General features: G+C 51.7%; 43 protein-coding genes, 7 tRNA genes, 3 rRNA genes and 1 other annotated feature (1 of these 54 only partly in view). Of the genes, 1 reads left to right on the top strand and 52 read right to left on the bottom strand.

Going from position 1 to position 57,671, the window contains the following annotated elements; translation table 11 throughout:
- Positions 1-145: 145 nt before the first annotated feature.
- From NYE33_RS11630 to NYE33_RS11600, 7 genes are all read right to left on the bottom strand, one after another.
- Positions 146-3,919 (bottom strand): Ig-like domain-containing protein, encoded by a 3,774-nt coding sequence (locus tag NYE33_RS11630; RefSeq protein ID WP_341065881.1) that lies wholly within the window; start codon positions 3,917-3,919, stop codon positions 146-148.
- A gap of 127 nt (positions 3,920-4,046) precedes the next feature.
- Positions 4,047-5,600 (bottom strand): ABC transporter substrate-binding protein, encoded by a 1,554-nt coding sequence (locus NYE33_RS11625; protein ID WP_042139565.1) that lies wholly within the window; start codon positions 5,598-5,600, stop codon positions 4,047-4,049.
- 38 nt (positions 5,601-5,638) lie between these two features.
- Positions 5,639-6,523 (bottom strand): carbohydrate ABC transporter permease, encoded by an 885-nt coding sequence (locus tag NYE33_RS11620; RefSeq protein ID WP_341065878.1) that lies wholly within the window; start codon positions 6,521-6,523, stop codon positions 5,639-5,641.
- A gap of 15 nt (positions 6,524-6,538) precedes the next feature.
- Positions 6,539-7,525 (bottom strand): ABC transporter permease, encoded by a 987-nt coding sequence (locus NYE33_RS11615; protein ID WP_042139566.1) that lies wholly within the window; start codon positions 7,523-7,525, stop codon positions 6,539-6,541.
- Between the two features lie 246 nt (positions 7,526-7,771).
- Positions 7,772-10,081: a helix-turn-helix domain-containing protein gene (locus NYE33_RS11610; RefSeq protein ID WP_341065876.1), complete on the bottom strand. Its 2,310-nt coding sequence runs from the start codon at positions 10,079-10,081 to the stop codon at positions 7,772-7,774.
- 58 nt (positions 10,082-10,139) lie between these two features.
- Positions 10,140-10,916: a GDSL-type esterase/lipase family protein gene (locus tag NYE33_RS11605; protein ID WP_052422062.1), complete on the bottom strand. Its 777-nt coding sequence runs from the start codon at positions 10,914-10,916 to the stop codon at positions 10,140-10,142.
- 165 nt (positions 10,917-11,081) lie between these two features.
- Positions 11,082-11,990 (bottom strand): helix-turn-helix domain-containing protein, encoded by a 909-nt coding sequence (locus tag NYE33_RS11600; RefSeq protein WP_042139568.1) that lies wholly within the window; start codon positions 11,988-11,990, stop codon positions 11,082-11,084.
- A gap of 132 nt (positions 11,991-12,122) precedes the next feature.
- Here NYE33_RS11600 and NYE33_RS11595 point away from each other — a divergent pair, with 132 nt between their 5' ends.
- Positions 12,123-14,111 (top strand): alpha-amylase family protein, encoded by a 1,989-nt coding sequence (locus NYE33_RS11595; RefSeq protein ID WP_042139569.1) that lies wholly within the window; start codon positions 12,123-12,125, stop codon positions 14,109-14,111.
- Between the two features lie 508 nt (positions 14,112-14,619).
- Here NYE33_RS11595 and NYE33_RS11590 read toward each other — a convergent pair.
- The 45 genes from NYE33_RS11590 to NYE33_RS11370 all read right to left on the bottom strand — a co-directional run.
- Positions 14,620-14,698: transfer RNA gene (locus NYE33_RS11590), tRNA-Leu, on the bottom strand.
- A 167-nt stretch (positions 14,699-14,865) separates the two neighbouring features.
- Positions 14,866-14,942 (bottom strand) — tRNA-Arg (locus NYE33_RS11585).
- Between the two features lie 6 nt (positions 14,943-14,948).
- A tRNA-Gly gene (locus NYE33_RS11580) sits at positions 14,949-15,023 on the bottom strand.
- A 36-nt stretch (positions 15,024-15,059) separates the two neighbouring features.
- A tRNA-Asp gene (locus NYE33_RS11575) sits at positions 15,060-15,137 on the bottom strand.
- A 4-nt stretch (positions 15,138-15,141) separates the two neighbouring features.
- Positions 15,142-15,218 (bottom strand) — tRNA-Met (locus tag NYE33_RS11570).
- 40 nt (positions 15,219-15,258) lie between these two features.
- Positions 15,259-15,334 (bottom strand) — tRNA-Val (locus tag NYE33_RS11565).
- 201 nt (positions 15,335-15,535) lie between these two features.
- Positions 15,536-15,610: transfer RNA gene (locus tag NYE33_RS11560), tRNA-Glu, on the bottom strand.
- Between the two features lie 143 nt (positions 15,611-15,753).
- On the bottom strand, positions 15,754-16,032 hold the full coding sequence (locus tag NYE33_RS11555; RefSeq protein WP_341065871.1) for a hypothetical protein: 279 nt from the start codon (positions 16,030-16,032) through the stop codon (positions 15,754-15,756).
- 672 nt (positions 16,033-16,704) lie between these two features.
- Positions 16,705-16,821 (bottom strand): 5S ribosomal RNA (rrf, locus tag NYE33_RS11550).
- Positions 16,822-16,968: 147 nt separating this feature from the next.
- Positions 16,969-19,899, bottom strand: a 23S ribosomal RNA gene (locus NYE33_RS11545).
- Positions 19,900-20,285: 386 nt separating this feature from the next.
- Positions 20,286-21,841, bottom strand: a 16S ribosomal RNA gene (locus NYE33_RS11540).
- Together the 16S, 23S and 5S rRNA genes form the textbook arrangement of a ribosomal RNA operon.
- A 455-nt stretch (positions 21,842-22,296) precedes the next feature.
- Positions 22,297-23,814: a LysM peptidoglycan-binding domain-containing protein gene (locus NYE33_RS11535; RefSeq protein WP_076247790.1), complete on the bottom strand. Its 1,518-nt coding sequence runs from the start codon at positions 23,812-23,814 to the stop codon at positions 22,297-22,299.
- Positions 23,815-24,039: 225 nt separating this feature from the next.
- The gene (gene ilvE / locus NYE33_RS11530) at positions 24,040-24,921 is read right to left on the bottom strand and encodes a branched-chain-amino-acid transaminase (protein WP_042139573.1); all 882 of its coding nucleotides are present in this window, start codon (positions 24,919-24,921) and stop codon (positions 24,040-24,042) included.
- Between the two features lie 4 nt (positions 24,922-24,925).
- Complete coding sequence (gene pheA / locus NYE33_RS11525) at positions 24,926-25,813, bottom strand: prephenate dehydratase (RefSeq protein ID WP_042139574.1); 888 nt, start codon at positions 25,811-25,813, stop codon at positions 24,926-24,928.
- Positions 25,810-26,790: a homoserine kinase gene (gene thrB / locus NYE33_RS11520; protein ID WP_076247793.1), complete on the bottom strand. Its 981-nt coding sequence runs from the start codon at positions 26,788-26,790 to the stop codon at positions 25,810-25,812. The genes pheA and thrB overlap by 4 nt, the downstream gene beginning before the upstream one ends.
- A gap of 60 nt (positions 26,791-26,850) precedes the next feature.
- On the bottom strand, positions 26,851-28,137 hold the full coding sequence (locus tag NYE33_RS11515; protein ID WP_039300481.1) for a homoserine dehydrogenase: 1,287 nt from the start codon (positions 28,135-28,137) through the stop codon (positions 26,851-26,853).
- Between the two features lie 97 nt (positions 28,138-28,234).
- Positions 28,235-28,672 (bottom strand): ACT domain-containing protein, encoded by a 438-nt coding sequence (locus tag NYE33_RS11510; protein WP_039300484.1) that lies wholly within the window; start codon positions 28,670-28,672, stop codon positions 28,235-28,237.
- 153 nt (positions 28,673-28,825) lie between these two features.
- Entirely contained in the window at positions 28,826-29,581 is a 756-nt protein-coding gene (locus tag NYE33_RS11505) for a hypothetical protein (RefSeq protein WP_042139576.1), read from the bottom strand.
- A gap of 15 nt (positions 29,582-29,596) precedes the next feature.
- On the bottom strand, positions 29,597-30,343 hold the full coding sequence (locus NYE33_RS11500; RefSeq protein ID WP_144026194.1) for a hypothetical protein: 747 nt from the start codon (positions 30,341-30,343) through the stop codon (positions 29,597-29,599).
- A 5-nt stretch (positions 30,344-30,348) separates the two neighbouring features.
- A complete protein-coding gene (locus NYE33_RS11495) occupies positions 30,349-31,521 on the bottom strand; it encodes an SPFH domain-containing protein (protein WP_340985635.1) in 1,173 nt (390 codons plus the stop codon).
- 322 nt (positions 31,522-31,843) lie between these two features.
- On the bottom strand, positions 31,844-33,154 hold the full coding sequence (gene obgE, locus NYE33_RS11490) for a GTPase ObgE (protein ID WP_042139579.1): 1,311 nt from the start codon (positions 33,152-33,154) through the stop codon (positions 31,844-31,846).
- 15 nt (positions 33,155-33,169) lie between these two features.
- Positions 33,170-33,910, bottom strand: coding sequence for a Spo0B domain-containing protein (locus tag NYE33_RS11485; RefSeq protein ID WP_042139580.1), 741 nt, complete (start codon positions 33,908-33,910; stop codon positions 33,170-33,172).
- A gap of 216 nt (positions 33,911-34,126) precedes the next feature.
- Positions 34,127-34,438, bottom strand: coding sequence for a 50S ribosomal protein L27 (gene rpmA, locus NYE33_RS11480; protein ID WP_020429282.1), 312 nt, complete (start codon positions 34,436-34,438; stop codon positions 34,127-34,129).
- 17 nt (positions 34,439-34,455) lie between these two features.
- Positions 34,456-34,791 (bottom strand): ribosomal-processing cysteine protease Prp, encoded by a 336-nt coding sequence (locus tag NYE33_RS11475; protein WP_042139581.1) that lies wholly within the window; start codon positions 34,789-34,791, stop codon positions 34,456-34,458.
- Between the two features lie 12 nt (positions 34,792-34,803).
- Positions 34,804-35,115: a 50S ribosomal protein L21 gene (gene rplU / locus NYE33_RS11470; RefSeq protein ID WP_036698983.1), complete on the bottom strand. Its 312-nt coding sequence runs from the start codon at positions 35,113-35,115 to the stop codon at positions 34,804-34,806.
- Positions 35,116-35,129: 14 nt separating this feature from the next.
- Positions 35,130-35,215, bottom strand: a sequence feature (ribosomal protein L21 leader region).
- Positions 35,216-35,337: 122 nt separating this feature from the next.
- Entirely contained in the window at positions 35,338-36,579 is a 1,242-nt protein-coding gene (locus NYE33_RS11465; protein ID WP_341065869.1) for an Rne/Rng family ribonuclease, read from the bottom strand.
- 31 nt (positions 36,580-36,610) lie between these two features.
- Entirely contained in the window at positions 36,611-37,453 is an 843-nt protein-coding gene (locus NYE33_RS11460; RefSeq protein ID WP_336101644.1) for a M50 family metallopeptidase, read from the bottom strand.
- Positions 37,446-38,300 carry a M23 family metallopeptidase gene (locus NYE33_RS11455; RefSeq protein ID WP_341065866.1) on the bottom strand — a complete coding sequence of 285 codons (855 nt, stop codon included), beginning with the start codon at positions 38,298-38,300 and terminating at the stop codon, positions 37,446-37,448. Before NYE33_RS11455 ends, NYE33_RS11460 begins: the two co-directional genes overlap by 8 nt.
- 205 nt (positions 38,301-38,505) lie before the next feature.
- Complete coding sequence (minD, locus tag NYE33_RS11450; protein ID WP_042139584.1) at positions 38,506-39,300, bottom strand: septum site-determining protein MinD; 795 nt, start codon at positions 39,298-39,300, stop codon at positions 38,506-38,508.
- Between the two features lie 5 nt (positions 39,301-39,305).
- Positions 39,306-39,965 carry a septum site-determining protein MinC gene (gene minC, locus NYE33_RS11445; RefSeq protein WP_042139585.1) on the bottom strand — a complete coding sequence of 220 codons (660 nt, stop codon included), beginning with the start codon at positions 39,963-39,965 and terminating at the stop codon, positions 39,306-39,308.
- Between the two features lie 81 nt (positions 39,966-40,046).
- The gene (gene mreD / locus NYE33_RS11440) at positions 40,047-40,577 is read right to left on the bottom strand and encodes a rod shape-determining protein MreD (RefSeq protein WP_081956655.1); all 531 of its coding nucleotides are present in this window, start codon (positions 40,575-40,577) and stop codon (positions 40,047-40,049) included.
- The gene (gene mreC, locus NYE33_RS11435; RefSeq protein WP_341065863.1) at positions 40,577-41,455 is read right to left on the bottom strand and encodes a rod shape-determining protein MreC; all 879 of its coding nucleotides are present in this window, start codon (positions 41,453-41,455) and stop codon (positions 40,577-40,579) included. Before mreC ends, mreD begins: the two co-directional genes overlap by 1 nt.
- A gap of 58 nt (positions 41,456-41,513) precedes the next feature.
- Positions 41,514-42,548, bottom strand: a complete 1,035-nt coding sequence (locus NYE33_RS11430; protein ID WP_039300524.1) for a rod shape-determining protein — start codon at positions 42,546-42,548, stop codon at positions 41,514-41,516.
- A 39-nt stretch (positions 42,549-42,587) separates the two neighbouring features.
- Entirely contained in the window at positions 42,588-43,277 is a 690-nt protein-coding gene (gene radC, locus NYE33_RS11425) for a RadC family protein (RefSeq protein WP_042139588.1), read from the bottom strand.
- A 21-nt stretch (positions 43,278-43,298) separates the two neighbouring features.
- Positions 43,299-43,907, bottom strand: coding sequence for a Maf family protein (locus NYE33_RS11420; protein WP_042139589.1), 609 nt, complete (start codon positions 43,905-43,907; stop codon positions 43,299-43,301).
- A 37-nt stretch (positions 43,908-43,944) separates the two neighbouring features.
- Positions 43,945-44,190, bottom strand: coding sequence for a DUF4321 domain-containing protein (locus NYE33_RS11415; protein WP_039300531.1), 246 nt, complete (start codon positions 44,188-44,190; stop codon positions 43,945-43,947).
- A 285-nt stretch (positions 44,191-44,475) separates the two neighbouring features.
- A complete protein-coding gene (locus NYE33_RS11410; RefSeq protein ID WP_340942953.1) occupies positions 44,476-45,798 on the bottom strand; it encodes a hypothetical protein in 1,323 nt (440 codons plus the stop codon).
- A gap of 76 nt (positions 45,799-45,874) precedes the next feature.
- Entirely contained in the window at positions 45,875-47,062 is a 1,188-nt protein-coding gene (locus tag NYE33_RS11405; protein ID WP_076247802.1) for a glycosyltransferase, read from the bottom strand.
- Between the two features lie 177 nt (positions 47,063-47,239).
- On the bottom strand, positions 47,240-48,412 hold the full coding sequence (locus NYE33_RS11400) for a glycosyltransferase family 4 protein (protein WP_341065861.1): 1,173 nt from the start codon (positions 48,410-48,412) through the stop codon (positions 47,240-47,242).
- Between the two features lie 244 nt (positions 48,413-48,656).
- On the bottom strand, positions 48,657-49,844 hold the full coding sequence (locus tag NYE33_RS11395) for a GGDEF domain-containing protein (protein WP_341065858.1): 1,188 nt from the start codon (positions 49,842-49,844) through the stop codon (positions 48,657-48,659).
- Between the two features lie 57 nt (positions 49,845-49,901).
- Positions 49,902-51,059, bottom strand: a complete 1,158-nt coding sequence (locus NYE33_RS11390; protein WP_341065855.1) for a GGDEF domain-containing protein — start codon at positions 51,057-51,059, stop codon at positions 49,902-49,904.
- A gap of 247 nt (positions 51,060-51,306) precedes the next feature.
- Positions 51,307-52,686 (bottom strand): UDP-N-acetylmuramate--L-alanine ligase, encoded by a 1,380-nt coding sequence (gene murC / locus NYE33_RS11385; RefSeq protein WP_042139593.1) that lies wholly within the window; start codon positions 52,684-52,686, stop codon positions 51,307-51,309.
- 7 nt (positions 52,687-52,693) lie between these two features.
- The gene (locus NYE33_RS11380; protein WP_042139594.1) at positions 52,694-54,070 is read right to left on the bottom strand and encodes a bifunctional folylpolyglutamate synthase/dihydrofolate synthase; all 1,377 of its coding nucleotides are present in this window, start codon (positions 54,068-54,070) and stop codon (positions 52,694-52,696) included.
- Between the two features lie 5 nt (positions 54,071-54,075).
- Positions 54,076-56,712, bottom strand: a complete 2,637-nt coding sequence (locus NYE33_RS11375; RefSeq protein ID WP_076247874.1) for a valine--tRNA ligase — start codon at positions 56,710-56,712, stop codon at positions 54,076-54,078.
- Positions 56,713-57,528: 816 nt separating this feature from the next.
- On the bottom strand, positions 57,529-57,671 hold the 3' end of the coding sequence (locus NYE33_RS11370; RefSeq protein WP_341065853.1) for a stalk domain-containing protein. The gene runs 508 nt beyond the window's last position; the window shows 143 of its 651 coding nt (coding positions 509-651); its start codon lies off the right edge, out of view; the stop codon is at positions 57,529-57,531.

Raw genomic sequence — 57,671 nt, 5'->3', positions numbered from 1 at the left:
GGCATCTGAGGCGCGGCCTCAGATGCTCTTTTTTGTTGGCGGCTTGTTAACGTGGGAACATAAACACTCCTCTTAGATTCCCAGCCTGCTCAACTGTAAAAGCGCCCTTCCCGCAGGAAGAGCGCCCTCGAAGCTTAGATTAGTTTTATGGCAAGACCGAGAAAATAATATCATCGAACAGCATATAAGCGAAGCCGCTGGTATAGAAGCCGACCTTGCCGGACGGGCGGTGCCCCGGATCGCTGCCGGAGAGCCTTAGCGAGCCGTCCACAGATACGGCGATATCTCCGTCCCGGGCCGTCACCTTCACATCATACTCCGTATCCGGCAGCAGGTCATGTCCAGGCAGGACCGTCTCGGTCAGCTTCTGCCAGGCTGTGTCATACAGGATCCAGGCGGAGGTTCCGTCTGCCCGGGTACGGTAGCCGATCCGGGTGGAGCCGGAGCTGTCCTGGCGGTCGAAGATGTACAGGATGCCGTTATCCGGCATCACAAGCGGCGTCTTCAGCTTGAACTCCAGCTGATAAGAAGTGAAGCTGCGGTCGAGCAGGCCGGTAGCACCGTTCAGCAGTTTATAGCGGCGGTTCCCGTCCGGATCAGCGGCGATGCTGCGGTTGGGATCTACCGGCCAGCCGTTGCCCCCGTTCTCAAAGTCTGTCTCATGCATGATGCTCGAGACGGTTACTGTAATGTCCGTCTTAATGAGCGGATTTACCGTTGACACAGCCGAGATAAGGGTTTCCCCTTCGTATACGGCGTGGACCACGCCCGTGCTATCCACCGCGGCCACCGCCGGATTGGCCGACTGCCAGGTTACGCCTGTATCCGGCGTATCAGCAGGATCAAAGGATAGCTGCAACTGCCGCTGTTCCCCTGCGGCAATACGCACCTTGCTCTCCGCCGGAATGATTCCGGCCAGCGTAGTCGTAAGTGCCTTGAACTGAATGTCATCGAAATGCATCTGGCTGACATTGCTGACATAGAAGCCGACTTTTCCTGCCGCGTTATGCCCCGGATCATTGCCCTTCAGGCGGAAGGCTCCATCCAGATAGACGCTGATGTCGCCCCCCTTCACCAGCATCTTAACCGCATACTCCGTATTCGGCTGCAGATCATGTCCCGGCAGCTTAACCTCCTTCAGCACCGTCCAGGCCGAATTGTACAGCAGCCAGGCGGAGCTTCCGTCCGCCCGCGTCTTGTAGCCGATCCGGCTGGAGCCGCTGCCGGCCTGGCGGTCGAAAATATACAGGGTTACATTATCCCCCATAATCTCCGGCGTCTTCAGCCTGAAGCTCAGCTCGTAATCGGAGAAGGACTTGGGACTGAGCGCTGAGGCTCCGTTCAGAATCTTGTACCAGCGGTTTGGCCCAATCTTCTCAATGCTGCGGTTCGCATCCTGCAGCCAGCCGTTCGCACCGGATTCGAAATCCGTGAAGTCCATCACGCCGTCCCCTGCCTCCACGTGAACCGTAACCGTGGCAGTCAGCAGCGGATTCTCCGCCGAGGCTACCGTAATGACCGTGCTGCCGACCGCCTGGCCGGTTACAATTCCTGCCGTATCCACAGCTGCGATACCGGGATCGGCCGAAGTGAAGGTCAGGACGGGATGATCCGCGTTCCAAGGAAGCACCGCCGTGCGCAGCTTCAGCGTTTTCCAGCGGTCCACGGTAACTTCGCTGTCATAGACGGCTACCCCCTGTACAGGATAGCTGTCCGTGCCTGCTGTCGTGCCAGCTTTGCCAGTAACGCCGATGTCGTTAAACGGAATGTCAGGGAATCCGGGAATGACATCGAAGACATCCGCATCCGGCCGCAGCGACAGATCGCCCCCCGCCAGGTCGGTGAAGCCGGGATCTGCTGCGCTCACCCAGTTATTGGCGTACTGCACAAGCCCAAATTTGTCATACGCCCCGTACACATTGGTCGTTACGCTGCGCGGCAGCGACGGATTGTAGACCACATTCCCCTGGAACGTATTGGTGTCGGGATAATACCGGTTCTCCGTGAAGAAATCCGCCAGCTCGGGATACTTCGTCAGATACGGGGTTCCGGTGAAATTATTGTTAGCCGCAAACAGCGCCTGCCACTTCGGCATGTAGTTCAGCGGCACCTGATCATCCGGCTCATCGCCCAGGAACATATCCGCATAATCATAAGGAATTTTGCTGTCGATAAAAATATTGTTGCGGGTCAGGATATGCGCGCCGCCGTTGTTTTTAATAGCCGAATTGCCCATCTTGTAAAAAATATTCTCGTCGATAGTCAATCCCATCGTGAAATTGTCGGGATATACCCCCTCCACTCCGGCCTTGCTCTCGCCGATGTTATGAAAGTAATTGCGCCTGATGACCGTGCCGCGCTCATGGGGCTGCTCGCCGGCATTCATGTAGATCGCGCCGAGATCCGAGAAAGTGGTGCATACATCATAGATCTCGTTATACTCCACGGTATGATCATTGCCGAAGATCAGCACGCCCGGATGGGGCGCATCATGCAGCTCATTGTGCGACATGCGGTTGCCGACGCCGGACAGCAGCACCCCGGGATTGTAGGCTTTATGATAGTAGGCAAAATCATGAATATGCGAATTCTCCACCACATTATTCCCTGGCGCAAGCGTCGTTTTGTTGCCGCCTGTCAGCGTGACGGCGGTGCCGCCGATATGGTGAATATGGGTGCTGATAATGGCGTGGTCCGTTCCCGGTGCCCCTTCAAAATTGTTGTAATAGAACCGGCTCTGTGTGTTAACCAGTACCCCGCTGTTGGTGAAATTGCGGATCTCGCTGTTCAGAATACGCATTTGGCTGCCGCCCATGAACACTGCAGCAGAATCGCGGCCATTCTCAAGCACAAGCTCGGAGAAGTCAATATACGAAGCATTGAGCGCGTTAATCATCGGACTCTTCAGCATCGTCACTTCAATATCCGGGTTATCCGCTGCAAACTCGGCGTTCGGCAGGAAATACAGCTTGCCCGCCTGGCGGTCGATGTAATATTCGCCCGGCATATCGATTTCCTCCAGCAGATTTTGCGCAAAATGGAAATCAGGGTACCAGTTTTTGAAGATGCCGCTCATTTCCCCGTAACGGAGGGTGATGCTTCGGGCAGCCGTGTCAATGGAAGCAATCTTGTTATACGACCACTCCCAGCTGTAGCCGAAGATCCCGTCCAGCCAGATATCGTCTGCCTGGGTCCAGTACTGGGGCCGGTCATACGTATAGGTGAAGGTGCCGCCGCGCGTATGCACCTCCCCGTCCGGGTCCTTCCTTGTCGGACCGGGATCAAGGATTTCATCCATCTGAACGGTGCTCTCATTGGGCCAGCGGGCCAGCGTCATGCCCTGTCCGGCCACATACAGCTCCATCGGCGGCACCTCGCTCAGATCATTGGCCAAATAATAGCCATGACGGCTGAGCTGGCCGTAATCGGTGATCCCGAGCGCTGCCAGATCAGCTACCAGTACCTCACTTCTCGCCTCCGGGCTGATGATTCGGCTGAGCACCGCCGTGTCCGTAACCGGAACGAACGCTGACTTGGCCAGTTGCTCCGAACCTGACAAAGTCACGGACTCACCCGGATAAGCCGTGTAAGTGACGGGCTTGCCAGATTCGCCTGAATCCTGCTGCCGCAGCTCGAAGCTGGACGTCCGTTCATACCTTCCTTCGCGCAAATACACAGTGACGCCGCCCTCCGGCAAGCCATCCTCCGCTTTCAGCGTCCGGATGGTATCACGGGCTTTTTCCAAAGTCAGAAATGGGGCATTCTGTGTCCCATTATTGGAATCGCTTCCATTAGTGGCGACATAAATAACCGCCCCCGGAGAACCTCCCTCCGCCGATACAGTACCCGCAATCGGCGGGGCAGGATTGATCGTGAACAACATACTGGCGGCAATGGCTGCAAGCAAACGTTTTTTCACCAAGGCTCCTCTTCCTTTCCGGTTGGAATGATAACGGCTCCGCCGGTATTATATCTTGGCGAAGCCGTCCATGAGCAGCAGGTTCCTGTGATCTCCTCCAAAGGTGCAGGTATATTCTCTATGAGGCTTATTTCTTCAGGCCTTTATCCTTAAGGAATTGCTCAAATTGTTTGGTTACCTCTGCTACGTATTTCTCTTCGCCCGCTTCCTTCAGCTTACCGTATAATGCAGGCCAGGTTTCTTCGAAGTCGAGTGTTCCCGTAACCAGTCCCCGTTTATATTCACCCCAGACCGCATTCAGGTTGGCGATCTCCGTATTCACCGGCTCGGAATTGAACTTGAAGGCACCTACAGGATTGACCTCTGAATTGGAATTGATCTTTTTGGTCTCTTCCCAGACATTCTCCGGTTGCCCTTCTTTCAGATAGGAGTTGAATACGCTGCCAAAAACCCAGTCCATATTCGGCAGATAACGGGAATCCGCCTTTGCCTTGATGTAATCCCCATCGGCCTTATCATAGTGTTCACCGGCAACACCATTGCAGAGCAGATTGTACAGCTCTTTGTCGGTATTCACCAGATTAAGGAACATCATCGCACGTTCCGGATTAGGGGCCGTACGGCTGATCGACTGGTTGGTCGTAGCCGAATAGCCGTTGGAGAACCAGTCGCTAAGCGGTACAGTAATAACTTCGTTGCCGCCGTTTTTGGCCTTCACCTCAGCCTCCACACCCGGCTTGAGAGTAACGTTGAAATCGACTGCAATTTGGCCTTTGGCCAGGTAATCATTCGCTTTTTCGGTAGCGGCATCCTTGTAAATATAGCCTTCCTTATACCATTTGCTGGCCAGACGGAAATTGTCCAGCTCTTCTTCCGGATAACGCTGCAGCGTATACGTAGGATCATCCGTTTTGATATAGAAATGGTCATCCAGCCCCGGAACTACCCAATATTTGTCGTCATGGGACTGCGGATTGATGAAGGAAGTGCCGAATACGCCAAACGGAATGATGTCCGGTTCATTTTGCTTGATTTGGGCCAGGAACGGTTCGATATCCGCTATCTTCTTGATGGAAGCGGTGTCAAGTTTGTACTTGTCGGCGAAGCGCTTCTGGATGATGAAGCCGTAACGGGAGCCGTTGATCTGCTGGTTCGGGATACCGTAAATTTCCCCGTCGACCGACAGACCGTCCCACATTACCTGCGGCACATCTGCCTTAAGCTCCGGCGCATATTCATCCAGCAGGGCATCCATCGGCTGGATGGCACCTTTGCGCACCAGCTCTTCGGGCTTCAGCATGTAGCCGGTCCAGAGAATGTCGAACTTCTCGCCCGCTGCAAGCACCGTGTTCATCTTCTGCACATAGTCCCCGATCGCAACAGGCATCAGCTTCACTGTGGCATTAATCTTCGCCTTCACAAGCTTGTTGACTTCCTCCTGCACCTTCTCCTGATCGGCCTGCAGCTGCGACAGCGGATAATACCAGGTCAATTCGACCGGCTTCAGCTCGCCTGCGTTTCCTGATTCCGGAGCTGCACTTTGCGTGCTTTCCGCTCCGCTGCTTCCTTCGGTACCTTTCCCGGCATTACTGTTGCCGCCGTTATTGTTGCCTCCGCAGCCGGATAGCACCGATGCAACAAGCAATACAGATGCCAGAACTCCAAACAGCTTCTTTTTCATGTAAGTGACCTCCTGTACTTTGTACATGTAATTGTATGTTAACCCTTTAGGGAGCCAACCGTAAGCCCTTTGACGAAAAACCGCTGAAAAAACGGGAAGATCACCAGCATCGGTCCGCCGGCCAGTACGGCAATCGCCATCCGCGCCGAGCTGTTGGGGAAACTCGATAGATCGATGCCCAGCTGTCCGGTAAATTCAGAGTTCGTCGTGAGAAATTCAATGCTGTTGAGCGTCCGCACCAGCAGCAGCTGCAGCGGCACTTTGTTCGGATCGTCGATGTAGAGCATCGCGTTGAACCATTCGTTCCAATACGTGAAGGATATCAGAAGACCCAGAGTAGCCAGCGCAGGCGTCGACAGCGGCAGGATAATCTTGAAGAAAATGCGGAATTCACGCGCCCCGTCGATTTTGGCCGATTCAATGATCTCCAGCGGAATTTTGGACATGAAGCCTTTCATTACCATGATGTTGAACGGCGACAGCAGAATGGGCAGAATCAGCGCCAGCAGGCTGTCTTTCAGATGAAGATATTGCGTAATGAGAATGTAGGAAGGAACGAGCCCCCCGCTGAACAGCATGGTGAAAAATACATAGAAGGTCGTCGCCCGGTTATACCGGTAATCCTGCCGTGAGATCACGTATGCAGTCATCGCGGTCAGGAGCAGGCCGGACAGCGCGCCAATAATGGTCACCGTGAAGGTCACTCCATAGGCGCGGAGCAGAATCTCAGGAGCGTCCAGCAGATAGCGGTAGGCATCCAGACTGAAGGTTTTGGGGATAAACTGATACCCGTTTTCGGTCAACGACTTCTCATCCGTCAGCGATACGGCGATGACCAGCAGAAACGGCAGGACGACCACAATCGACAGCACCGTAAACAGCAGATTAATGAACAGCTTGGAAAATTCGAATTTCTTGCCCACTGTCAGGGCACCTCCTTACCACAGGGAATTATCAGAATCAATTTTGCGCACGATTCCGTTTGCCGTCAGCACCAGCACCAGACCTACAACCGACTGGTAAAAGCCTGTAGCCGCGGACATGCTTACATTACCGACTTCACGCAGCGCACGGTACACATAGGTATCGATGATATCCGTAGAGCCGTAGAGAAAACCTGAGTTGTTCGGGATAAAATAATGCAGGCCGAAGTCGCCGCGGAACATGTTGCCGATAGACAGGATCAGCATAATGATGATGATCGGGGCCATCAGGGGGATTGTGATTTTGAACGCCATCTGCCGTTTGGTCGCCCCGTCGATCCGCGCTGCCTCGTAATATTCGCTGTTAATGCCAATAATGCCGGCAAAATAAATCAGCGTGTTGAACCCCACCACTTTCCATAATTGAACCAGAATGAGAATCACCGGCCATGGCCCCGCATTCTGGTACCAGCTCACCGGATTCAGCCCGAAGGATTCCAGGGTGCGGTTGATAAAACCATCCGAATGGTTCAAGAAGGCATAGGCCACATAACCCACAAGTACCCAGGAAAGGAAGTGTGGCAGAAACAAGGCTGTCTGGTAGAACTTGCTCCACTTGGCCTTGATTTCGTTCATCAGAATCGCCAGCAGCAGTGCTGCCGAGGTACCTACCACAATGTAGGCGGTATTATATAGAACCGTATTACGGGTTATCCGCCACGCCGTATCCGTAGTGAATAAATAACGGAAATTATCCAGTCCCACCCACTTGCTGCCGAAGATGCCGAGATCATACCGGTAATTTTTGAAGGCGATAATCAGGCCGATCATTGGAATATACGCAAAAATCAATTTGTACAGGAGTCCCGGCAGTGAGAGCAGAAACAGCTCCCGGTTGTTCCGGAAATGGTGAAGCTCTCTTCCAATCCACGTTCTTCTGCGCGTTCCCGGCGGCGCACCTGAACTTGCTCTTTGTTCCGCTAGTGGAACCTTATTCAACATAACCAAAGCCCCTTCCTTTCCTTCCTTAGCTGCAGCTGTTTGCCTGTGTACCAGGCTTTGCATGACTAACAATAGCGTGAATCAGGCTTCGGTGTTACTGTACAATTGCAAGATTGCTGTAAAGAGGGGCTGTATTGTTGCCAGTTTCCTGTTCCGGCCGGGCGAAGCCATACGTGGCGCAGCAAAAAGCCCGCTAAATGAACATCGCTCATTTAGCGGGCCTGGCTTAAGGCTGCAGAGGCTTGTTTACTTGCTGCGGTCAATGGCGGACTTCAGGCGGTATTCCTTCGGTGTCGTTCCGTAGCGGCGTTTGAACAGGCGGTAGAAATAGCTTTCGTTGCCGAAGCCGACCTTTTCCATAATCTCCGTAACGGTCAGGTCCTTCTGCTCCAGGTACTCTTTGGCATAGGCCAGGCGGGCTGAGTTGATCTGATCCACGACTGTCGTGCCTTCCTGCGCTTTGAATACCTGTCCCAGATAGACCGAATTCATCTTGAGCATATCGGCAATCCGCTGTACATTCAGATCCGGATCCGAGTAATGCTTATCAATAATTTCCTTCACCGTTTCGGCCAGCAGCCGGTTCTTATCCGCCCGCCCGCTGCGCCGCTGCTCGGCCACCTCGCGCACAACCTCCAGAAGCACGGCCTCAATCTCATCCAGCGTCTCTTTTTCCAGAATACGCCGGTTAACGGCCTGCAGGTTGACCGATACCGGGTTGACGTTGCGGTTATTCATCTCGCCAAGCGTATTGCTTAAGGTAACCGCAAGATGAAGAACAGCCGAGAACATATTCTCATAGCTGAAGCTGCCGAGCAATTCTCTCCATTTGCGGATCGTCTGCTCTGTCTCTGCCAGATCCCCGCCCTTCAGTCCTTCTGTCAGCTGCCGTTCCAGCTCCTGCGGGATACGCAGCGATTCATTCCGCTCATTCTCCTGCAGCATTTCAGGCTCAATCACTGCTCCCTTGCCGAAGACCATCCGGTAGTTCGAGTGACGCATGGCCAAATTGTAATGCCGGGTGATGCAGCGGTAATCCGTGAACACTTCGCTCAGCGTAACCGTAAAGGTAATATGGTAGTAGTCAAAAATCGTCTGCTGAAGCTCCCGGAAGCGCTCTTCCAGCTTCGCAAGTGTCCCGGCTCCGCTGCCGGTGATGAAGACCAGATGGCCGCTTTTCATATCGGCCGCTTCACAAGTGCCTTCCAGCCGCAGCTGCTCCTGGCCGATATTGGCAATGGCAAAGTACAGCAGGGATTCCATCGGCAGCCCCGGTTCTGCCGCAAGCCCCTGCAGATTGTCGATCTGTACCAGCGCCAGCCGCAGCGGCGACGGATAGGCGATGTCTATTCCGTGCTGCTCCCTGATCTGCAGGAATGCCTGTTCATCGAGGCTCTGGCTTGACCCGATCAGGCTGCGCAGCTGGTAGAGCTTCGCAATATTCGACTGCGAGGCCCGTTCCAGCTCCAGACCCTTCAGCTTGCTGATCATCTCGGTTACATTCGCCGCAATCAGCGACAGCTCATCCTTCGCCTGCGGAGCACCGCGTACATCCTGCGGCACCAGCGTCAGCAGCTGCCCCACCGGCTTATACAGCCTTAAGGCAAAGAACACGGACAGCAGGATAGCGAGCAAAGCAACAGACAGCGTGACCGTTATCTCCGTCCATTTCATCTGCCGGACGCTACCCAGCACAACATCGTAATCCTGCATGCTGACAATCTGCCAGTTATTCAGCGCTTTGCTCAGATAAGTGACCTTGTACTTCCTGTCTCCAAATGTATAGTTAAAAGAATTAAGCGGCGCAGCCGAAGAAGCAATCCGCGGCAGCAGGTCCGCTTTGATATTAAGACCGGCCGGAAGCAGCCCGTCGGTTGAAATAAGCACCTCGCCGTCACTGTCTGTAATGAAGAGTACATCATCTTCCCGCTCCGCCACATGATTAAGCGCTTTCATGTTATCCAGCATCCAGCCCGGCTTCACCGTCAGAATCAGCACATTGTCATTAATGGAACCGAGAGTGTCCCCGTCATATATAAAGATCGCAAATACGTCTATCCCCTCATCCTTTCCGTCAAGGTCCAGCGGAATCAGCTGCAGCTTCGGCAGATCCGCCCGCGAGGCCATATAGTTCTTAAGGGAATCGTACAGGAGACTATTGTTAATTTCATGGTTAAGCGACGAGAAGAACCGGTGCTGGGCCCCATTGTAAAAGACGGCAGCATGCAGATACGGGGAAGCTGCCACACTATGGTTGAGGCGCTCAATCTTGAGAATGCTCTGCCTGTAATCCGCGCCGGACTTCAGCGCGAGCAGCTCTTCGTCATTGTACAGCGAAACCGCCAAATCCTTCACGATACCATTCATATTCTCAATATTGTAATTGATTTGGGTCAGCAGCTTGCGGTCGGCTTCGTTCTGCAGGCTGAGCACCTTGCCGCGGGCATTCGAGTTCACAAATAGCGAAGCCACAGCCAGTGTGGCAACAACAAGCATAAAGCTGAGTATAATCCGCTGTAAATATTTCCGCGAGCGGATCGTCTGCAGTACATTCATAGGTGATCTCTCCCGGCTCATAGGGTGACCTTAATATAATCCCGCGCCATTTTGCTTGTCAATCCGCTTTTCCGCGGGCCGCCTCCCCCGATTCCTCCGCACCCGGCAGCGTATCCGGCTCTGCATCGAACAAATTCCGCAGAAATGTCCGTGCGATTACCCCGTGTCCCGCTGTGTCCGGGTGGATTCCGTCGCCATAGCTATACGAGGCATTCAGTGACCGCTCCTGCCGGATATGCTCCAGCAGCGGAATGCGCAAATCCATGATGCCATCCGCAGGACATTCACCGGACAGAAGCCAGCCCGCATAACACTCCAGCACCTTGTCATAATCCTTGTAAGGAGCCAGATAGCTGAAATCAGCCGCATCCGCCGGCTGTAGCCGGCCGTTCATGGATGGAGCATCGAACGGCGGCGGTGTCATCAGCACGACAGTGGCCCCCGCTTTACGGATTTGTGTGCTCAGCCGCAGCATTCCCGCCTGATAAGCTGCGAAACGCTCTTCCGACAAGGGATGATAAATCCCGTCGTTCATTCCATAGCAGGCTACGACCACATTAGGAGACGCTGTCGCAAGCTCTCTTGCCAGCCGTTCATGGATACAGGGACGCGGAAACGGATGCGCCGCTTCGCTCAGTCCCGAGGCCGTCTCGCTGGGGACACCGCACGGGATGAGCTCCACCGCCAGATCCGGGCGGTGCTGCTTCAGCCATTCCCGGATTAAGCGGATATACAGGCCATCCGCCGTAATGCTGTCCCCGAGGAACATAATCTTGAGATTCGCGGTTTTTTTTGTCACGCTATCAATAATCGTATTAATATTTAAAGGCAGCATATCTTCCCTCCTGATCATTGCGCCATTTCCCCGGCTTGGCCTATGCCAAGCGTTTCTCCTGCAATCTAATGGTAGCGCCACCTGCCCTTTTCCGCCTTAACGATCCCGACTTTCTTTAGCATGATATCGACATGACTGAGCTCTTGGCAGCACCCGCAGCGGCTCTTAGATTTCCTCCGTGCCGGTAGAGGCAGCTGTATCTTCCCTCTGACGCAGCCGCCGGCGGTACGCTCCGGGAGTCAGTCCAAATCTCGAACTGAACAGGCGCGTCATATAGTTGGGATCTTGAATGCCTACCCGTTCGGCAATTTCCGAAATACCCAGCACCGTACCGCCCAGCAGCTTTTTGGCTTCTTCCAGACGCAGATGGAGTACATATTGCAGTGGCGTAGTGCCGATATGCTGTTTCATGCACCTCGTAATATAATCCGCCTGGAAATGCAGCTCCTCTTCAAGTCCGGCAAGATTAAACGGCTGTCTCCAGTGGACATCCAGGTAGCCTGCCGCTGCCCGGGCCAGCCGGACCGCCGGCTCCGGCTGTGCAGTCCGTGTGCATTCCGCCTGAAGTGCCTCCAGCAGCCCGGCCAGCAGCAGATGGAGACGCAGCGCATTTTCAGCACTCAGCCGGTTGTGAATCTCGTTCATCTCATGCAGAATCGGCTCCAGCGCTTCTACATCGACTATGGCGTATTTCGGCATATACAGACGCTGCTGTGCAGAGGGCTCCTCATCCTCCACCGTTCCCTTGGCCAGCAGGGATGACCAGGGAATATCCTCCCGCCGGATATACGCCGGCTTAGATTCATGGATGAAGTGCACCCAATAAATTTCTGTATCCTCCTCACATGCCCGGTAACCTTCATGCGGCAGTCCCGCCTCCAGCACCAGCAGTTTTCCCGGACCCACCGCATACTCCTTGTCCTCTTCTCTCATATAGAGCGTTCCGCGCTTCACCAGCAGCAGATCATACACACCGAAGGTGCGGGCGAAATGCCGGTCCCCCGGCGGCCAGACGGCATGTCCCACCGTGACGAATTGCGGCAGCGGCGGAATCGCTAATTCCAGACACAGCACTGGCTATCTCTCCTGTCCAAGTCGATTTTGTGCTATTCAAAGTCTATAATATCACTGGCTGCCCCGGCATAAAAGAGGTACATTGACTGGGAATCCGCTTTTCATCCAAATCGTATAAGGGGCTGTGTATCCATGCGTTTTCGTCAGGTTCACCTGGACTTCCATACTTCTGAATTCATTCCCGGCATCGGCAAAGATTTCTCCAAATCCCAATTTCAATCCATGCTGCGTGCCGGCCATATTGACTCTGTTACGGTATTCTCCAAATGTCATCACGGCTGGGCCTATCATCCCAGTGAAGCCAATGAAATTCATCCGCATCTCTCCTTCGACCTTCTGGGGGAGATGATCGGTGCAGCTCACGAAATCGGAGTCAAGACACCGGTATATCTGTCCGCTGGCCTTGATGAGAAGCTGGCCCGCCGCCATCCCGAGTGGCTGATCCGTGATGCAGAGGACCGCACACGCTGGGTGAAGGACTTCATGACGCCGGGTTATCATGAGTTTTGCATGAATACACCTTATCTGGACGTTTTGCTGGCGCAAATCCATGAAGTAGTTTCCCGTTATGATGCTGACGGTATCTTCCTCGATATCGTCGGCGGCCGTAAATGCCGCTGCCAGTACTGCGTCTCGGCACTGCAGGCAGCCGGCCAGGATCCCCGCGATGAAGCAGCCGTCACTGCCCTCGGTGAACAGACTTATCTGAATTATGCACGCCGTGTCCGGGAGACGATTGACGCGGTAAAGCCAGGCCTTCCGGTGTATCATAACAACGGTCATCAGCAGCGGGGCCGCCGTGATCTTGTCCAGGTTAACAGCCACCTCGAGCTGGAGTCACTTCCGACCGGAGGCTGGGGCTATGATCACTTCCCGCTGTCAGCACGGTACGCCCAGACCCTGGGCATGGAATTTCTCGGCATGACCGGCAAATTCCATACCTCCTGGGGCGAATTCGGCGGCTACAAGCATCCGAACGCGCTGCGGTATGAGGCCGCGCTCAGCCTTGCCCACGGTGCCAAATGCTCCATCGGTGATCAGCTTCACCCTTCGGGCTTCATGGATGAAGCGACCTATGCCCTAATCGGCGCTGCCTATGCCGAGGTAGAGGCGAAGGAGCAATGGTGCAACGGAGTGGAGTCCGTTGCGGACATCGCTGTCCTGTCCCTGGAGGCGGCCCGTGAAGCCTGCCCAGACGGACAAGCGCTGAAGGGACAGCGGAATCTGGCTGATGCAGGAGCAGTACGTATACTGAGTGAAGGACACTACCTGTATGATATCGTAGATACGTTCAGTGATTTTGCCGCTTACAAAGTCCTGATCCTGCCGGATGAAGTGCCGGTATGGCCGGAACTGGCTTCCGCTATTGAAGCCTTTACAGCAGGGGGCGGCAAGGTGCTGGCCACCGGACGTTCGGGCCTGAATCCGGCAGGTGATACCTTTGCGCTGAATCTGGGTATCCGCTGGCAGGGAACAAACCCGTACCGTCCGGCGTATTTCCATCCGTATTTCACGCCCGGCGCCCTCCTGCCTGCCTCTTATGTAATGTATGGTGAAGGTCAGCTGGTAGAATTGCGGGAAGGACAATCGCTGGGTCACCTGGAGAATCCGTATTTCAACCGCGATGTCTTTACTTTCTGTTCGCATCAGCATACACCCGGTACCAGAGAAGATAATGGACCGGCCATGGTTGAGAGCAGCAGTGGAATTTACATCGCCTGGGAGGTGTTCAGCGACTATGCGGAAGGCGGCCACCTTATCCTCAAAGAGATGGTGCTCCATGCACTGTCCCGGCTGCTGCCGCGTCCCTCCCTGCGCACCGGTCTGCCGGCCCGGGGAATAACGACCCTGCAGTACCAGCCGGCGGAGAAGCGCTATGTACACCATCTGCTCTATGCCGCCCCTGCACTGAAGGGCCGGATCGAAGTCATCGAGGACATCGTGCCGCTGCGTGACATTTCTGTCAGCCTGAAACTTCCGTCTCCTGCCCAAATCCAGCGGGTCTATCTGGCTCCTTCGATGACTGAACTGCCGTTTACGGTAAGTCCGGAGGGTGAAATCTCGTACACAATTCCTTACATGGAGAATCACCAGATGGCAGTGATAGAGCTTGCCCCTTAAAAACAAAATTCACCCTACTGGTGAATCCAGATCATACTTATTGATTGCATTTCACCTCAGTTGAAGTTTACCGGGCGGGCTCTATATGAACTATCCGCTCAGCAGGCGGACTGAGATTCCGTTATTTGAGCAGATCTGGCGAAATCGCGGAGTATCCGGAATGAGATTCCCCTAATTGTCCTGAACTGCCACATTTTAAGTCCAAATGAACAACATAGCGGATTCTCAGTCCTCTTTCACCTTAGGAGGCATGTTTTCGGCAAAATAACGACTTGCATAGTAGTCACAGTCACCGGGCTCTTATTAATTACTGCGGGTAATCATAACAATGAAGAAAACCGGCGGCGGATGCCGGAAGAGTCAGAGGAATTATACCGCTTGGAATGACAGGCTTATTGGGAGCTAAGTTAAAGGTAATCGACAATAGCTTAACCTGTATAATTACCTTAAAGAAAAAACAGGCTTACAAATTTGCCCGAAAGCAAATCTGTAAGCCTGTTTATGATGATACCGGCGAGAGGACTCGAACCTCCACGGTTTCCCTCTCGATTTTGAGTCGAGCGCGTCTGCCATTCCGCCACGCCGGCAAATTATAAGAATAAATCCATTACGGACCATTTAATTTGAAATAATGGGGCGCCCTGAGAAATGCGGATGCTACGCATCCGATTGCGACGTAATTCTATCGAAGCTTATGCTACAACGAACTCATTCGAATCTTAAGGACACTTTGAGTATTCAATAAAGTTATAAATGGCGCGCCCTGAGAGATTCGAACTCCCGACCTTTTGATTCGTAGTCAAACGCTCTATCCAGCTGAGCTAAGGGCGCAAAATATGGAGCGGACGACGGGAATCGAACCCGCGACCCTCGCCTTGGCAAGGCGATGCTCTACCGCTGAGCCACGTCCGCACACGGTATGTATTCAATATGTTACTTAAGTAAAAATGGCGGAACCGACGGGATTCGAACCCGCGATCTCCTGCGTGACAGGCAGGCATGTTAGGCCAACTACACCACGGTTCCAAATTGGTTGCGGGGGCAGGATTTGAACCTGCGGCCTTCGGGTTATGAGCCCGACGAGCTACCGGGCTGCTCCACCCCGCGTCAGCAATAAATGTATTCACTTCAATCTTGCAAGTCTCCATGGTGGAGGCTGAGGGGTTCGAACCCCCGACCCTCTGCTTGTAAGGCAGATGCTCTCCCAGCTGAGCTAAGCCTCCATCGAAGAAGCAACTTAATGATCATAACACATTCTCATGAGATATACAATCATTATTTATTTCAACCTTAGAGATTGAAGAAGATTATGGTGACTCGTATGGGATACTCTTCACTCCGTTACGAGATTGCGAAGTATTCCTTCCGAAGCCTATCCTCCAACGAACCCAGGGAGTTCTCATCCCATGATTCAAAGAAGATTATGGTGACTCGTATGGGATTCGAACCCATGTTACCTCCGTGAAAGGGAGGTGTCTTAACCCCTTGACCAACGAGCCATATCAACAAACAATCTTTCGACAACAAAAAGTATTATATCAAATATATGAGTATAGTGCAATAGAAAACACAATGATTATTAAAATCTATTATCCGTCCACTTCAACACTATTCTAAACAGGCCATTACAGATCTCCGTTTCCTATTCCATGGTCTCCAACAGAGACATAATAATTCCAGCTACCTCTGGAATGGATATCTGCTCAGTGTCCACATAACACTCAAAGACCTTGTTCTCCAGCCCTGTAAGACATCTCTCCATCTGTACAGCAGCCCAAGAGCCCCTGCCTTCACCACGGCCCTGCAATCTGCTATACAGGGTCTCAGTGGAAGCAGTCAACGTGAAATGACGAACTACTATCCCTTCGCTTCTCAGTCTGCCCACAATCTGCATAAAGTAGTCTGTATCTACTAGGGTCATAGGTACAATAATCGTTCCATTATACTCTGAATCTATGTATCTAAGCATTGAATACGTAAGCTCACGCCAGAGCGGATGGCTCTGAAAATCGTTTTTTGACATGCCTCCTGGAAGGTTATCACGGATATAAAAGCCGGCATTCTCCGGATCGAATACATAAGAATGGGAATACTCCGGTGGAGCTCAATCGCTGTTTGCGTTTTTCCTGAACCAAAGGTTCCATTCAGCCAAATAATCACATACGCACCTCCCCGATACATACACCAATTATAATCCATATACAAATAGACTATATAAACCATACTTTAGATTACAACTAAATTAGTAACCGATTACTGCTTATGTGATACGTAATTTATTAAATTACCTACACCTGATTCGTCGCTTTCAGATTTGATATTCTTAAGTTACCACTGTACAGGCTTAAATGTTGTTCGTATTTTGCAGGAAATACAAGAATTGCCCGGCTATGTCGCCTGTAGGAAGAGAAATGCTGCTTTTCATACAATATTTTTGGATTATAGCCGAGATTATGAGGAGAATGTTGTATTATGAGCAGGAATTTTAAATGCATTCCGTTTCTTCCCCTCAGGCAGCGGGCTAAAATCGTGAAATTCATGTGTTATCTGTACAACAAAAAACCACCGTTGAATATCAACAGTGGTCTTAAGTGCTTGGCGGCGTCCTACTCTCCCAGGACCCTTCGGTCCAAGTACCATCGGCGCTGGAGGGCTTAACGGTCGTGTTCGGGATGGGTACGTGTGGAACCCCTCCGCTATCGCCACCAAACGGGCATTTACAGCGTAAATGCTATAATTCAGGTCTCAGCATCGCCAAATGCTGAAAACAAATTTTCTCTATAGAACTACTTGAGCTCTATAAATTACAATTTGATTCCTGAAAACTGAATCCGAAACGAATCTGCGCTCTAAGAATTTGGATAAGCCCTCGACCGATTAGTATTGGTCAGCTCCATGCATTGCTGCACTTCCACCTCCAACCTATCTACCTCGTCGTCTTCAAGGGGTCTTACTAATTGGGAAATCTCATCTTGAGGGGGGCTTCACGCTTAGATGCTTTCAGCGCTTATCCCGTCCGTACGTAGCTACTCAGCCATGCTCCTGGCGGAACAACTGATGCACCAGCGGTACGTCCATCCCGGTCCTCTCGTACTAAGGACAGCTCCTCTCAAATTTCCTGCGCCCACGACAGATAGGGACCGAACTGTCTCACGACGTTCTGAACCCAGCTCGCGTACCGCTTTAATGGGCGAACAGCCCAACCCTTGGGACCTACTTCAGCCCCAGGATGCGATGAGCCGACATCGAGGTGCCAAACCTCCCCGTCGATGTGGACTCTTGGGGGAGATAAGCCTGTTATCCCCAGGGTAGCTTTTATCCGTTGAGCGATGGCCCTTCCATGCGGTACCACCGGATCACTAAGTCCGACTTTCGTCCCTGCTCGACTTGTAGGTCTCGCAGTCAAGCTCCCTTATGCCTTTGCACTCTGCGAATGATTTCCAACCATTCTGAGGGAACCTTTGAACGCCTCCGTTACTCTTTAGGAGGCGACCGCCCCAGTCAAACTGCCCGCCTGACACGGTCCCCGTACCCGATTAGGGCACTAGGTTAGAACCTAGATACGATCAGGGTGGTATCCCAACGGCGCCTCCGCAGAAGCTTGCGCTCCTGCCTCACCGGCTCCCACCTATCCTGTACAGATCGTACCCAAATTCAATATCAAGCTGCAGTAAAGCTCCATGGGGTCTTTCCGTCTTGTCGCGGGTAACCTGCATCTTCACAGGTATTAAAATTTCACCGGATCTCTCGTTGAGACAGCGCCCAAGTCGTTACGCCATTCGTGCGGGTCAGAATTTACCTGACAAGGAATTTCGCTACCTTAGGACCGTTATAGTTACGGCCGCCGTTTACTGGGGCTTCGGTTCACAGCTTCGGGTTTAACCCCTAACCACTCCCCTTAACCTTCCAGCACCGGGCAGGCGTCAGCCCGTATACTTCGCCTTGCGGCTTCGCACAGACCTGTGTTTTTGCTAAACAGTCGCTTGGGCCTTTTCACTGCGGCCCCCTCGGGCTATTCACCCTACCGAGGCACCTCTTCTCCCGAAGTTACGAGGTCATTTTGCCGAGTTCCTTAACGAGAGTTCTTCCGCGCGCCTTAGAATTCTCTTCTCGCCTACCTGTGTCGGTTTGCGGTACGGGCACCTTCTCCTGGCTAGAGGCTTTTCTTGGCAGTGTGAGATCATGACCTTCGCTACTACAATTTTCGCTCCCCATCACAGCCCAGCCTTAGTGATGTGCGGATTTGCCTACACATCAGCCTCACTGCTTAGACGGACATATCCATCAGTCCGCGTCACTACCCTCCTGCGTCACCCCATCGCTCATAGCGGATTACGGTGGTACAGTAATTTCAAACTGTTGTCCTTCGACTACGCCTTTCGGCCTCGCCTTAGGTCCCGACTTACCCTGAGCGGACGAGCCTTCCTCAGGAAACCTTGGGCTTTCGGCGGATCAGATTCTCACTGATCTTTTCGTTACTCATACCGGCATTCTCACTTGTATGCTGTCCAGCGCTCCTTACGGTACACCTTCAACCTGCATACAACGCTCCCCTACCCCAGATGCAAAGCATCTAGCCATAGCTTCGGTGGTGTGTTTAGCCCCGTTACATTTTCGGCGCAGAGTCACTCGACCAGTGAGCTATTACGCACTCTTTCAATGGTGGCTGCTTCTAAGCCAACATCCTGGTTGTCTGTGCAACTCCACATCCTTTCCCACTTAACACACACTTGGGGACCTTAGCTGATGGTCTGGGCTGTTTCCCTTTTGACAATGGATCTTAGCACTCACTGTCTGACTCCCGGCAAGAAGTTAATGGCATTCGGAGTTTGACTGAGCTTGGTAACCCTTGCGGGCCCCGCACCCAATCAGTGCTCTACCTCCACCACTCCATTCACCGAGGCTAGCCCTAAAGCTATTTCGGGGAGAACCAGCTATCTCCGAGTTCGATTGGAATTTCTCCGCTACCCCCACCTCATCCCCGCATTTTTCAACATGCGTGGGTTCGGGCCTCCAGTGCGTGTTACCGCACCTTCACCCTGGACAGGGGTAGATCACACGGTTTCGGGTCTACGTCCACATACTCAATCGCCCTATTCAGACTCGCTTTCGCTGCGGCTCCGGCTTCTCACCTTAACCTTGCATGTTAAACGTAACTCGCCGGTTCATTCTACAAAAGGCACGCCATCACCCATAGATCGGGCTCTGACTTTTTGTAAGCACACGGTTTCAGGTTCTATTTCACTCCCCTTCCGGGGTGCTTTTCACCTTTCCCTCACGGTACTGTTTCACTATCGGTCGCCAGGTAGTATTTAGCCTTAGCAGATGGTCCTGCTGGATTCATACGGGGTTTCACGTGCCCCGCACTACTCGGGATCCGTCTCGGAGAGAACACAGTTTAGGCTACAGGGCTTTTACCTCTATCGCGGGCCTTTCCAGACCTCTTCGCCTACCATATTCCTTTGTAACTCCATGTGAGACGTCCCACAACCCCAAGAGGCAAGCCCCTTGGTTTAGGCTGTTCCGCGTTCGCTCGCCGCTACTGACGGAATCACTATTGTTTTCTCTTCCTCAGGGTACTTAGATGTTTCAGTTCCCCTGGTCTGCCTCTGCGTATCCTATGTATTCAGATACGAGTAACTGCGAATTACCACAGCTGGGTTTCCCCATTCGGACACCCCCGGATCAAAGCTTGCTTACAGCTCCCCGAGGCAGTTTCGTTGTTCGCCACGTCCTTCGTCGGCTCCTGGCGCCTAGGCATCCTCCGTGTGCTCTTATTAGCTTAACCGTCACTCCGGTGTTTCGCTTGCTTGCTCATCTTGTTTTGAATGCCGCTCATGGATTGCTCCATTCACCAACACATTCAAAGCCAAAGGTCGCTGCACAATCGAAAACCTTCGTTCTGCACTAATAACTATTTCAACTTGCTTACACAAGTTTCAGCTAAAAGATGTTCTAAAACGCAAATTCGTTTCGGTATCCAGTTTTCAAGGATCAAGGTGCTGAAATTTCGGGACAATCACGATTGTGATGTTCGAAAATTCAGACAGTTTAAAGATGAGAGCTTAAACTCTCAAAACTGACCAACGAGTGAGTGTTTGAACCCTAAGGTTCGTTGTGGAAGCTTACGCTTCCGATTTGAATGTCACCGTTGCAGGTGACGATTCTCCATAGAAAGGAGGTGATCCAGCCGCACCTTCCGATACGGCTACCTTGTTACGACTTCACCCCAATCATCTACCCCACCTTCGGCGGCTGGCTCCCTTGCGGGTTACCCCACCGACTTCGGGTGTTGTAAACTCTCGTGGTGTGACGGGCGGTGTGTACAAGACCCGGGAACGTATTCACCGCGGCATGCTGATCCGCGATTACTAGCAATTCCGACTTCATGCAGGCGAGTTGCAGCCTGCAATCCGAACTGAGACCGGCTTTGCTGGGATTGGCTCCACCTCGCGGTTTCGCTTCCCGTTGTACCGGCCATTGTAGTACGTGTGTAGCCCAGGTCATAAGGGGCATGATGATTTGACGTCATCCCCACCTTCCTCCGGTTTGTCACCGGCAGTCACTCTAGAGTGCCCAGCCTTACCTGCTGGCAACTAAAGTCAAGGGTTGCGCTCGTTGCGGGACTTAACCCAACATCTCACGACACGAGCTGACGACAACCATGCACCACCTGTCTCCAATGCTCCGAAGAGGGGCACTATCTCTAATGCTTTCATCGGGATGTCAAGACCTGGTAAGGTTCTTCGCGTTGCTTCGAATTAAACCACATACTCCACTGCTTGTGCGGGTCCCCGTCAATTCCTTTGAGTTTCAGTCTTGCGACCGTACTCCCCAGGCGGAGTGCTTACTGTGTTAACTTCGGCACCAAGGGTATCGAAACCCCTAACACCTAGCACTCATCGTTTACGGCGTGGACTACCAGGGTATCTAATCCTGTTTGCTCCCCACGCTTTCGCGCCTCAGCGTCAGTTACAGCCCAGAAAGTCGCCTTCGCCACTGGTGTTCCTCCACATATCTACGCATTTCACCGCTACACGTGGAATTCCACTTTCCTCTTCTGTACTCAAGTCACCCAGTTTCCAGTGCGACCCCAGGTTGAGCCCAAGGTTTAAACACCAGACTTAAATGACCGCCTGCGCGCGCTTTACGCCCAATAATTCCGGACAACGCTTGCCCCCTACGTATTACCGCGGCTGCTGGCACGTAGTTAGCCGGGGCTTTCTTCTCAGGTACCGTCACTCCGGTAGCAGTTACTCTACCGGACGTTCTTCCCTGGCAACAGAGCTTTACGATCCGAAAACCTTCATCACTCACGCGGCATTGCTCCGTCAGGCTTTCGCCCATTGCGGAAGATTCCCTACTGCTGCCTCCCGTAGGAGTCTGGGCCGTGTCTCAGTCCCAGTGTGGCCGTTCACCCTCTCAGGTCGGCTACGCATCGTCGCCTTGGTGAGCCGTTACCCCACCAACTAGCTAATGCGCCGCAGGCCCATCCCCAAGTGGCAGATTGCTCCGCCTTTCATTCTCTCTTCAGGAGAGGAAAGAAATTATCCGGTATTAGCTACCGTTTCCGGTAGTTATCCCAGTCTTGAGGGCAGGTTGCCTACGTGTTACTCACCCGTCCGCCGCTAAGTTAATCCAGAGCAAGCTCCTTCATAACTCCGCTCGACTTGCATGTATTAGGCATGCCGCCAGCGTTCGTCCTGAGCCAGGATCAAACTCTCCAAATTGTATTTAGAAAGAGCGATTGCTCATTTTGAAACATCTGACGAGAATTTTCATTCTCTTTTTTTGGAAGTCACTTTCGTGATTTCCGGTACTCACTCGTTGTTCAGTTTTCAAAGATCAAGCTCGTTGTTAGCGACGATTACCGCGTCACCAGCAACTTTTATAATATATCATGTTTCTCATCTGAATGCAATACTTATTTTTCAGAAGCTGTTTGCATACTCGTCAGATTAACATGTCCAATCTTGTGAAAAGGCTTCCGCCTTGCGACTGGATTTATAATATACCATGCATTTATTACTAAAAACAACCCTCAATATTTACCATTTCAAAAATGGTTCTATAGAACTCCATAGTTATACTATACAAGTCTCTGTACCTGCAAAACTCCAAAAAGTGCAGCAAGCCCGCATTTTATGCGTGACCTGCATGCACTCCATAAACTAAAGTTTCAGACTTAGTTAGAAATCCATGGATTCTTATTCTTTTTGGCTGTACTTGAACGTCCGTTTGAGCTTGAACTTGTTTTGGAAGAAGTCTTAGCTTTGGCTGTGGTTGTCTGGCTGGAAGTTTTCACTTTTCCCGCTGCCGGTTTGGAAGCTCCACCTTTGGAGTTCTTAACAGTCTGTGCTTCGGTGCGTCCTGCTTCAGGAGTCTCTGCTGCTTCCTGCACTGCAGGCTCAGGGACCTGGATTTCAGGTACACGGTTATGGGCAAAGTTCTCCATACCAGGGTAGGATGGATAAGGCGGGATATTCGATACCATTGGCTGATCGTACACCGGTGACAGCGCACTAGGCATTGAATTCATTTCTGCTGAATAAGGGGATACCATTCCCTGCTGCGGCATACCATACACCGGATACGTATTGTACATAGGCTGCATTGCTTGCTCATACGGATAAGGCTGAATAGACATTCCGCCGCATCCGCAGGAAGGCCAAGGGAGATTGACCGGCTGGCCGCTATACTGCGGAGATACAAAAGATGCGTTATCGTTCACAGGGCTCACTGCGGACATTGCCGCATTGTTATAGTCTGGCGCAGCGTTCGGGTACCAGGCTCCGGGATAATCTCCTTCAGGATAAGCATAGTACGGCGGGCAATCCGGCATGAAAGCTGCAGGCTGAATGTAGTTAGGTGCAGCGTTTATATCCATCATCCCCATTGGCTCATACACAGGATACACCGGCGGATAATTCATGAAATACGGGTTTTCATTCAGACCTGGATAACCTTCGGTCTTGTCGCATGGAGAGACTTTACCATCGTTCCATGCCGCTGGCTGAACCTCAGTTTTATGTGCTTCTTTGGGCATCTCATATGTGATGGCTTCTTGTGCCGGAACTGAGATTTGTACATATAAGCTTTGTTTCTCATGGACGATTTCCTGGATCGGCATCACTTCGGGTGCCTTATTGGGCGCAGGGTTAGGCGCTGGCACAGGAGCAGCAATGGGAACCGGGACAGCTTCTGCGGCAGGGGACACGACAGGAGCCGGCTTTTCTATGGGCCCGGTATAGGTTTTTCCGCCAATAGCTGTTTTGTCTACGACTGCAGGTGCTGTGGATTGTGCCTGAATGGGAGTAGTATTAGCTTTTGCCGGAGAGACAGACTGAGCCTGAATAGGAGAAGCAGTATTAGCTTTCTTAGGGATATTCACTACTTCCCCTGTCATCAGAACATTGGGATTCTTAAGCTGCGGATTGGCATCAATCATGTCCTTCAGCGTAATGCCCCATGCTTTGGAGAGCTTCCACAAGGTATCGCCTTGCTTGACGGTATGCTTGTAATAGACCTCACTGTTATCTGGTACAGGTATCGGGGCTGCCGGTATTTTGACCTTATCTCCGACAGCGAGTACATCTGGATTCGTGATTTGCGGATTGGCCTCAATTATTTTTTGCAGCGGCACTCCATACTTCTGCGATAACGCAAACAGCGAATCGCCTTGCTTAACAATGTGTATTTTCACGCAGCATTTACCTCCTAATAAGTATCTGTTGATCGACGTTGCCCCCCGGTTCAGGGATTACTGCACTTCAGCATGGTATATGCGGTACAGCCGCCTCCTTCGTTACTACATCTTATGCAGCCCATGGGCGAATGACATCCCTAATACAAAAAAAATCCTCCCATGGCTCCATGGGAGGATTGCTTCTATATTCATTCATTGGTTTGCGGAATAACTATTAAGGAACTATCCCCACACCTTATAACCGTCTTTATCCACAACATTGCGGAATTCTTCAAGCAGCTGCAGGGTAATCGGGCCAGCGTGACCGGAACCGATAATCCGGCCATCAATTTCACGGGCCGCAATAACTTCGGCTGCGGTACCGGTGAAGAACACTTCATCAGCAATATATACATCATGCATGGTGAACGGTTCTTCCTTCAGCGGCAAGCCCAGTTTCTCACATAGCTCGATAATCGCCAGACGGGTAATTCCTTCAAGCGCGCCCAAATAGCAGGGAGGCGTGTAGACTACTCCTCTTTTGATAATGAAGATGTTGTCGCCCGATCCCTCGGTTACATATCCTTGCGCATTCATCATGATCGCTTCATCGGCTTCCGCCAGATTAGACTGGATCTTCACCAGAATGTTGTTGAGATAGTTCAGCGATTTGATCTTCGGATTCAGCGCATCCGGGATATTACGGCGCTGGGATACCGACACGGCACGGAGTCCGTTCAGATAAGCCTGTTCCGGGTAGATCGCCAGCTGCTCTACAATAATAATGACACTCGCTTTGGGACAGCGGCGCGGATCAAGCCCCAGGTTACCGGGACCGCGCGAAACAATCAGACGGATATACCCGTTGCGCATTTCATTAAGGCGGATAGTCTCAGCCATAGCCTCCAGCATCTCATCATACGTCAGCGGAATCTCCAGCATAATCGATTTGGCCGAATCATACAGCCTGTCCAGATGCTCTTTGCATTTGAAAATGTTGCCGTTATAAATACGGATTCCTTCGAAAATACCGTCTCCATATAAAAAGCCGTGATCAAATACAGATACCTTAGCATTGTCCTTCGTTACATGTTGTCCATCCAGATAGATCCATTGTTCAGCCATGAACTTACTGCACCTCCGCTTTCTCTTCCTCATAGGTGTATGTGGGATAGGACCCCAGAATCCTTACCTGGCAACCCAAGGCCTTGATCTCTTCGATCGCCCCCGGGAGCAGCACCGACTCTATCGGTTCCAGCACATCAATATAGAAATAATAAGTACCCAGTTTCTTCTTGGTCGGACGTGATTCAATCCGCGACAGATTCAGCTTCCGCCAGGAAAATGCAGCCAGCACCTGATGCAGCGCACCCGGAAAATCCTCAGGCAGCGTCACAAGAATACTCGTCTTGTCCCCGCTGCTCTCTAGCGGGAGCTCCAGCTTCTCCTGGCCAACAAGTACAAAACGCGTGTAATTGTTGTTATGGTCTGTAACCTGCCGCTCCACGATCTCCAGCCCGTGCGTAGCTGCCCCCAGTGACGTACCGATGGCGGCCCAGCCCTTGCCGGGATTATTCTTTACAATCTCAACGGCTTCGGAAGTGCTGCCCACAGATTCCAGCTCCGCCCAAGGTGCGGCTTTGCGGATGAACTGCAGACATTGTGCCATAGCAACCGGATGGGACAGGATTTTGACAATCTTCGTATAATCCTTATGTCCGCTCCCATCCGTGAATTCCTGCGGATTACCAATTAGATTCTGCACCGACGGAAAAATCCACTCCGCCTGCATCGGCAGATTCACCTCGTTAATGAGCCAGTCAATATGCAGGCTGACCGAGCCTTCAATCGTATTCTCAATCGGAATCACACTGTAATCCGTAACTCCGTTCGCCGTAGACAGAAAGACATCGGATATCAGCTTATGATGCTCAATATTTACCGGGTTACCCCCAAATAAATGCAGCAGCGCTTCATGCGACACCGAGCCCTGAGGCAATACCGCTATTGATTTCATGACTGTAATTCTCCTTTTATCATATCCAAAAATGATCCGTTTTGCATCCCGTTTCTTTCAAGCACCTCCGTAGTAACACCTGAAGTACATGGCGACAGCCATACAGTCCGGGAAGGAATCCCGTTCTCCTGCATCGTTTCTGTCAGGAAATGCTCCAGTTCCTGCTTCTTGTCGCTGCTACGGTCCACCATACATAACAATGTAGGGCCTGCGCCGCTTAGCGCAATCCCCAGAGCACCACGTCCCGGCGCCTCGGCAAGCAGCTTCTCCATACCCGGCACCATAGGAGCACGGTACGGCTGATGCAGGCGGTCCTGCATCGCTCTGCCAATCATATCGAGCCGGCCGGCGGATAGTGCTGCAGTTAGCAGTGAGGTACGGCTGATATTATGGACAGCATCGCCCATTGTAACTTCGGCAGGCAGCAGCCCTCTTGCTTTGACTGTCTCCAGCTCAAATTCAGGAATAACCACAAGCACTTCCAGCGCCTGTGGAGGCTCTATCCGGATATAATCGGCATGCTGCCCATCCCATGCTGCTGTGATAATCCCCCCGAAGATGGAGGCTCCAACATTATCAGGATGCTTCTCAAGCGCTGTGGCCATATCAAACAGCTTCGCAGACCCAAGCGGTGAACCAATCATAGCATTAGCTGCGGCCAATGCGCCAACAATCGCGGAAGCACTGCTGCCGAGACCCCGGGTAAGCGGAATTTCTGAATACATCGAGATGGATAGTTCGGGGACCGAAACCCCGGCTTCTGCAAATACCATCTGGGCTACCTTGTACAGCAGATTGCTTTTGTCACGGGCGATACCCTTCATCTCATCACCATACAGGTGAAATACCGTTTCTGCCGCCTCTTCCATCTCAATCCAGGCATACAGTGACAGTGCCATGCCCAGTGTATCGAATCCCGGACCGAGATTGGCGGTGCTGGCAGGGACTTTTACTCTAGACCTTCCGTAAATACTCATGGCGTGGGAAATCTCCTTCGTTATATTTGCACGCAGCCGATGAATTTCGGAATGCGGTACTCAGCCTTCTACACGATAATGGCTTTTGATGCGGTGAATGACGTTCAATTGCTCTAAATGCCGCATTACTTTATTCATACTCGCCTTGCTGGCATTGTGCGTTACAATAATGATTTCTGCATCCGGGTTATTGGCATTAGCCTGCTGCACTACGGAATCCAGACTGACATCATATTCGGCAAACACTTGAGTAATCTTCGCCAGCACACCCGCTTTGTCATCTACGTGCAGGAGGAGGAAGTTCTTGTAGAAGATATCTTCATCGCTCTTCAGCTTCTTCTGCTTATAGGGGACAATCTGCTTAAGCCCATTCACACCCAGCTTCAGATTCTTAATTACAGCCACAAGATCTGCCACAATCGAGGTTGCGGTAGGCATTGCGCCTGCTCCGGCACCATAAAACATCGTTTCCCCTACAGCTTGCCCATACACATATACGGCATTATATACTCCGTTCACGGATGCAATCGGGTGGCTGGCACGGATCATCGTAGGCTGCACACTGATGCTGAATTCTTCATCCTGGCGTTCGGCAATGCCGAGCAGCTTCATCTCATAGCCCAGCCGCTTGGCAAAAGCAATATCCTCTTTGCTCACGCCGGAAATCCCGCTCACACTGACATCGCTGAGTTCAACGTTGGTCCGGAAGCCAAGGGTGCCCAAGATCGCCATCTTGCGGGCAGCATCCAGACCCTCCACATCGGAGGTTGGATCAGATTCAGCATACCCGAGTTCCTGTGCTTCCTTCAGCACATCCAGATAAGACGCGCCTTCCTGGCTCATTTTGCTAAGTATGTAGTTGGTTGTCCCGTTAACGATACCCATAATCTTCATAATCTTGTCGGAGGAGAATCCTTCAATCAGTGTACGGATAATCGGAATGCCTCCAGCAACGCTGGCCTCGTAGAACACATCACACTGCTTCTCCTGAGCTTTGGCCAGAATCTCCGAGCCATGCAGGGCCATCAGGTCCTTGTTGGCTGTAACGATATGTTTGCCGCGCTCCAGCGCCTCTAGAATGTACTCTTTCGTTCCCGCAATACCGCCCATGACCTCGACAATGACATCAATTTCCGGGTCCCGGATAACCTCCCACGGGTCATCGGTGATCTTGGATGGATCGACTTCAATTTCCCGCGGCTTCTCCGTATTCTTCACGGCAATACGTTCAATCAGGATCGGCGAGCCTACCTGGCTGCTCAAATCCTCCTGATTCCCTTCAACGATACGGACTACGCCCGTACCTACTGTACCCAAACCCAGCAATCCCACTTTAACCGGCTTCATTTGTATCCTCCTAAAAGTTTTGCGAGCGTCTGCTCCTTGTATTCACTTCAAGCAAAACTCACTTCGTAAGCATAGGCTTAAGTTTTGTTAAGCAATACTAGCCCTGGCCGATAATTAACGCCCGCTTCACACCCGAGATTGCCTTTAGACTATCCAGTAAATCGCCTAATTCTTCATTTAAATGAGAAATTTCAACAGAGATCACCACGTTGGCCCGCCCCTGCAGCGGGATACTCTGGTGAATCGTCAGCACGTTGGCCCCGTGGACAGCTACTGAACCCAGCACTTTAGAGAGCATACCTGATTCGTGCTCCAGATCTATCGAGATGGTTACTATACGCTCACGTTCCAGCTGATGAATTAAATGAATTCCGTCTTTGTATTTATAAAAAGCGCTGCGGCTAAGCCCAACCTGCTCCACGCCCTCGTGTACCGTTTTGGCATCTCCTGCTTCCAGCAGCTGCTTGACCTGCATGGTCTTCAGTACAGCATCGGGCAATATGTCCTCCCGGACCAAATAATAGCGTTCTTTCACGAACGTCCTCACCCCAAAGACTTTTGTATGTACATAGTGGACATTATACGGGATTGAAGACTTAAATTGCAACACTTTTTCCTCTGACAGCATGTGACCTTGAATTTTCAAAAAAGGCTATTCCACCCGTTAATCAGGAGGAACAGCCTTCACTTAACTGTAAGAGACGGTCGTACCGCAGTAGTCACAGCTCTTGGACTGAAGAGGGGAGACTGTATTCTGCGCACCACAGCCAGGGCAGCGTATGGACTTCGGCTGCTGCTGCGGTCTTGGCGGCTGATATACCGCTTGTCCGCCCGGGGAAGAAAATGGCGATGAATCCGCCTGATTAACCGGAGCATCAGGCTCAGTATCCGCTCCCTCACTGAAGAGCAGCCCGGAGTCCAGCACCCCATACTTCTTGAGGTAGATCAGATCTCTGTTCACATCGCTCTCACTTTGGCCGGTACGGTCAGCCAGATTCCCAATATAACGTACTCTTCCCGCAGTAATTAGCTGCACATATTGATTAGCCAGCTGTGAGAAGCGGAATCTGGCTTTGGCCGCCCTTTTGGCAAAAGCTGACGCGGGCAGGAGCAGAACAAGGGCAAAGAGGATTAACATTATAATTAACGTCATGACATCGATCCCGTCGTCACTATATATCGAATAAAGGATAAAGCCCATCATCTGTACAAAACCCCCTACAAAAACATGATACAGCAGGCTGTAGTTGACGGGTTTGCGGTAATTTTTGTAATGTGTTCCAAAGAAGCGGATCAAAGCAAGCACAAGGCCGATTGGCATCACAAGGTAGCCCACTCCAATAGTTACATAGTCAAATGTTGTCCGCTCATATTTGGGCAGACCGTCAGACGGCTGGCCTTCCCGGCCCGGCAGCAGTCCCTCTAGCTCATTCACGATACCCATTCCGTAATCTTCCTCCTATTTAAGTGCCGCCAGCTCCCGGTTGCGCCGCTGGAGCGTGCCGGCAATACTATCCGTCAATTCCTGTGTTTCCGCTTCCCAGCCGCCTGGCGGCTCCTTCAGTACAAGCAATAAGGCAACATGATCATGAAGCAGAGAAATCTGCTGGCTTATCATATCCTCGGTTGCGGCCAATTCCGGATTCGAAACCGGATCACTGTACTGGAACCTTTCCTCTAAGGAACCCACCAGCTCAGTCAAACGAATGGATTCCGGATGCTTCCAGCTCCCCGCAAGCTCTCTAATCTCTCGCAGTTCCTGCCGGTAACGCCGCAGATTCCTTGAGGCATCGGCATCCCTCTGTTCCTGTGACGCTGCATTCCGGCCATATAACCCTATCGCTTCCAGAACAGCCACAGCAGTAACCAACACAACTAGCTGCACTCCCGCATACCAGAGCGGGCTCAGTTCCAGAATCCAGTCAAGCAGCACAGCTAAAGCAATTACCACGAATACATATAGGGCAACAATCCAAGCCCCGCTCAGGAGTAGCGGTGAAGTCCTGCTGACATCAGGAGCGGAACGCAGCCAAAATACGCAATAACCATATACGGCAGTCTCAGCAATGCATACGGCAAGCAGAGTCACTATGAAACGCACCAGCGACTCAGAAAATCCAAGCATGAAGAAGGAGAAAACAGTGACCGCCAGAACAGCAGCATAAATGACAGTGATAAGCCCCGTGTAAGACCTCTGTTTATTCATCCGGCTCACCCATTAGCCGCCCTTGTTCCGCATTCCGCGCAGAATTTCTGTCCGGGCTGCAGTTCATGCCCGCAACCCGTGCATTTAATGATCAGGCTCTCCCCGCAGTGCGGGCAGAATTTGGCGCCGGGAATTACCGGCTTGCCGCAGCTGCGGCAAGTACTGCTAGCTGCAGCAGGCACCGGCTGCAGGCTCTGACCGCAGCCGGTACAGAACCGAGCATCTGCCGGGTTAAGCGTTCCACAGCCTGCACAGGATTTGGAATTTGTTCCCGGTGCTGCCGCCGTACCGCCGTCCAGTGACATGCCGCGTGTCATCCTGTTCATCATATCAGTCGCAGGTCCGGCAAGGCCAAAGCCCATACCGAGCCCCAGGCCGGTATTCATCATCCCGGCGCCTAAATTACCCGGATTCCCTGCGGCTTCCTCCATGGTATCGAAGCTGCGTTCCTGCTGATAGGTGAAGCCGATGATGTCCATCTCTGCTTTTTTGGCTAAAGCCTCTTTCAATCGGAGTATGGCCGGATCATTATCAGGAATGTTAATGGAATCAATAAAGAAATTATTCAGCTCGATCCCGCTATCTAGGAAGGACGACGCCAGACGGCCTTGTATATGCTTCGAAATTTCTACGACATAGGCATTGATCTCCAGAATGCTGATTTTTTTGTGCACCAGATAAGAAGAGATCAGTTCATTAATATTGGACATCAGCAGCCCGCGGAAATAACTCACCATAGTGTCCTGATCAAATAAAGGCAGCGTCCCCACCAGCTTCAGCAGGAATTTGCGGGGATCCTCAATCTTGACTCCGAATTGGCCGAAGGCGCGGACAGAGATCATGATTTGGTATTTGGGATCCTGCAGCTGCAGCGGCGAACTTGTCCCCCACTTGACGTTCATAGAGTTCATCTTGTTCACGAACCATACTTCCGCTGTAAACGGTGATTTGCCGCCGAACGGCAGATTCACTACATTCGACAGAATCGGGATGTTCGCCGTGCTGAGCGTGTGACGTCCCGCTGTGAAGGAATCGAGTGCCTCACCGCCTTTGAACAGAATCGCCTCCTGGGATTCATTCACAATCAGCTGTGTCCATGTGCCCAACTCCTGATTAGGATATTTCCAGGCGAAGACGCCTGCAGGCCCGTCATATTTGACTACTTCAATAATTGCCATCTGCCTATTCCCTCTTTCATGACAGGTTTGTATTTATATTATCGGTTGGTTCAGCTGGAAATTAGTGCTTATTGCCCTTAATTATATACGGGGATTTCCTTATTTGGATTCGGTTGCAGATAAATCCGTCCGCCCATGACCTATTCCCGTTCTCGGGCCCACATATGATTGTAGTAAATTTAGCCAAATATTTAAAGCAGACTTTATAAAAAGCAGTTCTTTTATTCCCCTGTCTATTAAAAAAGCCGGCTGTGTCCCCTCACGGGAAACACAGCCGGCATATTCAAAGCCGCTTGACAGCATTCAGCAACAAGCGCAGATATTAATAGTAGCTGCTGTTCTCAACAAACTCGAATTCGAAATCAGCAATGCGCACAATAGTGCCTTCTACAGCACCGCGCTTGCGCAGTTCGGCATCCACACCCATATGACGCAAGGTACGGGCCAGCTTGAGGATAGCATCATGTGTACTCAGCTGCATCCGCTTCAGCATCCGCTCAATACGCGGACTGGTGACTACAAATGCTTCATTGTCGCGGGTAATGGTGAAGGAATTATCTTCTTCCGCTTCCAGCTTGTACACCTTGCGCTCAGTAGTTTCAGCCACTTCTTCAACGACCGGTGCGACAGGAATACTATCCAGCACGTCCGTTGCCCGGTAGAGCAGTTCCTGCACTCCCTGACGGGTAAGCGAGGATATTGGCATGATTTCAAGATCCGGACGAAGCTCCGCCACACGCTCGCGGAAGGCGGCAAGATTCTCTTCGGAATCAGGCATATCCATCTTGTTCGCCGCAACAATCTGCGGACGGTCAATCAGTGCAGCGTTGTATTGCCTCAGCTCGTCATTAATCATCACCCAATCCTCGAAGGGATCACGGCCTTCAGAGCCGGACATATCCACGACATGAATGATGATACGTGTACGTTCAACGTGGCGCAGGAACTCATGTCCAAGCCCCACACCTTCACTCGCACCTTCAATCAGGCCCGGCAGATCCGCCATAACAAAGCTGCGGCCATCCCCAACGTCAACTACACCAAGGTTTGGTGTAATTGTTGTGAAGTGATAGGCACCAATCTTCGGCTGGGCAGCAGATACTACCGACAGCAATGTAGATTTACCCACACTCGGGAATCCTACCAGACCTACGTCTGCCATTACCTTCAGTTCCATTACGATATAACGCTCCTGGCCTTCTTCGCCGTTCTCGGCAAGCTCCGGCGCAGTGTTGTTTGCAGTCGCAAACCGGGTATTCCCCCGGCCGCCACGGCCGCCGCGGGCCACAACGACCTGTTGTCCATGACGGGTCATATCGGCAATGATCTCCTGGGTATCATCATCGATCAGCACAGTTCCCGGAGGAATGCGCACGATCATGTGATCAGCGTTCGCCCCGTGCTGGCTCTTATTGCGTCCCTTAATTCCCTTATCGGCCTTGAAATGGCGCTGATAACGGAAATCCATCAGTGTACGCAAGCCTTCATCTACCCGGAAAATCACATCTCCGCCGCGGCCGCCATCGCCGCCGGCAGGACCGCCCTCCGGTACATACTTCTCACGGCGAAACGCCACGAGACCATCTCCGCCGTCGCCGCCCTTAACATAAATCTTAGCTTTATCTACGAACATTAATGTTCACCTTCCTTACATCTCCAGCGGTAAACGCAGTTCTACATAGCTTGTGCTCGGCTGAAACTGCTCCGCCTTCATGATTTTTCCTTGTACTATATTATAAATTTGCCCCTGCAGCAGTTCGGGATTGCCATGATCTCCCTCACCTTCGAAAGAGATAAGAATGTCTCTTCCCTCCTGTGAAAATCCGAGCCGAAGCTTCCGCGCTTCTCCTTGTGGTGCAAGTCCGCTGTACTGATACGCCCTAACGGTCTGCATAATCACAGACGTCAGCTCATCGCCTGTTTCGGGACTGAGCTTGTCCTCCAGCTGTAGCCCTTCTTCCACCTCTATTTCCAGCTCCAGGCTGCTTCTGTAGGTACGGAAGGATTGCAGGTAGAATACCAGTGAAGGAACCCCCAGTTTGGCGATACGGCTGTCCAGCGCGATACGCTCCTTTATTCTTTCCACACATAACACGGATTTATCAGGCTTGCCCAGCTGGATATATCCGTAAAGTACCTGCAGATCGTTCATCCAATCATGACGATGGTGATTCAGTGTCCGGTTTGCCGCCTGCTGCAGAGTCTTCTCCTGTATACGCAGTTCCTCTTCATAATGACGCCGGTTGTAAAGAAAGCTGAATGCAAGCACTGCCGCTACCCATACACCGAGCAGCAGGCATGTGAAAAGGGAGGGTTGCCAATACACGAGACCTAAAGGAAGCACTGCGGATAACATGACTGCCCAGACAATAATTTTCCAGGATTTCATTCTTTCTCCCCGTCCCTCGGTTCGCAAAATTCATTCCAATGTAGCGGTTGCTTATATTGCTAGATATTTTCCATTTCCCAGTATAACACAGGCTTTCCCTGCAATCACCAGCATTCCTGCCGGGTGTTTGACTTGAATTCTATAGGTGCGAATATTTTCAAAAAAAGCCCCCGGCACTCATGCCGGAGGCTTCTCATCTAAATAGGTTCCGAAAGCTTACGCTTCCAGTGCCGCTGCTACCGGAGCGACATCAACCGGATACACGCTCACTTTTTTGCGATCGCGACCCCAACGTTCGAACTTCACTACGCCGTCCACAAGTGCGAACAGTGTATCATCCTTACCGATGCCCACGTTAGTGCCCGGGTGGATTTTTGTTCCGCGTTGACGAACCAAGATGTTGCCGCCGGTTACTGCTTGACCGTCAGCACGTTTCACGCCAAGACGTTTAGAGTGGGAATCACGTCCGTTCTTTGTGGAACCTACACCTTTTTTCGATGCGAATAATTGAAGATCCAATTTCAACATGTTGTCAACCTCCTTCTTCAAATAATGACTTCCTGTATCTGAACAAATTTTCTGTAAGATTTAGCGATATCTTTGAGCATCAGCACCATGGATTCCAGCAAAAGCTGCACCTTGGCGGAGACTTCAGGATCATTCACGGGAACCAGGGTTCCACTCAGAAAACCATCCTTCATCGAAGTATCCAGGACTACACCGGTCAGGCTTTCAATCGCATTCACAGTTCCAACCGTAACGGTCGAAACACCCGCGCAGACGATGTCTTTACCATTCCTTGCGTATTCCGCATGCCCTTTGACGGCAAAACCGACAATGACACCTTGAGCAGAAGCCCGTGTAATCCGCACGTTAATCATTAACGCACCTTCTTACGCCTGAATCTTCTCGATAGTTACTTTGGTGTACGGTTGACGATGGCCTTGTTTCTTGTGGTAGTTCTTCTTAGGTTTGTATTTGTAAACTACAACCTTATGACCTTTACCATGTTTCTCGACTTTGGCTGTTACAGACGCGCCGCTTACCAGCGGAGTTCCTGCAGTCAAACCACCTTCGTTAGAAACAGCCAAGACACGGTCAAACGTTACGCTTGCGCCGTCTTCAGCTTCCAGCTTCTCAATGAACAACACGTCGCCCTCTTGGACTTTGTATTGTTTACCGCCAGTTTCGATAATTGCATACATTGTACTTGCACCTCCTCATGTCTCAGACTCGCCTAGTCTAGGTGGCAACCCCCGGAGGAATTGCACTTGATATACCCGATCGGAGCGGTTACAGCATGTGCAGGAAATTAACAACCAAACACATACTTGAAGATATTATCATACTAATTATCCTAAGTCAAGTAGAAAGCGGCTTTATCATCCTTTTAACAGACGGTACCTTCTTAGCGTGAAAAAACTGCCCTACTCCAGCCATGTCCCTACTTTGCCGGTCCCGCCGCAGCATTGACAGATCACCGGAGCAAATCCGGCCGAATCATGCCTTGCCTTCTTGCGGGTCATTTCCAGCAGGCCCAGATGGGTCCAGCCGAGAATATGCGTCTTGGTGCGGTCACGGCTGATGATGCTCTCCAGCTTCGCGATGACCTGCTTCCGGTGCTCCTCCCGCTCCATGTCAATGAAATCAACGATAATAATGCCGCCCGTATCCCGCAGACGGACAAGCCGCCCGATCTCTTCCGCCGCCAGCAGATTGGTCCGTGTTACAGTATCCTCGAGGTTCGTCCCGCCGGTGTACTGAGCCGTATTCACATCAATAACGGTGAGCGCCTCTGTCTCATCCCAAATGAGCGTAGCCCCGCCTTCAAGGATGATTTTGCGGCTGAAGCTCTTATGGAGCTGATCTCCCACACCATATGCCGAGAAGATGGACTCTTGTCCACGGTAGAATCCTACAGGCTTGTACCCTTCGGGAGCCATATCTGTAAGGAATGCTTCCGCCTCTTTAACCGCCTTGGCCGAATCAATCATCAGCTCATCACGCTGCGGGTTGAAGGCATCCCGGATAAACCGCTGAACGATGCTCAGATCACAGTGCAGCAAAGTCGGCGCGTCCGCTTCCTTAGCCCGCCGGGTAATTACTTCCCACTGGGCCCGCAAAAAGGCCAGATCCCCTTCAACAGCCTCCACAGGCTCGTCTTCGGAGACTGTACGCATAATGATTCCTTCTTCACCCTGGCGCAACCGTTCGCCGATTCCTTTAAGCCGGCTGCGCTCGGATTCGCGGCTGATTTTTTTGGAAACCCCGACATACTCGGCAAAAGGCATATACACCATCCAGCGTCCGGGCAAGGTATAATGGGTAGTCACCCGCGCCCCCTTGCCGCCACGCGGCTCTTTTCTCACCTGGACGACGATCTCCTGACCGGGCTGCAGCAGCGTCTCAATAGAGGGCTTCACCTCCGGCTGCTTCTCCAGATGGGGATGCAGCACATCGTCTACATACAGAAAGGCATTCTTTTTCTGTCCGATATCTACAAAAGCCGCCTGCATACCCGGCAGCACATTCATAACCCGACCTTTATAATAACTCCCGACCAGACCTTGCTGCTGATCGCGTTCAGCCGCATATTCCACCAGCCTCCCGTTCTCCAGAAGTGCCATACGAGTAATATGCTGTGTGCAGTGAACGATCATTTGTTTCATGGCTTCACCTCTGGTTTGAATCATTCTAGCTTTATATTCCGAAATAAGAAGAAATCAGACGCTGCTCAGGGAGAACAGCCACTATATCCCTGTCATCGTTCATTACATAGATAAAATGATAATGGTTACGTTTAAATAGACGCAATATATCATCCAAAGGTTTCGCAGAGAACGCAACTATTGGCCGGGCAAAGCTCTCCGACTGCAGGTACCGCTCATAGATCTGTTCCCTGTTCATCAAAAAGGCAACAAACCGGTAAGGCAGGTTGCGCTGGTCCGTTACATTGGAATAGAGCAGAAAGGCACCAATCATCAGCAGGTTAAGACGGAGTCCGCCGCCGGTTCCCAGCGGAAGCAGGGCGAACACCACAACAAGCAGACTGGCCGCAATACTGACTCTGCCGATCCACAGCAGGGTGTAATAATACGGAAGCAGCAGGCTTAGAGCTGCCTGCAGGATTTTGCCTCCGTCGAGCGGAAGCACCGGCAGCAGATTGAACAGCGCGATCATGGCATTGGCCCCGATGAAATAATCCAGATAAGCACTGCTGCCATACTCCGCTTGCTTGAGCGCCAGCGCCAGCAGGATCATAATCCCGTTCTGAAGCGGTCCGGCAACGGCAATCCCCATTTCACGTCCGGCTGTTAGCCGTCCATGATCCTCAATGACCGCAACTCCCCCGAACGGCAGCAGCTGCACGGACTTGACGGTAACCCCGGTCAATAGTGCCGCACATACATGTCCGAGTTCATGGATAAATACAATTGAAAACAGAGTAATAATTTCAAGGAACTGTCCGGTAAGCACGGAGAAAAACAGAATCAGCACGAAGAGCGGATGCAGAGACAGCTCAATACCGAAGATCCTAATCAAACGATACCACTTCAGCAGGATCAATATAAGACTTGTCTTTCATAATCGCAAAAAAAAGCATCGGAATCTGTGCATCCTCTGTCCCCTGAATCCAGCCTACTGCATCTCCGCTCTGTACCCAGTCATCCACCGCGAGCCGCGTCCCGCTCAAATGGCCGTATTCCGCCGTTATATTTCCGGTATGGCGGACGGTGATCCGGATGCCTCCCTGTGCTTCTTTGGACACGGACAATACGCGGCCCGTATCTACACTTTCTACTGTGACACTCGAGCCTGAATCATCTGCCGGTATCACTTCGACCCCCTTAAGGGACGCGGCAAAGGGACGCACAATGCTTCCCTCCAAGGGGGCGCTCAGTTCATGAACTGCTGTCACCTTCTCTGCCGGCACCTCTTTATCTCCGAAGATCGGAATGAACGAAGGGGCTCCATTGAAATGCTCCTCATACCACACCTGCACTGCAGCGAAATCCATATCATTACTGAGGGCGCCAGTGATGAAATACTGCGACTTCACGGCCCACGGCTCACTCACTGCGAAGATTCCCCACACCGCTCCGAAGACCAGCAGGCTGGCTATCGTCCTCCGCATGAAACCTGCGCCAAAGCCCGGCCCATCCCCGCCTTCGTCCTCCCAGCTGCTGCGCTGCTTCTTCCACATTACCTCAGGATCAGGTTCCGTTGAAGCAGTGAATTCATTTCGGGGAGCCGCCCCCCATTCCCTGAATGGGATAGTGTTGTCAGGCAGCGTGAAAAGCGCAGGCGCTGATCCGGCTTCGGTCTGATCCTCTAATAAGCTCTGTATACGTTTCTTACGGCGATTTTTGATATCTCTCTCGTATTCCATATTGATCCCTCCGGACGGGCTTGTTTTACTTCCATTTTATGAGTAGCGGAAGCTGCTTTAGAACAAGCCCTGGGGGGAGATAACTACCAAGCGTAAGTGATTGTACCGGCCTTACTCCGTATATTCGCACAAAAAAACCCGCCAAGGATTTCTCAGCAGGCGGGTCAAGACGAAAGATCGCTATAAACAAGTGCCTGGCCAGGGTTCAGCCCATTCCAAAAAATTTCTTGAACTTCTTAAAAGCACCCGGTTTCTGGTCCAGCTGCATCAACGGCACCGCATCGCCAAGAATACGCCGGGCAATATTGCGGTAAGCAATTGCTGCTGAAGAATTCGGATTCATCACGGTAGGTTCACCGCTGTTCGCCGCCTTGATGACCAGCTCATCATCAGGTACAATCCCGATCAGATCAATATTGAGCACCTGCAGAATATCCTCGATATCCAGCATATCGCCGGATCTCACCATACCCGGACGGATACGGTTGACCACCAGCTTCGGCGATTCCACATGTGACTGCTCCAGCAGACCGATGATCCGGTCCGCATCCCGCACCGCAGCATGCTCCGGAGTAGTGACCACAATAGCTTTGTCGGCCCCTGCAATGGCATTGCGGAAGCCGTGTTCAATCCCGGCCGGACAATCGATCAGAATATATTCGTATTCCTTCTTGAGTTCAAGAATAATATCCTTGACCTGCTCCGGTGTGACGGAGGTCTTGTCTTTGGTCTGGGCTGCAGGCAGCATATACAGCTCTTCAAAACGCTTGTCTTTGACCAGCGCCTGATTCAGACGGCAGCGGCCTTCCGCCACATCCACAAGATCGTAAATGATCCGGTTCTCCAGCCCCATGACTACATCCAGATTCCGCAGTCCAATGTCAGTATCGACCAGACATACTTTTTTGCCCTGCAATGCAAGCGCGGTCCCAATGTTGGCTGTTGTGGTTGTTTTGCCAACTCCGCCTTTGCCCGAGGTTACGACAATCGCTTCTCCCATGGAGGCTACACCCCTTTAAACACATTTAAATCCTGACGTAATTTGACTATATTATGAATTTTGTCGATTTGCATAGCACCGTCTGATAAATAGGCAAATTCCATGCTGCTCTCCCGGGTTCCCCATTCGTCCGGCGGCCTGCTGATAATATCAGCAATCCGGAGCTGGGTAGGAGCCAGCAGCGAAGCCGCAATAATCGCTTCCTGATTGCCGTTGATTCCGGCGTGTGCCATCCCTTTAAGCGCTCCAAGAATATAGATATCCCCCGAGCAGGTAATGGTTCCCCCCGGATTCACATCGCCGAGAAACAGCAGATTGCCCTCATGATGCAGTACCTGGCCGGAACGGAGCATTCCGCTCATCATAAATAATGCTTCCGTATCCTTCTCTTCAGGGTCCTCCAAGGCTTCAACGGAACGGATTAATAAATTCCCTTGGCTCTTGAGGATATCCAGAACTGCCTCTTTATCTTCTTCGGTAACAGGACGGTTGCCCAGCTTGATGTCCACATGCACAATCGGTCCGGTCAGAATATTTTGATGGCTGTGCTCCAGCTTATAGCGAAGCTCGCTTAAGAGATCTTCAAAGGGACACTTGTCGTCTAGCAGGAATACCAGGCCATCCTTGATGCCCTTAATCCTTACATGCTTGGATTTAACTGTCATATGCCTGTCCCCCCATCCTCATTCATTCGTGCCGGGCCGGGCAAATTCCTTCTTTATGGGATAAGAAAATGCAGCAGCGGCTTAAGCAGCTTCTTCTTTGCGGGTCTCTTTCTTCAGCAGCTCCAGCTGACGCCGGAGCGGGATGTAGAGAAGCAAGCCGATAGCAAAATGAAACAGCATAGTAGGCAGCATATGGTGCAGGAGCGCCCAGTTATAGGGTTCTTTACTCAGATTAAAGACACTGTAAATGGCAAAAAGCATGCTGTCCTCCAGCAGGCTGCCCAGCAGCACCACCGTCATCATCAGCGGCAGCGGTGCACGCGGAATCTGGAATATCAGACCAATCAGATATGCGGATAAGCCCATTGCAAAAGAATGTGCCCCAAGAATGCGGCCATAGAACACCACATCATGCAGCATTCCGAAGGATAAGCCAAGAATAAGTGCCGTATGCCGGTGATGGTATACCGTCACAAACAGGATTACTATGAACACGAGATCAGGGATAATCCGCATCTCCCAGGCATTCGGAATCAGCCAGGGGAGAATAGTGTCTTCAAGGATAAATAAGAGTAACAGCAATAAAACAAGCACGGATCTGCGCATATTCACTATTCTACACGCTCCTCCGTAAAGACAACAATCAGTTCCTTCCAGTCTTGGAATCCGGCCAGAGGCTTCACGATCGCAGTTGAAGTTAATCCAAACTCTCCTATCTTGACACTCTCAACGGTCCCGATGGTCAGACCACGCGGATAGAGGCCACCGATTCCGGAAGAAATGATAGTGTCTCCCTCAACAAGCGGACTGCCTGCTGGGATCTTGTTCATCATCAGCATCCCAGTCTGGTGGTCGTAGCTCTCGATCATCCCGAAGATTTTGCCTTCCTTGCCCAGGGCAGTTGCAGCAATAGGCGGCTGCGAGTTGGGATCATTGATATCCATCATTGTCATCAGTTTCACGGTTGAGGTGAAGTTACTGACGTTGCTGACTACCCCCACTAGGCCATCAACGGAAATGACAGACATGTTCAACTTCACACCGTCTTTAGAACCCAAATTGATCACAAGAGTACTATTGCCCGGTTCTGCGTTTAGGCTAAGCACCTGAGCAATATGGTATTCGTAGTGATAGATCAGCTTCTGAGCTTCCGTGAATTCATTAAGATCCATAAGACGTACGTTCTCTGCTTCGATGAAGTTATACTGCGCCTTATCCCGGGCGTATTGCGCTGCCAGGATTTTGAGCTGCTTATTCTCTTCAGCCAGATCATGCAGGTTCCCGATATCTTGGAACAAGCCCGCTACGTATCCAGCGGGCTTGTAGAACAAATTCTGCACGAATCCGGTCGTATCTCTGAGGAAATTCTCCGGCCAGGACAAGTTTTTTCTCTGTCCCAGGCTGAAGCCCATCACCACGATAAACATGACCAGTGTAATCAGCAATATAAATAAACGTTTATTATTAAACAGCTTAAACAGTTTCAACACCCTCTAACAACCGAATTTCTCCCACATCAGGGGTTGACGTTCACAGGTCAGAATTGTCCTAGCGTTTGGAACGGAGACTCGAACTGCTGCGGCTCTTGAACAAATGAATATTCTCGAGTGCCTTGCCTGTACCAATAGCTACACAGTCCAGCGGATTCTCGGCAACGATAACCGGCATTCCGGTCTCACGCGCCAGCAGCTTGTCCAGGTTACGCAAAAGCGCACCGCCGCCTGTAAGCACAATACCGCGGTCCATAATGTCGGCAGCAAGCTCAGGCGGACATTTCTCCAGCGTTACTTTTACAGCTTCAACAATAGCATTCACTGTATCCGACAAAGCTTCACAGATCTCATCAGAGGTAATAGTCAGCGTCTTAGGAAGTCCCGTTACCAGATCGCGGCCGCGGATTTCCATAGTTTCGGCTTTCTCGAGCGGCAGAGCAGAACCCACATCCATCTTCAGCTGCTCCGAAGTGCGTTCCCCGATCATGAGATTATACTGGCGTTTGATATATTGGATGATGGATTCATCCGCTTCATCGCCGGCTACGCGGACAGAACGGCTTGTTACGATACCGCCGAGTGAGATGACCGCCACTTCGGTAGTTCCGCCGCCGATATCCACAACCATGCTTCCTGTAGGTTCCCATACCGGGAGATCTGCTCCGATGGCAGCGGCAAAAGGCTCTTCAATGATATAGGCCTCACGCGCTCCCGCCTGCTTCGTTGCATCTTCAACGGCGCGTTGTTCAACAGCCGTAATTCCGGATGGTACACAGACCATGACATTCGGGTGGCGCTGGAACATCGAGCGCTGCTTCTGTGCCTGGCGGATAAAATATTTGATCATTGTTGCCGTAGTATCAAAATCGGCAATGACCCCGTCCTTCATCGGACGAATGGCACGAATGTTGCCCGGTGTGCGTCCGATCATTTTTTTGGCGGACTCACCTACAGCTTCAATCGTCTTAGTATCAGTATTAATGGCTACCACGGAAGGCTCTCTTACAACAATCCCTTTACCGCGCACGTAGACAAGCGTATTCGCTGTCCCCAAGTCAATTCCTAAATCTTTCGTAAAACCACCTAACATCTTGTATGCTCCTTTTCCTTGTGGATCTAGACAATTGTATTACATATAACCTTTTTCTTTCAAACTTACAAAGCTGCTGTCACCAATGACCAGGTGATCCAGCACGTCGATGCCGACAATTTCACCTGCCTGTATCAGCCTTGAGGTCAAGGAGATGTCTTCAGGACTTGGCGTCGGATCACCGCTCGGATGATTATGTGCGCATATAATAGCTGCGCTGCTGCATTTCATGGCTGCCCGGAACACCTCGCGGGGATGCACAATGGAGGCGTTAAGGCTGCCCATGGACAATGTTTCCTGCGCAATAACATGATTCTTCGTATTCAGAAACAAGCAGATAAAATGCTCCTTCTGCAAATAACGCAGCTGCTCGGTCAGAATCTCCGCCGCGTCCTGGGGACTGCGGATGATAACCGGTTCTGTAAGCCGGGAGTTCGCCATCCGTCTTCCCAGCTCTATGCCTGCTTTCAGTTGCACGGCCTTGGCAGGGCCAATGCCTTTGATTGTTGTCAGTTCTTCAATGCTCAGGTCCGCCAGCCCGCGGAGGCCGCCTGTAATCCCCAGCAACCGCTGGGCGATATGAATAGCCGATTCACTCTGCGCACCTGTGCGCAGCAGAATTGCCAGCAGCTCCGCCTGACTTAATGATTCCGCCCCATAATGCATCATGCGCTCTCGTGGTCGTTCTTCATGGGGGAGGTCACGCAGCATAAATGTTTGCGACTCCATCCCTAACCCTCTTTCTTCCTGCTATCCTTGCCGGTTCAGTACAGAAATGCCGAACCCGGACAACATGCCGCTTAGCAGCGACAACGGCAGACCGACCACGTTAAAATAACAGCCTTCAATTTCGTCCACCAGGGTGGCACCAAGCCCTTGTATTGCATAAGAGCCGGCTTTGTCGGCAGGCTCCCCGGTCGCTATGTAGGCGCAGATTTCATCTTCGCTCATTGCTCTCATAGTTACAGAGGTTACCCTGTGATCTACCAGGGTCCGACCCTCTGCGAGACCGATACAGGCCACCCCGGTATATACCTGATGTGTCCTTCCCTGCAGCATGGCCAGCATCTTAGCGCTGTCCTGCTCGTCCACCGGCTTGCCGAGCACCTTGTCGTCAAGCACGACAATCGTGTCGCTGCCGACAATAACAGCATCCCGGTCTCCGGCTGCAGGGAGTACTGCCTCCGCTTTGCGCACCGCCAGATTACGCACGATGGTCTCAGGCGTCCATTCCGGCGGCGTACTCTCATCAGCATCACTGACCAGAACCTCGAAAGGCAGGCCAAGCGAGGCTAACAGTTCACGCCGCCGCGGCGAACCCGAAGCAAGAATAATGTGTCGCGTGTTGTTATGCTCCACTGTAATAAACGTCCCTTCTAGATGCCGGCAGCGAACGCTACAGTCTGCGGTACAGCCATACAGCTGTTATCATTCCGGCAAGACTGAGCAGGCACAATTTCAAATGGATAGTGATGTCATAGGTTATGATGTCCAAATCAGCTTGCGGCGACCACTTGAGTACAGTCGAGGTTGTAAGAAAAGACAGAGCTTTTACAGGTTCCAGCAGCTTGGCAATCCATGCTCCGGCCAGCCAGCCCAGAATTAGAAATAACAGCAGTGTTCCTACATTTTTCTTCTTCATTTTGGTCTTCCCTCGCCATTTTTTGACACCCTAATTATTATACGGTGAAACGGAGTTCAATACAAACGCAAAATCCGTTCAGGGAATGTTTACCACAGCCGTGCCGCATAAAGCCCGATTTCACCAGTCTCCGCCGGGTGTGGTCCACTAACATTATCCGACTCCGGCACAATAGGCAACTGATTTATCATGCAGCAGCTATACTGGCGAGAAACACAGCAATCCCCCGTCCGGCAAACAGCCGGTACGGGGGATGGGCAACATCTTATTCAATGGGGTGAACGTTCAGCTTATCGCAGACAGCAGACTTTTCTGGCCGGTCAAAAAGCTCATCATAGCCTCCTGCACTTCCCAGAGCAGGCCCTCTGCCTTATTCTTGCCGTACTCGTTCAGTGCGGATATTCCCCGGCTCATGGATTTCTCCAGCCCGGTGGCAATACTCTTCCCTTCCGGAGACAGCCCGGACTCGAGCTGCTTGACGGTTTCGGTCCACTGCATATGAAGATCACTTACCGCTGAGCTGTCTGTACCGCTGGCCATACCGCTCAGCAGCGAAGCAGACAGGCCGCTCAGCTCACTCAACAACTGGCTGCTGACTGCAAAATAGCTGTCCACTGCTTCCGCCGTTCCGTTATAGCTGACCTGATCCACAGCGGGCAAGGCCACCTCCCTTACATACAGCTCTATGCCCTGATTCTTCAGACCGCTGCTGAGCAGCTTGGCCTGCTCGCGCTCAGGCGACATCCCGGCATACACCCGGTTGCCGTCCGCTGGGTCCAGACCTGCGGCAAGCCCTGCGGCAAGCAGCTCCTGCTGAGCCTGCGCAGCACCAGCCGGTGTGCTGAATACGCCGTATTGGAGCAGATAATAGCTCTGCGCCGCAATCTGTACCGGAACATGCACTGCCACCGCTTCACCGGTTCCTTCAACCGGCACGCCTGTGATATCTGCTTCCGCTCCCCCGCCAGTGTCATTCTGGCTCTGAACGATCCCCGTCTGAACAGCGGAACTGCCGCTTCCATTCCCGGTGCCCGTCCCTCCGCCACTGATGAAGGACAGCGCTGCATAGCCGAGCAGGATTCCTGTGCCTAATGCTCCTGCTACTGACAAAGCGAACTTCCACCAATAAGAAGGGCGGCGGGTATGGTAGGAGCCTCCATACAGATTCCCGTGTGTGCTGAACTGCCCGAACCGTTCCTGCTCAGCGCCCCGCTCATCCTCAAACAGCGGGTAGTGCTCACCTGGTGGTGCATTATCATCGTCCCTGTAAACCTCCGCATAAACTGGAATTGTGCGCGTACTTGAGTCTGGGAGATATGAATACTGTCCAGTATCATACTCTCCATCTGAATCATCCCAGTTGCGGCGGCGCGGACCAGAGGATTTCATATAAGATACTTCAGCTGCACGGGGGATTTCCACCCGCTCCAGATCAACTATATATTCATCTGCACGGAGATTCGGGGCCGTTCTGATCTCCTCACGCTGTTCCCTGTCCTCAACCTCCAAGGCTCTAACAGGTTCTCTTCCTATACGGCGGTCTGCCATTTCCGCCTTACGTTCTGCCGTCTCCCCATCAAACCGGAATGTCATTCTTCCGCTATTCAATGCTCCCACCTCGCTATCTTCAGTTCTATACTGAAATATATGATAGATGTGAGATGGATATGCTATTTTAATATATTTACACCAAACTAAGTACTTTCTCCCTGACCCCTTCCGCCGCGTAATGCTTGAGCAGTGTCCGGTAAGCCTGATCCGCAATAATGGAGCCCAGCTCAGGCGTTGTCAGCAGCTTCACCAGCTGGCCGGCAAAGACTGCACTCGTGCCTGCGAGCAGAATATCCCGTCCCGTCTCACAGATTAATTCCTCCGAACCGCTCAAGCTGCACACGACCGGCGTCCGCAGCGCCCAGGCTTCCAGGATCTTAATCTGCCCCCCGCAGCCTTCGCGCAAAGAAGCTACCACGGCGCTGGCCCGCCGGATGTAATCGGCTGTATGTTCAAATTCCCTGACAATTTCAATAGAAGCATCATTGCGGGCCAAGGCGGCAACCTCCGGATGTACTTTATCGCTAATCATATAGCACCGGAAATCCGGCACCTCAGCTTTGACCAGCGGGTATATCTTCTTTAAGAACAATAAAGCCACATTCTTGCCCTGGCCGGTATTCATATTCCAATGAAGGACTATGGATTTCTCCTTGATTACGGTCTCACCGGAGGCATAAGCAGGCTCCTTCAGGTCAATGTAAGGCGGAATTACATGCACCTTGCCTGCATCCGCAAAGGATAATGCCTTAAAAGAAAGGGCATCCCATTCTGTAGCGGTCAGCAGCAGACTGGTCTTGTTCATTAATCGGCGCTCTTCCCGGCGGATCAGTGCGGCATTCAGCTTATGATAGCTTTTGCTAATTCCGCGTTTGCCGGCTGCCCTATTCTCCAGCATTCTGCTCCCGAAACGGTGGGCATCTGTAATGATGACGGCCTCCGGAAGCATTGAGGCTACAATATCCAGGCAATTACTCAGCATATAATACGAAATAAACACATGACTGTATGTATTCAAGCGGCACATTTCTGTGATTTCCGCCCGCAAAGACTTGTCAGTACCGATCAGCGGAGAATGTGAGCGTAGCTTGTTCAGCGGGTGCAGCAGTGACCTCTGTGAAGCAGAAGACCTCTTCACCTGGTGCACCGTAAGCGCAGGTCCAGACTCTACCGCTGGCTCCCGGCGGCAATGACAATACTCGAGCAGATCAATATCAAACCGCTCCAGCAGAATATCAAGAAAATTCTCTGTTCTTATTTCTCCTTCTAAATCTTCGGGATAACGACTCTGGGCTGATAGGAACAGCATTTTCTCTCTCATGGCTATAGCTCCTTGGTTCTATGTAAATGGTTATTATTGTATACAAAGAAAAATAGGCCGGATTACATCCAGCCTTCATTTATGAATCTTTAGATGTAGATCAATAGTAACGCAGTTCCCGGAAAAAGATTGTCGATTTATGGGATGAAATAATATTTTTTTGTATTCCCCTTACAATTAGACAAGACTTAGCAGCTTTTCCCGGACACTTTCCGCCTCATAGTTAGCCAGCAGGGTCTGGTAGGCACGGTCCGCAAGCACTACTCCCTTTTCGTGATCCTGAAGTAATTGAGTCACGCTTTCGGCAAACGTAACCGGATCATCGGCAATCATAATATTCGCGGAATGCTCATACAGCAGCCCTTCTGCTCCTTTGGTGCTTGAAACGACAGGAGTCTTGAGCGCCCAGGCCTCCAGTATCTTCAGGCGTGTTCCGCTGCCCTCCTGCAGAGGGGCAATCACAACCTGCGCCTTCCGTATATAGTCCGCCACACTGTCCACATATCCGGTGATGATGATGGAAGGGTCCTGGTCCGCCAGAGCGGCAACTTCCGGATGCACATCCCGGCCGACGATATACCATTTGATGCCCGGAACCTTGGCTTTGATAAGCGGATAGATCTGACGGTAGAAATAGGTAGCTGCATTAATGTTCGGGAAGTAGTTCATATTGCCCGGAAGAATAATCCACGGCTCTTTCGGAAAAAGCGTATTTGTCCGATAATCGCCCATACGGATGAAGTTAGGGATTACGTGGACCTTGAAAGAATTTTTAAAAGAAAGTGCCTTAAAGCTCAGCCCGTCCTGTTCGGATGTTGTAAGCAGCAGATTGGTCTTGTCCATCAGCTTAAGCTCATCTCTGCGCGTCCATACCGCATTAAGGGAATAAAAGAGTTTGGCGATCCCCCTCTTCCTGCGGGCAAGCTGTGCAGACAATCCGCTCTCGAAGTTATGCGCGTCCGTGATTATAACAGTGCCAGGCAGGGAACGGCGCACAATGTCAATGCAGCAGCCGAGCAGACTGTGCGAAATAAAAACATGGCTGTACGCATGCTGTATGCAGAGCTCTGTAATCTTCTCTTTCATATCCACATCTACATGGCTCATATAAGAGCAATTGCGCCATTTGTACAAGGAGCGAAGCATCGCCTTGCGGTAATTCATTGTGCGCTTCACCTCATGCACGGTAAGGGACGGTATGGCCTCCGTATCTTTGGAACCTGAATACGTTAAGAGATCCACATCGTATTTGGCGAGTAAAATATTCAGAATATTGCCCGTTCTCAGCTTGCCACCGCTATCCTGCGGAAATGGATTCTCTGCAGATATGAACAGCAATTTTTCCCTCATGGCTTCTTCTCCTACTCTCCATTTATCTGTCTGTGTCTGGCAGTGCCAGGTATCTAGCATATATTACCCCAAAGTTCTGCGGAGTTTTGTCGTTTCTTGGCTAATGCAAAAATAATTTCAAAAAACTGTCATTTCACGAAGCCCGGACACAAAAACAGCGCTGCTCCAGTAAAAGGAGAAGCGCTGTTTTTCCTGATTTTTGTGATTTTATTTAAATTGCAGTTTAGACTTATGGTCAGTACATTCAGGAATGTACTTCAAGCTCCCTCGCTGCATGGCCGTGGCTGCGGACCACACAATTGCGTCCGCGCTGCTTCGCCTGGTACAGGGCGGTATCGCTCAGCTTGTACAAGGTATTGAGCGGGACGCGCTCGCCCGAGACGATCGTAATCAGACCGATGCTCACTGTATACGAGAGCGTTATCCCATCAATGGTGGCGTCCAGCACGGACCGGCGAAGCCGCTCAGCCACTTCCCCACTCGCTTCCTCATCCGCCCGGTGCAGCAGCACAGCGAATTCTTCGCCGCCGAACCGTCCGAACAGGTCCCCGTTGCCAAGCTGGCGCTCAATTCTGCGGGCAAAGTCGCGCAGCACCTTGTCCCCCGTGTCATGGCCATAAGTATCATTCACCTGTTTGAAGTGGTCCACATCCAGCAGCAGGAAAGAGAAGGGCGCCATCTCCTTGGCAGCCGCAGCAATCAGGGGCCGTGCACGCAGCACGAAGGCTCTGCGGTTAAGAATGCCGGTGAGCTCATCGTATGTGGCTGCACGCTCCAGTTCCGCATAGGACTGCTCCCTGGAGAGCAGCATGAAGCCGGCGGTTCCGAGAAACATCAGCAGGTATATTCCAATATAGAAAAAGACTTGCATCCACTCACCAATGGGTGAGCCCTCAGGCTGAGGATATACCAGTCTGCTTGCATTGCAGAGCATCGAGAGGATAACAATTCCGTAGAGCAAGCCCATAATTTCCTGAAGCGGTGTTTTTTTCACTTTCCAGCATAGCATATACGCAGGATAGATCAGCAGCAGTGCCCCGGCAAGCGAGGCAGCTGCAATTAGCCGCGGTACGTCCGGAGACAGCAGATACAGGAGGAGCAGAGCAAGTGCGGCACATCCGGTTAGTGTATAATAAATCCGTTTTATCCGTTCGGAATAGGCCTCCAGTATCTTGAGCAGCGCGAAGATCTCTGCGGTTCCTCCGGCCAGATTCAAGAGCATAATGCATGGAAGCACAACCCTAAATTCACGATATTCCCTTAACAGCAGAAGGATCATAATCACCAGCTGCAGAATTTTGGCGGTCAGGAACAGCAGGGATGTACCATCTTTCGGATAACGCGACCGGTAAGCCAGAGTGAGCATAACCGTAAAGAAATTACCAAAAAAGAGACACGCCAGCAGTGTCTTGAAATCCAAACTGGCAGCCATAGCGTCCACCCCCTTGCTCATCGATGTCATATGTATGATGTGTATAATCCCGTTCTTTTACCCGGCTCTGACCACACGGTCCCGTCCGTCCTGCTTCGCCTGATACAGGGCTCTGTCACTAAGCTTGTACAGGGTATTCAAGGCGGTCTGCTGATCCGGAAGCACTGTAATCATTCCGATGCTTACGGTGTACCCGCCGGCAAGACTGTCTCCCGAAGCCTCCTTGACGGCTTGGCGCAGTTCTTCCGCCTTGCGGCTGCTGTTCTCCGCATCCTGCCCATAGAGCATAATGGCGAATTCTTCGCCGCCAACCCGGCCGAACAAGTCACCGATTCCCAGCCGACTCTCAATGGTAAGCGCGAAATCCTGAAGTACTACATCGCCTTTGTCATGTCCATATGTATCATTCACTATTTTGAAATGGTCCAGATCCAGCAGCAGCATTGAGCAGTATTCCCGCTTTCTTGCCGCCATCGCCAGCTTCAGCTCCGCCTCTATCAGAAAAGCCCTGCGGCCAAGGATTCCGGTAAGGCTGTCATAAGCGGCTATGCGCTTCAGCTTCTCATATGAATGCTCATTGGAGAGCAGGATGAAAGCCGCAATTCCCCCGACCAGCATCAAAAACATCCCCAGGTAATACAAATACTGTGCCGGATTAGCTGTCAGCGGCCCCATCTCCGGTTCCAGAATCAGCGCGACAAAGGACCGCAACAGCATCACGGCAGCAATGGTATAAAATACGCCACCCATTATTTTCTGGAGCGGAGAACGTTCTTTCCCCGCCGTCAAACGGTACCCGGGGTAGATCACAAACAGCATTACCCATAGCGAGGTCGTGGCCACCCGCAGGTTCGCATGGTTAAAGAACAGGGCGACGATACAAAAGCTCAGAACACTGCCCGCAACCAGCCCCGAATAATAGAGCTTCGCCTTACGGTCCATCATCCCCATCATCATCAGCAGGGCCGAAATTTCCAGACCTCCTCCAGCCAGAATGAGCGCATTGCTTAGAGGTATGGCGATCCAATGGGGAATATAATCCCATAGCAGAATAGAGCCCCAGAAGACGACCTGAAGCCACTTTGCAGTTATAAAAAGGACCGAGGCGGTATCCTTGGCGAAATGGTAGCGGTAGAAGGTAATCAGCAGTCCGGAAAACAAGTTCCCCAAGATGAACAAGTACAACAATGTATTAATATCAAGCTGAAAGCTCATGAGTACACCACCAAATATGCGGGAATACCTTCTTTTAATTGAGGACAATATCATTCACAAGCTATATCGGCAAAATGGCGGTGTAATTTCACTTCTAATTTCTTAGACCGCCAGATACCTCCAGACATAAAAAGAAGAAACGGCTTCGCTGTCCTTATTCAAGGAACGGAAACCGTTTCTGTTAAAATGCCTAGCTATCCTATTACTGTAAAGAGATATGTGTAATCTGCATAGAACGGCCTAAGCCTTATTCACGATTCTTCAGATTATCAGCCAGAGCATACCCGACCTTCCAGATATCACCCGCACCCATTGTAATCACCAGATCACCGGGAGCAATGCGGTCCTGCAGGTCAGCCAGCACAGCTTCCTTCGTCGGCAGATGCCGTGCACCGGCGTTGCTGTTCTGCACAATCAGCTCCACCAGCTTCGCGGAGGTGACTCCCTCGATCTGCTTCTCTCCGGCAGGCGAGTAGATATCGGTAATAATCACTTCGTCCGCTTCGCTGAACGCACGGCTGAACGCATCCAGCAGGAAGAAGGTACGCGTGTAGCGCTGCGGCTGGAACACGGCGATAATCCGTTTGCCTGTAGCCTTGGCAGCACTAATGGTAGCCTGAATCTCCGTTGGATGATGCGCATAATCATCAATGACGAGAATCTCGTTGATCTCTCCCAGCACCTGGAAGCGCCGCTTGGCACCGTGGAATTTCACAATTGCTGCAGCGATCGCTTCAAAGGCAATGCCGGATTTCAGACAGGAAATTACCGCCGCCATTGAATTATACAGATTGTATTGCCCCGGAATGGAAAGCTCAATACGGCCCAGAACCTCCGTACCGCGATTCATCGTGTACGACACCTGGCGGTCGCCCAGAACGATGTCGGTCGCCGTGTAATCTGCAGTCTCCGAATGAATTCCGTAGGTGATAACCGTACCTTTTACTTGAGGCAGCAGAGATTTCACATTCTCATCATCCGCGCACACAATAGCCGTTCCGTCCTCACGCAGCTGGTTCATAAACTGCACATAAGCTTCCTTCAGCTGGCCGAAATCACCGCCGTAGTTCTCCAGATGGTCGGCTTCAATATTCGTTACAATGCCCAGCCAAGGATGGTACTGCAGGAATGAGCCATCGCTCTCATCCGCTTCGGCTACGACGAATTCCCCTTGTCCTGCCTTGGCATTCGTACCGACGTTCATAATCTCCCCGCCAATAATATACGTAGGGTCCACTCCGCAGTCTTCCATGACCAGAGCAATCATCGACGAGGTGGTAGTCTTGCCGTGCGCACCCGCAACAGCCACACCCTTGCGCTCATTCAGCAGACGGGCAAGCATCTGCGAACGGTGAAGAATCGGTATTTTGAGACGCTCCGCTTCTACCCATTCTACGTTATCCGACGCAAGCGCCGTAGAATATACGACCAGATCCGCGCCTTTGACCTGTTCGGCCGTATGTCCGATGTAGACCTTGGCACCTTTGGCAATCAATTTCTCCGTTAACTCTTGTGCAGCTACGTCAGAGCCCGTAACTGTATATCCCATCTCCAGCATCACCCGGGCAATCGCGCTCATACCGTAGCCGCCGATCCCTATAAAATGCACACGTTCAGTAGTATCCAACAGTTCGTCACCAGCCTTTTTCAGAATCGGGTTGCCGTAAAAGCGTACTGCGTACATCAGAAATCAAATACAGCGTTCCGGACACGACCGCAAGGTCATCGTCCGCTGTGATCGTCTGCAGCAGATGCAGCGCTTGGCCCCAATTACGTTCTACTATGATTTCCAAGTTTTCCTTGGCATATTTATTCCGCAGACTTTCTGCGATGGCCTGCAGATCTTCCGCGTCCATTTTCTTCCGGAAATCCGGTTCGGTCAGGATGAGCGTATCCACTATAGGCAGTATATGCTTGAGATACGACTCGTGATGCTTATTTGCCAGCATCCCCATGAGCAAATTTAATTTACCGTATGGCCCAAACTGCGGAAGACTCTTGGCCAGGCTCTCTGCACCTTCCGGATTATGTGCTCCGTCCAGAATAATTCTGGGTGAAGTGCCTACTTCCTCCAGCCTTCCGGCCCAGAATGTACCGCGGAATCCCTCCAGCACATCCTCGTCCTCCAGCATGAAGGCCATATACTGCCGCAGCACCTCAAGGACCATCATAGCTCCCGCTGCATTCTCCAGCTGATGTTCGCCTTTCATAGCGATATCAAGCTCTAGCGAGCGGAATGGACCCTGGAAGGTGAAATGCTGGTGGCCGTCCCTGAGCTCTACACCACTATAGCTGAAATCTTCTCCAGCCAAATATAGAGTAGAACGGGTAGACGCCGCTTTAGCCTTCAGTACTGCGATGGCCTCCGGCTGGCTCACGCAGCTGACTGCAGGAACGCCCGGCTTAATAATTCCGGCCTTCTCACCGGCGATCAGCTCCAGTGTATCTCCGAGTACATCGGTATGATCATGTCCGACATTCGTGATTACAGACACTACCGGAGTAACAATATTCGTTACATCCAGCCTTCCCCCAAGACCTGTCTCCCATACGACTACATCCGGATAACAGACTTCGCCATAATAGAGAATGGCCAGTGCCGTCGACACCTCGAACATTGTCGGCGAACCCAGCTCACCGCCCGCGATCTCTTGAACCAGCGGTCGCAGTTTATTTACGAGTTCCAGCAAAGTCTCTTCGGAAATATCTGCTCCATTGTACTGGAAACGGTTCGTGAATTTCGTGATATAAGGAGAAGTAAAGGTCCCCACCGTGTACCCGCTCTGAATAAGTACACGGGTCAAAAAAGCACAGGTAGAGCCTTTGCCATTCGTCCCTGCCACGTGAATGAACTTGAGCTTGCGGTGCGGATGACCCAGCTTCTCCATCAGAAGCTCTATCCGCTCCAGCCCTGGCCGGATTCCGAAAGGAATCAGGCTGTTGATCCAGTCTACCGCTTCTGTATAAGAACTTAAGGGAGCGGCACCGCCGCTCCGGGTGATCTCTTCCATATCCCTTATCCTCTCAGCTCTGCGATACGGGCCAGCACTTTCTCGCGTCTATCAGAATAGTCCGCCTGCTTCGCCCGCTCCTCTTCGATGACTTTTGCTGGCGCCTTGGCGACAAAACCCTGATTGCCGAGCTTTTTCTCCACGCGCTCAACCTCGCTGTTCAGTGTCTGGACTTCTTTTTCCAGACGGGCAATTTCCTGTTCAATGTCGATCAGTCCTGATAACGGCAGAAGCAGCTCGGCTCCTGTAACCACAGCAGACATCACTTTATCCGGTGTCTGCGGCGCAAGCCCTGCTTCGAAGGAAGAGGTATTGCAGAAGCGCCCGATGTAATTGTCGTTGCGGGAAATAATGTCCAGGGTTTCCTGACCCCCGGCTTTGATAATCAGTTCTACCTTCTTGCTCATCGGCACGTTCACTTCCGCACGGATATTACGAACGGCACGGATAACATCCATCAGGAGGTTCATCTCTGCCACTGCCTGCGGATTCTCAAGCGCAGAATCATACTTCGGCCATTCAGCCAGCGTGATGGTGTCGCCCTGATGCGGCAGATGCTGCCAGATTTCTTCCGTAATGAACGGCATGAACGGATGAATCAGGCGCAGCGTGCGGTCCAGTACATAGGCCAGAACCGATTGTGTCTTGGCCTTCGCAGCCGCGTCCGCTCCGTACAGCGAGAGCTTGGCGAATTCGATATACCAGTCGCACAGATCATCCCAGATGAAGTTGTACAGCAGCCGGCCGGTCTCGCCGAACTCGTACGAGTCAATTAGACGCGTAATATCGCGGGAAGTTTCGTTCAGGCGGTGCAGAATCCAGTGGTCCGCCGTGCTGAGCTCACCTGTGATGTCAATATCTTCAAAAGAAACACCTTCGAGATTCATCAGTGCAAAGCGTGAGGCATTCCAGATCTTGTTGGCAAAATTCCGCGCCTGCTCTACCTTTTCCATCCGGAACCGGAGATCCTGACCGGCTGTGCTGCCTGTAGTAATCATGTAGCGCATAGCGTCTGCACCATACTGCTCGATTACATCCAGCGGATCGATACCGTTGCCGAGTGATTTGGACATTTTGCGCCCTTCAGCATCGCGTACGAGACCATGCATCAGCACGTCGGAGAATGGCTTCTGTCCGGTGAATTCCAGAGCCGAGAAGATCATGCGGGCTACCCAGAAGTAGATGATATCGTAGCCGGTAACCAGCACATTGTTCGGATAGTAACGCTGATAGTCGCTGCTGTTCTCATCAGGCCAGCCCAGTGTAGCGAACGGCCAGAGGTTCGAGCTGAACCAGGTATCCAGAACATCCTCATCCTGCTTCAGGTCCGTCAGACCGCTGATTGTGCGCGCTTCTTCTTCATCATTCGCAACAACGATCTCTCCCGTAGATTCGGAGTACCAGGCCGGAATACGGTGGCCCCACCACAATTGGCGGGAAATACACCAGTCGCGTACATTCTCGATCCAGTTCAGGTAAGTCTTCTCGAAGCGGTCCGGTACGAAGTTAACACCGCTGCCATCCTTCTGCGCTGCGATGGCCGCTTCTGCCAGCGGCTGCATCTTCACGAACCACTGGGTGGACAGGTAAGGCTCAACTACGGCTCCCGAACGCTCGCTGTGTCCAACCTGATGTACGTGGTCCTCAATGGATACAAGTACGCCCTGCTCCTTCAGGTCAGCAATGATCGCCTTGCGGCAGTCGCTGCGGTCCAGTCCCTGGTATTTGCCTGCTTCCGCATTCATAATTCCGCCTTCATCCATCACATTAATCTGTGGAAGATTATGGCGCACGCCCATCTCAAAGTCGTTCGGATCATGTGCCGGGGTAATCTTCACCGCGCCGCTGCCGAATTCCTTATCTACATAATCATCAGCGATAACCGGAATTTCCCGCAAGGTAATCGGCAGGATCAGCGTTTTGCCGATAAGATCCTTGTAACGGTCATCTTCCGGATGCACGGCAACCGCAGTATCGCCCAGCATCGTTTCCGGCCGGGTTGTAGCTACAGTAATATAGCCGCTGCCGTCCTTAAGCGGATAGCGCAGATGGTACAGATGGCCATTTACCTCTTTATATTCAACTTCGATGTCCGACAGAGCCGTGCGTGCAGCCGGATCCCAGTTGATAATGCGTTTGCCGCGGTAGATCAGGCCTTTCCGGTACAGCTGAATAAACACCTGGCGGACACCGCTGGACATTCCTTCATCCAGGGTGAACCGTTCGCGCGAGTAGTCTAGCGACAAGCCCATCTTGGCCCACTGCCCGTGAATCGTCTCCGCATATTGCTCCTTCCAGGCCCATACCTGCTCCAGGAACTTCTCGCGTCCCAGATCATGGCGGGAGATCCCCTGCTCGCGCAGCTTCTGCTCTACCTTAGTCTGTGTAGCGATACCCGCATGGTCCGTTCCCGGCAGCCACAGCGTATCATATCCCTGCATCCGTTTGGTACGGATCAGAACATCCTGCAGTGTGAAATCAAGCGCATGCCCGATATGCAGCATTCCTGTTACATTCGGCGGGGGAATAACAATGCTGTAAGGCTGCGCATCCGGACGTTTGCCTGCTTCGAAGAAGCCGTTCTCCATCCAGTAAGTATACCATTTCTTCTCCGCCGACCCCGGATCATAGGTAGTCGGCATATCGCTTTGCTTGTGATTCGCAGTAGCGGTGTCTTCTGCCGCTTCCAGCTGGTTCGTCAGCTCTGCTGCTGTATTGTTGTTATCAGCCATTGTGAACCCTCCATTAGAGAAAATGATGAGAAGCTTTTTGTATTCTGTAACGATCTGACAAGTGGAAACGGCTTTACCGTCCTGTCTAAGGACGGTACCGTTTCAGCGAGAAATATAAGGATGATTGATAGAGTGAAACATATATATCCTTATATTTAAATACAAAAAGACCCTTCGTCTCAAAGGACGAAAGGCCATTCTTTCGCGGTACCACCTTTGTTTCGCGCTAATCAGGTGTAAACGGCTGTGCCGTCCTTCAAGGGACGGTATCCGTTTCAGCGGAAATACAAGGATAAAGTATAATGTAAAACCTATACTTTCTTGTATTTCAAAAATAAACCCCTGCCTCGGACTCCTTACAGGTCCGGAAGCTTAGCGCGACACTCATGCAGATAACGGCTGCGTCCGGCCACATCCTAACCTGGTCTCCATAAACATGGAGGCAAGCTCAGAAGGGCGACTCCGGGGCGACTTCGGGGGCTGCATCCTGCGGAAATTCACAGCAACTACAATTCCGCTCTCTGAAGGGCTGACCGCCTACTCTTCCCGTTCCCAGTCTTTATGCTAGTTATTACTTATGTCAATAATACATTCAGTCCTATTCCTAGTCAACCAGCATACACACAAAGGGCAGAGTTTATACCGCCCGGTTCAAAAAACTGTCTAACGGAGTTGTACACACAGGGCTAACAGAGTTAAATACACAGAGAGCCGCCCATCTACCGCTTACTTCCCGCTCCAGATCACGTTGACGATATTGTAGCCTCCATAGCTGCCAGTTCCCAGGTAGGCGTCCAGCGTAACAGAAAACGTGCTTCCGGCATCGATAATCGAGAAGGCTTCCGCGGAGATCTCCTCGGATTTGGCGG

Origin of the sequence: Paenibacillus sp. FSL R10-2199 (assembly GCF_038000235.1) — a bacterium.
Classification (GTDB): domain Bacteria; phylum Bacillota; class Bacilli; order Paenibacillales; family Paenibacillaceae; genus Paenibacillus_AQ; species Paenibacillus_AQ phytohabitans.
This window is presented reverse-complemented; position numbering and strand designations above follow the sequence as displayed.

Coding starts and splice junctions, on each gene's coding strand:
- NYE33_RS11380 (WP_042139594.1), bottom strand. CDS start 54,070: ATGGAAGAGATCACCCGGAGCGGCGGTGCCGCTCCCTTAAGTTCTTAT.
- NYE33_RS11430 (WP_039300524.1), bottom strand. CDS start 42,548: ATGTTAGGTGGTTTTACGAAAGATTTAGGAATTGACTTGGGGACAGCG.
- NYE33_RS11615 (WP_042139566.1), bottom strand. CDS start 7,525: ATGTTGAATAAGGTTCCACTAGCGGAACAAAGAGCAAGTTCAGGTGCG.
- NYE33_RS11495 (WP_340985635.1), bottom strand. CDS start 31,521: ATGGCAATTATTGAAGTAGTCAAATATGACGGGCCTGCAGGCGTCTTC.
- NYE33_RS11610 (WP_341065876.1), bottom strand. CDS start 10,081: ATGAATGTACTGCAGACGATCCGCTCGCGGAAATATTTACAGCGGATT.
- NYE33_RS11595 (WP_042139569.1), top strand. CDS start 12,123: ATGCGTTTTCGTCAGGTTCACCTGGACTTCCATACTTCTGAATTCATT.
- NYE33_RS11605 (WP_052422062.1), bottom strand. CDS start 10,916: ATGCTGCCTTTAAATATTAATACGATTATTGATAGCGTGACAAAAAAA.
- rplU (WP_036698983.1), bottom strand. CDS start 35,115: ATGTATGCAATTATCGAAACTGGCGGTAAACAATACAAAGTCCAAGAG.
- thrB (WP_076247793.1), bottom strand. CDS start 26,790: ATGAGTATTTACGGAAGGTCTAGAGTAAAAGTCCCTGCCAGCACCGCC.
- NYE33_RS11390 (WP_341065855.1), bottom strand. CDS start 51,059: ATGAGCTTTCAGCTTGATATTAATACATTGTTGTACTTGTTCATCTTG.
- NYE33_RS11505 (WP_042139576.1), bottom strand. CDS start 29,581: ATGGGTATCGTGAATGAGCTAGAGGGACTGCTGCCGGGCCGGGAAGGC.
- rpmA (WP_020429282.1), bottom strand. CDS start 34,438: ATGTTGAAATTGGATCTTCAATTATTCGCATCGAAAAAAGGTGTAGGT.
- obgE (WP_042139579.1), bottom strand. CDS start 33,154: ATGTTCGTAGATAAAGCTAAGATTTATGTTAAGGGCGGCGACGGCGGA.
- NYE33_RS11395 (WP_341065858.1), bottom strand. CDS start 49,844: ATGGCTGCCAGTTTGGATTTCAAGACACTGCTGGCGTGTCTCTTTTTT.
- NYE33_RS11465 (WP_341065869.1), bottom strand. CDS start 36,579: ATGAAACAAATGATCGTTCACTGCACACAGCATATTACTCGTATGGCA.
- radC (WP_042139588.1), bottom strand. CDS start 43,277: ATGGAGTCGCAAACATTTATGCTGCGTGACCTCCCCCATGAAGAACGA.
- ilvE (WP_042139573.1), bottom strand. CDS start 24,921: ATGGCTGAACAATGGATCTATCTGGATGGACAACATGTAACGAAGGAC.
- NYE33_RS11400 (WP_341065861.1), bottom strand. CDS start 48,412: ATGAGGGAAAAATTGCTGTTCATATCTGCAGAGAATCCATTTCCGCAG.
- pheA (WP_042139574.1), bottom strand. CDS start 25,813: ATGAAATCAATAGCGGTATTGCCTCAGGGCTCGGTGTCGCATGAAGCG.
- NYE33_RS11375 (WP_076247874.1), bottom strand. CDS start 56,712: ATGCCGACTACCTATGATCCGGGGTCGGCGGAGAAGAAATGGTATACT.
- NYE33_RS11415 (WP_039300531.1), bottom strand. CDS start 44,190: ATGAAGAAGAAAAATGTAGGAACACTGCTGTTATTTCTAATTCTGGGC.
- NYE33_RS11485 (WP_042139580.1), bottom strand. CDS start 33,910: ATGAAATCCTGGAAAATTATTGTCTGGGCAGTCATGTTATCCGCAGTG.
- minC (WP_042139585.1), bottom strand. CDS start 39,965: ATGACAGTTAAATCCAAGCATGTAAGGATTAAGGGCATCAAGGATGGC.
- NYE33_RS11500 (WP_144026194.1), bottom strand. CDS start 30,343: ATGAATAAACAGAGGTCTTACACGGGGCTTATCACTGTCATTTATGCT.
- NYE33_RS11515 (WP_039300481.1), bottom strand. CDS start 28,137: ATGAAGCCGGTTAAAGTGGGATTGCTGGGTTTGGGTACAGTAGGTACG.
- NYE33_RS11455 (WP_341065866.1), bottom strand. CDS start 38,300: ATGGAATACGAGAGAGATATCAAAAATCGCCGTAAGAAACGTATACAG.
- minD (WP_042139584.1), bottom strand. CDS start 39,300: ATGGGAGAAGCGATTGTCGTAACCTCGGGCAAAGGCGGAGTTGGCAAA.
- NYE33_RS11625 (WP_042139565.1), bottom strand. CDS start 5,600: ATGAAAAAGAAGCTGTTTGGAGTTCTGGCATCTGTATTGCTTGTTGCA.
- NYE33_RS11555 (WP_341065871.1), bottom strand. CDS start 16,032: ATGACCCTAGTAGATACAGACTACTTTATGCAGATTGTGGGCAGACTG.
- NYE33_RS11475 (WP_042139581.1), bottom strand. CDS start 34,791: ATGATTAACGTGCGGATTACACGGGCTTCTGCTCAAGGTGTCATTGTC.
- NYE33_RS11405 (WP_076247802.1), bottom strand. CDS start 47,062: ATGAGAGAGAAAATGCTGTTCCTATCAGCCCAGAGTCGTTATCCCGAA.